The sequence below is a fragment of the Streptomyces sp. NPDC100445 genome (assembly GCF_044759735.1).
Classification (GTDB): domain Bacteria; phylum Actinomycetota; class Actinomycetes; order Streptomycetales; family Streptomycetaceae; genus Streptomyces.
This window is the reverse complement of record NZ_JBIVZV010000002.1, coordinates 346,029-402,022: the sequence shown is the minus strand read 5'-3', so window position 1 is coordinate 402,022 and position 55,994 is coordinate 346,029. Positions and strand designations below refer to the sequence as shown.

The window sequence follows — 55,994 nt, the reverse complement described above, 5'->3', positions numbered from 1 at the left end:
GCCGTTGCCGGTGTCCAGGTTGTTGGTCTCGGCGTTGCCGTAGTCGAAGCAGCAGCGGTTGTTGACGTGGGTGCCGGAGGTGACCATGTACATCCCCTCGGCCTGTCCGTTCACGGCGACGCCCGAGGTGGAGTTGTCCCGGTAGCCCATGCCGGCGGAGATCTCCAGGCCGTAGACCTGGTGGCCGCCGGCGGTGACCGGCAGGGCGTCCGCGGGCGCCGCCACGTCGGCCGCGCCGGCGCCGCCCGCGCCCTCGACGGTGAGGTCGTTGTGGCGCGGGGACTGGTCGTAGATCTCGGTGACGACACAGGTCGTACGGGAACAGAAGGAGTCCTGGGCGGCGGCGTCGGCGTACCCGCCGGCGGAGAGCGGGGTGATCTTCGCACTCGCCCCGTCCGAGGCCCGCCGCACCTGGTAGAGCGGGCCGCCGTACGACCCGTACAGCGCCCGGGTCAGGCTGTGCGCGGCGACGCAGGGGGTGCCCGCGGCGCCGTAGATGTCGCACGGCAGGGAGCCGGCGGCCGCGGCCGGGGGCGCACCGGTGCCGAGGAGCAGGGCGGCGAGGCCGGCGCAGACGGCGAGGACGGACAGCAGCGCGGTCCGCACGCGCCGGGGCGTGCGGGGGGTTCGCGGGGTCTGTGGGGTCTGTGGGGTTCGGCGGAGCACGGTGCACCTCGTGTTCGTCGGGGGCAGTGCGGGTCGTGGGGTCCTGCGGTCCGTTCGGTCGGTCTCTTCCGTTCGGTATGTCGAACCATGTTCGAGCAGTGCTGCGCAGCTGTCCGGCGGGAAGTGGTTCGGGGGCGCCGGGACGGCAGGGGCGATTGTTTGCGTACGGTCAAGAGGCGTCAACCCCCGCCGCACGGGACGAGGGAGAGTCTTTAACCGACCCCCGCTGCCTGACGGCGCGTCAGAAACCCATGGCTCGGTCAAGAAATCATTAGAGGCCCGAAGCAACGGAATAGTTGCCCGTGCATACGAGGTTTACGCAGCACTTATGACACGCGGAAGGCCTCACCCCATGACAGACACGACGACCGACCAGCCCGCCCGGGGAGCGAGCGGAGCCGTGGTCCCGGTGCTCGCCTTCGCGGGGATCGTGGTCGCGGTGATGCAGACCCTGCTCGTGCCGGTCATCAAGGACCTGCCGCAGCTGCTCGGCACCGCCCCCACCAACGCCACCTGGGTGCTCACCTCGACGCTCCTGTCCGGTGCCGTCGCCACGCCGATCATGGGCCGGCTCGGCGACCTGTACGGCAAGCGGCGCATGCTGGTGTTCAGCCTCGCCGTGATGGTGGTCGGCGCCCTGATCAGCGCCCTCACCAGCGACCTGATCATCATGATCGTCGGCCGTACCCTCCAGGGCTTCGCCATGGGCGCGATACCCCTCGGCATCGGCCTGATGCGCGACATGCTGCCCCGCGAGAAGCTCGGCTCGGCCATGGCGCTGATGAGCTCCTCCATCGGCGTGGGCGGCGGCCTCGCCCTGCCGGCCGCGGCCCTGGTCGCCCAGCACTCCGACTGGCACGCCCTGTTCTACGGCGCCGCCGGCCTCGGCGCGCTCGCCATCGCGCTGACCCTCCTCGTCGTCCCCGAGTCCCCGATGCGCGCCCGCGGCACCTTCGACGTGCTCGGCGCGGCCGGCCTCTCCGCCGGCCTGGTCCTCCTGCTGCTCCCCATCACCAAGGGCAGCGACTGGGGCTGGTCCTCGGGCACGACGCTCGGCCTGTTCGCCGCGGCCGTCGCCGTCCTGCTGCTGTGGGGCGTGTACGAGCTGCGCATCCCGGCGCCCCTGGTCGACCTGCGCACCACCGCCCGCCGCGAGGTGCTGCTCACCAACCTCGCCTCCATCATGGTCGGCGTCAGCTTCTACGTGGTCTCCCTGGTCCTGCCCCAGCTGCTCCAGCTGCCCACCGCGACCGGTTACGGCCTCGGCCGGTCCATGGTCGTCGCGGGCCTGTGCGTGGCCCCGCTGGGCCTGACGATGATGTTCACCGCCCCGGTCTACGCCCGCCTGTCCGCCCGGTACGGCCCCAAGGTCACCCTCATCCTCGGCATGCTGATCATCGCCGTCGGGTACGGCGGCGGCCTCGGCCTGATGGACGCGGCCTGGCAGACGATCATCACCTCCGTGGTCCTCGGCGCGGGCATCGGCCTCGCCTACTCCTCGCTGCCCGCGCTCATCGTCGGCGCGGTGCCGGCCTCGGAGACCGGCGCCGCCAACGGCCTGAACACCCTGATGCGGTCCATCGGCACGTCGGTCTCCAGTGCCGTCATCGGCATGGTGCTCGCCAACACGGCCGACAACGTGGGCGGCGTCGCCGTCCCGACCATGCACGGGTTCCGCGTCTCCTTCCTGATCGCCACGGTCGCCGTCGCGGTCGGCCTGCTGCTCGCCCTCTTCCTGCCGAAGGCCGCGCGGCCCGCCCAGCACACGCAGCTGCGCGCGAGCAGCGAGGAGGACACGAACCTCGAACGCGTCGAGCAGGCGCTGCGCGGGTTCCGTGGGCGGGTGCTGGGTGCCGACGGCACGCCGGTCGCCCGGGCCACCGTCACCCTGATCGACCGCCGGGGCCGGCAGGCGGGGGCCACGGTGTCCGCCGAGGACGGCTCGTACTCCCTCGCCGTGCCCGCGGAGGGTGCGTACGTGCTCGCCGCCAAGGCGTCCGGGCACGGGCCGCTGGCATCGTCCGCGAGCCACCCCGGTGAGGAGCGGGCGGTCGACGTGGACCTGGCGCTGCCGGGCGCTGCGCTCGGCGTGTAGCGCGTCACCGGGTGCCACGGAGGGGTGGTCTGCGGCGCGGCCGCGTCGTGGCTGGGCGCGCAGTTCCCCGCGAGGGCCTGCCGGGGCGGGCGAGAGCTCTACCGGGGTGCCACGGAGGGGCGGACGGCGGCGCGGCCACGTCGTGGCTGGGCGCGCAGTTCCCCGCGAGGGCCTGCCGGGGCGGGCGAGAGCTCTACCGGGGTGCCACGGAGGGGCGGACGGCGGCGCGGCCGCGTCGTGGTTGAGCGCGCAGTTCCCCGCGAGGGCCTGCCGGGGTGGGCGAGAGCTCTACCGGGGTGCCACGGAGGGGCGGACGGCGGGTGCGGCTGCGTCGTGGCTGGGCGCGCAGTTCCCCGCGAGGGCCTGCCGGGGCGGGCGAGAGCTCTACCCGGGTGCCACGGAGGGGTGGACGGCGGGTGCGGCCGCGTCGTGGTTGAGCGCGCAGTTCCCCGCGAGGGCCTGCCGGGGTGGGCGAGAGCTCTACCCGGGTGCCACGGAGGGGCGGACGGCGGGTGCGGCCGCGTCGTGGTTGAGCGCGCAGTTCCCCGCGCCCCTCAGGGGGCCGTCGAACCCCTGTCCTTGGGTGTACCCCCTGTCGGGGTGGGGTGGGGGGTGGGGGAGCATGGGGGGAACGTTGTGTGAGCGAGAGGTTGAGCATGGCCGCCGTGCCCCGTCCCGAGATCCTGGCCGCGTTCGAGGGGGCCAAGGGGTTCATGCCCGTGGACGAGGGGCTGGCGCTGTACGCGGCGGCGGTGGAGGCGGGGCGGCTGGGGCTGCCGCTGCTGGAGGTCGGCACGTACTGCGGGCGCTCCACCGTGCTGCTCGCCGACGCGGCCCGCGCGGCCGGGATCGCTGTGCTGACCGTCGACCACCACCGGGGCAGCGAGGAGCAGCAGCCCGGCTGGGACTACCACGACCCGGAGACGGTCGACCCCGAGATCGGCCTGATGGACACGCTCCCCACCTTCCGGCGCACGCTGTTCCGGGCGGGCCTGGAGGAGCATGTGATCGCCCTCGTCGGCCGCTCCCCGCAGATCGCGCGGATCTGGAACTCCCCGCTCGGGCTGGTCTTCGTCGACGGCGGCCACACCGACGAGCACGCCGGCGCCGACTACGAGGGCTGGGCGCCGCACGTCGCCGAGGGCGGACTGCTCGTCATCCACGACGTCTTCCCGGACCCCGAGGACGAGTTCACCGGCCAGGCCCCGTACCGCGTGTACCTGCGGGCGCTGGGCTCGGGGGCGTTCACCGAGGTGTCGGCGACCGGCTCGCTGCGCGTCCTGCGGCGGACGGGCACGGGGGTCTGAGCCCGGGTTAGAGTCGCAGACGTGTCGTACGCAGGCCCCGACCTCGATCCTCCGCAGTCCCGCCGGCCCCGGCGCGGCCCGCTGACCGTGGCGCTCGCCGCGCTCGTGCCCGGCGCGCTGCTCGGCTGGCTGGTGTACGAGGCGGTGGGCGGCGGTCCCGGCGGCCACGACGGTACGGCCGCCCCCGGCCCGGTCCCGCGCCGCTCGGCGGTGTCCTCCTCCCCGCCGGTCACGGCCGCACCGTCCGGCACGGATTCGCTCCGGGGCAAGGTCGTCGTCATCGACCCGGGGCACAACCCCGGCAACTTCCGGCACACGGCCGAGATCGGCCGCACGGTGGACATCGGCAACCACCGCAAGGAGTGCGACACCACCGGCACCTCCACCAACGACGGTTACGCGGAGGCCCGGTTCACCCTGGACCTGGCGCACCGGCTGCGGGCGCTGCTGGAACGGCGGGGCGCCACCGTGAAGTTGACGCACGACGAGGGCGGCCGGGAGTGGGGGCCGTGCGTGGACGAGCGGGCGCGGATCGGGAACACCGCGCACGCGGACGCGGCCGTCTCCCTGCACGCCGACGGTTCCGCGGCCGGCAACCGGGGCTTCCACGTCATCCTGCCCGGGTCCGTGCACGCCGGCGCGGCCGACACCCGTGCCATCGTGGGCCCCTCGCACGACCTGGGGACGCGCATCGCGGGCGCCTTCCTGCGGTCGACGGGCGAGCCGCCCTCCAACTACCTGGGCGGAGGTACCGGTCTGGTCACGCGCACGGACCTGGGCGGTCTCAATCTGTCAACGGTTCCCAAGGTGTTCCTCGAGTGCGGCAACATGCGCGATAGCAAGGACGCGGCACTGCTGACCAGTGGCGCCTGGCGGCAGAAGGCTGCGCGGGGGATCTCCGAGGGGATCGTGGGGTTCCTGCGTCAGTCGTGACCGGCGGGCGGAACCGGCCGTACGGCCGGATTTTGCGGACGATAGTGTCTACCGACGACGAGACGACCTACGAAGGACCTGAAGTGAATATCCGCTCCCTCACTAGAGGCGACGGCGTGGTGATCGGAGCAGCGGTGGTGCTGTTCATCGCGTCGTTTCTCGACACGTTCGACACCGGCAGCGACAACACCAACGCCTGGGACAACCTGGGCCTGGTGATGAGCATGTACGTCGGCGGCATCATCGGTGCGGTCCTGATCGTCCTCGCCCGCGCGCTGCCGCAGCCGCGCAAGGTCGCCGGCCTCGAACTCGGCCAGGTCGGCGTCGCCCTCGCGGTGTTCGCCGCCTGGACGGCGTTCTGGTCGATCCTCGACCCGCTGGGCGCCTTCGACGACTTCGACAGGTTCGACGTCGGCGCGGGCGCCGGCCTGGTGCTGGGGCTCATCGGTGCCCTGCTGCTGGCCGCGGGTGCCATCGCCACGCCGCTGGTGCCCGCCCTCCAGGCCGCCCTGATCCCGGCCCCCAAGCCGGCCGCCCCGCAGCCCTACGGCGCCCAGCCGCCCGGTGGTTACGGCTACCCGGGCGCCCAGCCGCAGCAGCCGTACGGCGCCCAGCCGCAGCCGGGCCAGCCGTTCGGGCAGCAGCAGCCGGCCCCGGCGCAGGGCGCTCCGGCGGCGCAGCCCCCGGCCGGGGACTTCTCCCCGTTCTGGTTCGCCGTGCCGGCGGCCCGTCCGCTGTTCGCGGAGGACGGTTCGCCCAACCAGATCGCCGAACTGACGCCGGGCACCTGGTACCTGGCCGTCGAGCAGCGCGGTGCCGCCCTGGTCGCGCAGACCCAGGACGGCCGCCGCGGTGTGCTCCAGGACAGCTCGGGCATCCAGCGCGGCTGAGCCGCACCCCCGTACCGACGGCCCCCCGCCCCCGTGGCGGGGGGCCGTCGGCGTCAGCCCTGGGAGAGCTGGGACGTCGAGGGCACCTGGTCCTTCACCGGGGCGCCCGCGCTCTTCCCCGCGTCCTTGACCTTGTTGATGATGTCGTCGAAGGAGCCGGCCGCGCCCTCGTCACCCTTGCGGAGCTTGGACGGCAGGCCCTTCAGCGACTCGATGCCGGCGGCCAGTGGGGCGAGGGCCTTGGAGAGCGCCGGGTCGGCCTGGGCGTTCTTCTTGGCGGCCTTCAGCCGGTTGTAGGCGAAGGTACCGGCGAGGCCGGCCTTCACCAGGGCCGCGGTGCGGCCGTGCGCGCCCTTGCGGAACTTGCCGGCCTTCCAGGGCTTCACGATCCACTGGTAGGTGGCGCCCGCGGCGAGACCCGCGTCCACCACGAACCGCGTCTTGGCGAACTTGCGTTTCTCCGCGGAGGTGCTGGGGCTCGGGGTGGCACTCTCGGCGGCGGGGGCGGCCTGGGTCGCCGCGCCGCTCTTCGTCGTGCTCTTCGCGTCGCTTCCGCAGGCGGTGGAGCCGGCGAGCAGCGCGCAGCACAGGGTGAGCGCCACGGCGAGGCGCCGCATCGGTACGGGCACGGGATCCTCCGGACGTGTCTCCCCGAGCGGTTGGCTTCCTCCGGCAGCCTGCCCCGGGTCGCCGCACCGCGCCACCCGGGGGGCGCCGTCCGGGTTTCACCGCCCGGCGCCCGGCAATCCGCAAGGCATGTCCCCTAGATATCGCCACGGTGCGAATCAGGCCGGGACGGTCATAGCGATCGTCGCCGACGTCATGGCCTTCATCCTCGGCCTGTGGATCCTGATGTACCTGTTGGACGCGAACCGGGCCAACAGCCTGGTGCAGTTCGTCCATGACGCGGCCTCCTGGCTGGCAGGCTGGTCGCACGACCTGTTCACCTTCGACGAGGCGTGGGCCCGGGTGGTCGCCGGGTACGGTCTGGCCGCGGTCGTCTACCTCTTCGTGGGCCACGCCATCGCCAACCGCATGAGCCGGCACTGACGCCGTCCCGGCCGGTCGCGCACGCCCCCGGTCGAGGCGTGTGCGGCCGGCCGGGAGGTCAGTCGCAGCAGTCGGGAGCGAGGCCGGTCGGCAGGTGCTGCCCGCTGAAGACCGCGCAGGTGGCCTCGTGCCCGCCCAGCGCGGCGACGGCCAGCAGCAGGGAGCCCGCCGTCCAGGTGGTCAGCTCGCGCGGCCAGACGGCGTCGTCCTCGTAGACGTAGCCCGTCCAGTACAGCCCGCTGTCCGGGTCCCGCAGGTGCTGGATCCACTGGAGGATCTCCAGGGCGCGGTCCGACTCCCCCACCGCCCACAGGGCCAGGGCGAGTTCGCTGGACTCGCCGCCGGTCACCCAGGGGTTGGGGACCACGCAGCGCACGCCCAGGCCGGGGACGACGAACCGGTCCCAGGACTCCTCGATGCGTGCCCTGGCCGCCTCGCCGGTCAGCGCGCCGCCGAGGACCGGGTAATACCAGTCCATCGAGTAGCGGTTCTTGTCGAGGAAGCGCTCGGGGTGCCGGCCTATCGCGTGGCGCAGCGCGCCCACGGCCAACTCCCAGTCCGGCTGGGGTTCTTCGCGTTCCTCGGCGATGGCGAGCGCGCACCTGAGGGCGTGGTGGACGGAGGAGCTGCCGGTGAGCAGGGCGTCCGTCGCCGGGGTGCCGTCGTCGTCGCGGCGCCAGCCGATCTCTCCGCCGGGCTGCTGTAGCCGCAGCACCCATTCCACGGCCGCGTGGACGGTCGGCCACATCCGGTCCAGGAACAGGTCGTCGCCGGTGGACAGGTAGTGATGCCAGACGCCGACGGCTATGTAGGCGACGAAGTTGGACTCGCGGGCGCGGTCGGTGACGTCGTCGTGGGCGCCGTCGGCGTAGGCGGCGTACCAGGAGCCGTCCTCGTTCTGGTGCTCGGCGAGCCAGTCGTAGGCCCGTTCGGCGGCCTCGTGCTCGCCCGCCGCGTCCAGGGCCATGGCGGCCTCGGTGTGGTCCCACGGGTCCAAGTGGTGCCCGCGGAACCACGGCAGCGCGCCGTCCTCCCGCTGCACGGCGAGGATGCCGCGGACGGTCGCGGCGGCCTGCTCGGCGGTGAGGACCCCGGGCAGGACGAGGTGTTCTGTCCGGGGGGTGGTCACTTGGCGGCCGCCTCGGTGGCCCCGGTGCCCGCGTCGGCCAGGCGCGGCAGGTGCGGCTTGGTGGCGTAGACGACGAAGCTCTTGCCGATGACCGGGTTCAGGGCCCGTTCGGCCAGGCGGGTGGCGAGCGGCTTCTTCATGATGTCCCAGACCAGCAGCTTGTGGTACGCCCGCACCGGCAGCGCCTGGTCGTTGTCCACGCCGAACGCGCACTTCAGCCACCAGTACGGCGAGTGCAGGGCGTGCGCGTGGTGGCTGCCGTACGGCTTCAGGCCGGCCTCGCGGACCTTGGCGACCAGTTCGTCGGCCTTGTAGATGCGGATGTGGCCGCCCTCTACCTCGTGGTAGGCGTCGGACAGCGTCCAGCACACCTTCTCCGGGCCGTAGCGGGGCACGGTGACGGCGATCCGGCCGCCGGGCCGGAGCACGCGGACCATCTCGGCGAGCACGCCCTTGTCGTCGGGGATGTGCTCCATCACCTCGGAGATGACGACGACGTCGAAGGAGTCGTCGGGGAAGGGCAGGGCGAGGGCGTCGCCCTCCATGGCGGTGGCGGTGGCGCCCTCGGGGGCCTCCCCGGCCTCCCGCATCGCCGCGAACCACTTGGCGACCTCGCGGATCTCCTCGGCGTTCCGGTCCAGCGCGACGACCTGGGCGCCGCGCCGGTAGCACTCGAAGGCGTGCCGGCCGGCCCCGCAGCCGAGGTCCAGGACTCGGTCGCCCGGGGCGATCGGGAACCGGGAGAAGTCGACGGTCAGCACGTGGCCCTGCTTTCGGTGTAGACGCCTGTGGTGGCCGCGGGGCGGCCGGGGTGCTGCGGCTCGGGGCGCGGGCCGCCGGAGCGGGCGATGGCCTCGCGGTAGCGGGCCACGGTGCCCTCGGCGGCCCGGGCCCAGGTGAAGTGGGCGAGCACCCGCCGGCGGCCGGCCGCGCCGAGCCGGGTCCGCAGCGCCGGGTCGCCGAGCAGCCGGCCGAGACCGGCGGCGAGGGCGCCCGCGTCGCCGGGCGGTACGGCCAGGCAGGTCTCGCCGTCCCGGCCGGCGACCTCGGGGATCGCGCCGCCGGTGGTGGCGAGCAGCGGGGTGCCGGTGGCCATGGCCTCGGCGGCGGGCAGGGAGAACCCCTCGTACAGGGAGGGCACGCAGGCCACCTGGGCGGAGCGGATCAGATCGACCAGTTCGGCGTCGGAGATGCCCTTGACGAACTCGACGGCGTCGTGGAGGCCGTACCGCTCCAGGGCCTGGGCGACCGGGCCCTCCTGCGGGCGCTTGCCGACGACGACGAGGTGGGCGGCCGGCTGTTCGGTGCGCAGCTTGGCGAGCGCCTCCACCAGGAACACCAGGCCCTTGAGGGGCACGTCGGCGCTGGAGGTGGTGACGATGCGTCCGGGAACCTCGGGCACGGCGGGGTCCGGCGCGAACAGGTCGGTGTCGGCGCCGATGTGGACGACGTGGACGCGGTCGTCGCGGACGCCGAGGTGGTCCACGATCTCCTGCCGGGAGCTGCCGGAGACGGTGAGGACGGAGGGCAGTCTGCGGGCGACCCGCTTCTGCATGCGGGTGAAGGCGTACCAGCGGCGCACCGAGTAGCGGCGCTGCCAGGTGTCGGCCGCGTCCAGTTCGAGCTGCCGGTCGACGGTGATGGGGTGGTGGATCGTCGTCACCAGGGGCGCGCCGATGTCGCCCAGCAGGCCGTAGCCGAGGGTCTGGTTGTCGTGGACGACGTCGAAGTCACCGCGCCGGGCGCGTAGATGACGGCGGGCGCGCAGGGAGAAGGTCAGCGGCTCCGGGAAGCCGCCGGTCCACATGGTCGCCACTTCCAGGGCGTCGATCCAGTCCCGGTACTCGTCCCGTCCCGGGGTGCGGAAGGGGTCGGGCTGGCGGTACAGGTCGAGGCTGGGCAGCTCGGTGAGGGAGAGGTGCGCGCCGCCGTCGTCCAGGACGGGGTACGGCTGCGAGCCGATGACCTCGACCCGGTGGCCGAGGCGGGTCAGCTCGCGCGAGAGGTGGCGCACGTAGACGCCCTGCCCGCCGCAGAACGGGTTCCCCTTGTAGGTGAGCAGAGCGATGCGGAGCGGTCGATCGTCCCCGGCCGCGCTCGATCGGGAGGGACCCCCACCGGCAACGGGTTCCTGGCCGGTACCCGCTTTCCGGGCCTCAGCGGTCACTCCGTGCCCCCTTCTGACTGCACTGCCCGCGACACTACGGCGGGAGCTGATCTGGAACAAGTTCCGCATTGATCGTTCAGGAGGCTCTGAATCTACCGGCAGGTAGTAGCGCGGTGAGCAGTGGATCAGGTGATTCGCGCCACGGCGCGCGGCGCCGCCCCGCTGTTCCGGCCGCGCCGCGGGAGGCCCCCCGCCGCGTCGCGCGCCGGGGGGCCGGATCCGCGCGGGCGCACGGAAGCGCCTACGAGACGGGTTCCCTTCGCCGGTATCGTCCGGATCAGGTACTGGGGGTCGCCGGCCGGCCTGGCTGCTGCCGTGCGGCCTCTCAGACCTACCGTCGCCGTCGGCCCCGGCGGATGCCTGCGCCTCCGCCGTAGTCGGCTACTCCGGTTGGACTCCCTCACTCGCCTCGTAGGCTGTCTCCAGCATAGTCCGGGCCACGCTGCCAGAACCCGCCAATTCACACCATTTGCCGACACGGTGGTACGAGTGGCCGGCGCTGTCAGCCGGCCGGCGCCAGGTCCTTCCAGCTCCGCCCGGGTGCCCGCAGGCCCGCCCACTCCTCCAGCAGGCGGCGGGCCTCCCGCGGCGGGGCGGCCAGGGAGACCCGCTGGGTGCCGGCATGACTGTCCCGCCCCCGCTCCACCGTGCCCGCGCTACAGCAGGAGCACAGCAGCTCGAACCCGCTCGCCGGCTCGGCCCCGTACTCGCGCCGGCCGAACAGCTCGACCAGCGCCTCCACGTCGGTGGCCTCGGCCGCGTGCACCGTCACCGTGAGCGTGGGCAGGCCGGACGGTTCGAGGAGCAGCAGTTCGTCGAAGACCGGGTAGGCGTGGCCGTCCACCACGCGGCGGCCCGTCGGCTCGCCGTCGTGCACCACGACCTCGCCGTACCGGCGGCCGGCGGTCACCGGCACGTTCATCACCCGGCCCCGGGTCGGGCAGAGCCGGTCGATCCACACCACCTCCCGCTGCCCGCCGGTGTCCAGCCGCACACAGGCCGGCCCGAGACGGGCCTCGACCGGGCCGTCCCCCGCGGGCAGGGTGATCCCGAACCCCTCCCAGGCCTGGCGCGCGGTGGCCCAGTCACGCTGGACGGTGGCCGCGATGCCCAGGTTCCAGTACGCCGGGTCGCCCTCACCGCGCGGGGCGCGGGCGGCGGCCTCCCGGCCCAGCTCGCAGGCCTTCGCCCAGTTCCGCAGGAACTTGTGGCCGAGGGCGGCGTCGTACCACCATCCCCCGCTCGCCTCCTCGTCGGGGAAGTGGGCGAGCACCCGTTCCAGCAGTCCGACGGCGGTCAGCCACTCCTCGGCGTCCCACGCCCGGTACGCCCGCTCGATCAGCTGCTCGGCCTCGGACTCACGCACGCTTGCCTTCCCCACTCCGGTCGGTACCCGTCGGAACCGCAGGAGCCTACCCCGCCCCCTCGGACGTCCGCGCGGGGGGCGCCGGACCTGGTCGGGCACCCCCGGGAGGGCGGCGACGCACCGCGAGACCGACGCACTCCGGCCCCACGGACACCGACGGGCGCGCCCCGACCCTGTGGCGCGCGGCGGCCTCGACGGCCACGAGGAGGCCCATCAGCGAGCGCTCCGCCGGGCTCCGCGGCGGGACCCAGGGGGCGCCGTGCCGCGCCGGGCGAGGACGCGTGGGCGAGGGGCCTCAGCCGCTCGGGGGGCGCTCACCACCGCGATGCCGCGCGCGACGCACCCCGGGTGGCCCGCCAGGCTCCGCCGAGGTACAGGGGGCGCAGAGCCGGGCCACGTGACGCCGGGAAGGCCTTGGCGACGACACCCGCGGCGAAGCCCGCCGGCGATGGCGGCGCGGCGCACGGACGACGGACCCCGGCCCCCAGCACCCAGGACCCAGGACCGCGGACGGGCGGGACCGATCCCGTGATGCGCGCGGCGCCTCGACGGCCACGGAAGCCCACCACCGCGACGCAGCGCGTGGACAGCGGACCCCACCCGAGGGGGACGCCCACCACCGCGACGCACCCGGGGTGGTCCGGTCCCCGCACCGGACCACCCGGCGAGACGCGGGGGCCGTTCGAGGGGGTGGGCCGGCCGGGCGGTGTGGTCCGGTGCAGGGGCTCGGGGGGCTCAGGCGCGTCCGGTGTCCTTGGCGCGCTCCGAGGAGATGATCATCTCGGCCAGGTCGGCCAGGGTGGCGAGCTGGCGGGGGTTCATCTGCGGGGCGCGGGCGGCCAGCCGCACCAAACCGCTCTCGCGCAGCCGCAGCAGCGGGTCGGCCTCGGCCTCCAGCCCCTGGAGCACCGGCTGGAGCGCCTCGTGCAGCGCCTCCGGTTCGTCCGCGGTGAAGAAGCCCGCGGACAGGCCGAAGAACCGGCGTAACCGGTCGGCGTGCTCCAGGCTCGGCATGCCGCTCTTGCGCCACTCGCTGAGCCACTGCCGGCTGGTCCCGGCGATCCGCGCCAGCTCGTCCAGGGAGTACCGCTTGCCGTCGGGCCGGCGCCGGGTCTCCCGGATGAAGTCGAGCCGTTGGCGCACCCGTTGGGCCAGGCACTGCTCGGATCCCGGCCCGCCGCCGAGGAGTTCGACGACGGTTGTGGCGGGGATGCCGGTGCGGTAGGAGAGGCCGGTCACGTCGAGGACCTCCGGCAGGCGGCCGGGCCGGCCGGTCAGCTCGCCGAGCCGTCGCAGGACTTCGGCCAGCGAGGCGTAGGCGTCACTCACCGAGGTCCCCCTGGGCGTGTCGTCCGTTCGACGGCTGGGCTGACGCGAGGCTACCCGTGTGACCCGTGCGCCGACCAGACATGGCAACACTCCCTGCGGAAGTGCGCAGCTATCGTTGACAGTTGAGGGTGCGGTGGGTGAGGATCACGCAACAGAGAGCAAGATCTGACCCGCCCCGGGTGCCGCCGATGGGGGAGCGGCACCCGGGGTGTTTCTCGTCCGCCTTCGCCGTCGAGGAAGGACCAGGCACCCATGGCGCAGCCCGTCCTCCTCCTCGGGGCCGGACAGCGGGACACCTGCGGTGAGTTCCCGTTGGCACGGATCGCCGCCGCCCACCCGGTCGTCCTGGTCGACCCGGACCCGCCCGCCTGGGCGCGCCCGTACCTGGCCGGCCACCTCGCGGCCGACCCGGCCCGCGAGGCGCAGACCGCCGACACGGTGATGCGGTACGCGGCCCGGCGCCCGGTCGGCGGCCTGCTGACCTGGTCCGCGGAGCACCTGACGACCGCCGCGCGCATCGCCCCCCGGCTGGGGCTGCCCGGTCCGCCGTACGAGACGGCCGCGGCCTGCGCCGACCCCGACGCGCTGCGGGCGCTGCTGCTGCGGCACCGGATCGCGCCGGCCGGTCCCGAGGACACGGAGGGGCCGCTCGTCTCCGCCGAGACGGTCGTCCTCGACGACGAGATCCGCATCGTCGCCCTCACCCGTACGACGACGGGTCCGCCGCCCGCCCGGCGCGCGTTGCGGCACTGCGTCCACGCCCATGACGGCCTCCTGCACAACCGGTTCCTGCGCCAGTGCGTGGAGCGGACCGTGCGGGTGCTCGGGCTGACCCACACCGTCGCGCACGTCACCCTGCGGCTGACCGACCGCGGTCCCCGTGTCGCCGGCGTCGCCCCGCACCTGCCCGGCGACCTGGTGTCGCTGCTGGTGGAACAGGCCACCGGCGTCGATCTCGCCGGGGCCGCCGCCACCCTGGCCACGGGCCGGCTGCCGGAACTGACGCCGACCCGGCAGCGGGCCGCCGCCGTCCAGTTCGCCTACCCGGCGGCCACCGGCGTCCTGACCGACCTGCGCCTGGATCCGGGCGCCGCCGACGAGCCGGCCGCGGAACGCATGGTCCTCACCCGGCGACCCGGTGACCCGGTGACGGCCGCCGCGCACGCGGACGTCACCGACCGGCTCGCGCACTGGGTGGCCACGGGCGAGGACCCCGCGCGGTGCGAGGAGGCGCTGCGCCGCATGGCCCGCCACCTGAGCGCGACGGTGGCCCCGGCGACGGACACGTACGCGGCGTAGCCCGCCGCCGGGCCACGGCCGCCCCCGCTGCCTTCGGCGTCCCCCGCGTCCCCCTCATCACCGTGACCCCGGTCACCGCGGGTACGTGCCCACGGCCACCCCTCGGCCCGCGCGGGGCGGCCGGTACAGTGGCGGGGTCGTCATCACACCCGTACGGGGGGAAGCCGGTGCATTTCCGGCGTCGTCCCTTCCCACGCCCCCGACTTGGCCCGGGCGGGGGGACACCCCTGTCCGCGCACCGTCCTCCGACGGTGCGCCGGACCGCCCCGGGCGGGACGTTGACCGGCTCCCGTGCGCCGGCGGCCCGCCGCGCACGGCACCGTCGAGTTCTACGGAGCCGCGCCGCCCGGGGGTGACCCGCGCTGCCGGCTCCCCGCAGGAGAGGCAGTCGCCGACCATGAACGTCCGCCGCAGTGCCGCGGCCCTCGCCGCCGTAGGCGTGCTGGCCGCCGCCGCGCCCGCCACGGCCGCCGACCCGTCCCCGTCCGCGCCGTCGCCCCGGGTGACGGTCCCGTCCGGGCTGTACGGCAAGGGTGACCCGACGTGGGACGGCGTGTGGCGGCAGTCCCTGACGCTGGTCGCCCAGCGCACCCTCGGCTACCGCCCCGCCGCCGCGGCGGTGGACTGGCTCACCGGCCAGCAGTGCGCGAACGGCGGGTTCGCCGCGTTCCGCGCCACCCCCGGCACGGCCTGCGACAGCAAGGTCAAGCTGGACACCAACAGCACGGCCGCCGCCGTCCAGGCCCTCGCTGCGGTCGGCGGACGCGGCGGCGCGGCCGGGAAGGCCGTCGGCTGGCTGAAGTCCGTGCAGAACAAGGACGGCGGCTGGGGTTACTACCCGGGCGCCCCCAGCGACACCAACTCCACCTCCGTCGTCATCGGCGCGCTGGCCGCGGCCGGCACCGACCCGGCCGGTGTCCGCCGGTCCGGCCGGTCCCCCTACGACGCGCTGCCCGCCTGGTCCGTCCCCTGCGACCAGGGCGGCGGTGGCGCCCTCGCCTTCCAGCCCGACAAGAAGGGCAAGTTGCTCGCCAACGCGGACGCCACCGCGGCCGGCCTGCTCGGCGCCCTCGGCAAGGGCTTCGTCACCGGCGCCGGCAAGGCCCCGGCGAAGGACGGCTGCACCGGGAGCGGCCACCTCACCCGGACGCAGGTGGCCGACAACGCGGGCGCGTACCTCGCGGCGGCCGTCGCGAAGACGGGCCACCTGCGGTCCACGCTGCCCGGTGCCAAGGACCAACCCGACTTCGGCAACACCGCCGACGCCGTGGTCGCGCTCGCCGCGGACGGCCGGACCGGCGCGGCCCGCACGGCGTACGCCTGGCTGGAGAAGCACGCCGGCCGGTGGGCGACGCAGAGCGGCCCGGCCGCGTACGCGCAGCTCGTCCTCGCCGCGCACGCGGCCGGGGAGCAGCCGGGCGACTTCGGCGGCACCAGCCTGGTCCGCTCCCTGAACGCGCTCGGCCCGGCCCCGCACATGGACTCCGCGGCGGACTCGCCGGCGTCCGACGAGAAGGACTCCGGCACCGGCGTCTGGTGGATCGTCGGCGTCGGTCTCGTCGCGGGCATCGGGATCGGTTTCCTGCTGAGCGGCCGGAAGAAGCGGCAGCCGTGACCGCCGTCCGCCGTGCCGTGCCGGTGCTCGTCGCCGTGGCCCTGCTGTCCTGCTCCGCCGGGCCGGCCGGTGCCACCGGCTACCGCTACTGGTCGTTCTGGGAGCGGACCGGGGGGCACTGGGCGTACGCCACGCAGGGTCCCGCGTCCGTCCGCCCCGACGACGGCGGCGTGCAGGGCTTCCGGTTCGCGGTGAGCGCGGACTCCGCGGACGCCAGCCGGCCGCGCGGTACGGCGGACTTCGCCGCGGTGTGCGCGGGGACGCCCGCGAAACCCGGTACGAAACGGGTGGGCCTGGTCCTCGACTTCGGCACCCCGGCGGACGCGCCGTCCGGCGAGCACCCGCCGGCGCCGCGTACGGCGTGCGCGCGGGTGGCGCCGGACGCCACGACGGCCGACGCGCTGGCCGCCGCGGCGAAACCGCTGCGCTACGACACCAACGCCCTGCTGTGTGCCATCGCCGGGTACCCGCGGAAGGGCTGCGGCGAGCAGACCTCCGCCGGCGGCGGCACGGCGTCCGACGGCGGAGGGGAGGCGTCCGACGGCGGGCCCTCGCTGGGGCTGCCGATCGGCGCGGCGGTGGTCGCCGCGCTGGCGGGGGCCGCCGTGTGGCGGACCAAGCGGCGACGCGATGACGCCGGCTGAGACCGGAAGGCGGCGCGGGGCGACTCGCGGGCGCGTCGAGGCCGGCCGCGCGGTGCCCCGCGCCCCCGAGGGGACGGGGTCGGGGCCGGCGTCGTGGTCCGGTGGCGGTGTCCTGCACCCCGGGGCCTGGTGGGCGTGGGCCCTCGGGGTCGGGGTCGCCGCGAGCCGCACCACCAATCCGCTCCTCCTCGGCCTCCTCATCGCCGCCTCCGGCTACGTCGTGGCGACGCACCGTACGTCCGCGCCCTGGGCCCGCTCGTACGCCGCCTTCGCACGGCTAGGGCTCGCCGTCGTCCTCCTCCGGCTCTTCTTCGCGGTGGCGCTCGGCTCCCCCATCCCCGGCACCCACACCCTCCTCACCCTCCCCGAGGTCCCGCTGCCGCACTGGGCGCAGGGCATCCGCCTGGGCGGCCGGGTCACCGCGGAGGCGGTCGTGTTCGCCGCGTACGACGGGCTGAAGCTCGCCGCCCTGCTGATCTGTGTCGGCGCGGCGAACGCGCTGGCCGCCCCGGCCCGCCTGCTGAAGTCCCTGCCCGGCGCGCTGTACGAGACGGGCGTGGCGGTGGTCGTCGCGCTCACCTTCGCGCCGCACCTCGTGGCCGACGTGCGGCGGCTGCGTGCCGCCCGCCGGCTGCGCGGCCGTCCCGACCGGGGTGTACGGGGCCTGTTCCAGGTCGGACTGCCGGTCCTGGAGGGCGCGTTGGAACGTTCCGTGGCGCTGGCCGCCGCGATGGAGGCGCGCGGCTACGGCCGTACCGCCGAGGTGCCCGCCCGGGTCCGCCGTACGACCGCCGCGCTCACCCTCGGCGGACTGCTGGGCGTGTGCGCGGGGACGTACGGGCTGCTGACGGCCGAGGGCGGCACGTACGGCCTACCGGTGCTGGGCTCGGGGGTGGTCGCCGCGCTCGCGGGGCTGCGGCTGGGCGGCCGGCGCTCCCCGCGGACCCGGTACCGCCCGGACCCGTGGGGTGCGCGCGCCTGGCTGGTCGCGGGTTCCGGTGCCGCGGTGGCCGGACTGCTCACGCTCGCCTCCGTCCGGGATCCGGGGGCGCTGCACCCGGGGGTCGTGCCCCTGGTCGCGCCCGGACTGCCCGTCCTGCCCGCCGCTGCCGCCCTGTTCGCCCTGCTGCCCGCCTTCGCCGTCCCCAGGGAGCCGTCGTGATCCGCTTCGAGGAGGTCGGCGTGACGTACGACGGCGCGGCCCGACCCACCGTCACCGGCGTCGACTTCGAGGTGCCCGAGGGTGAACTGGTCCTGCTGGCCGGTCCGTCCGGGGTGGGCAAGTCGACGGTGCTGGGCGCGGTGAGCGGACTGGTGCCGCACTTCACCGGCGGCACCCTGCGCGGCCGGGTCACGGTGGCCGGCCGGGACACCCGCACCCACCGGCCGCGCCATCTGGCCGACGTGGTCGGCACGGTGGGCCAGGATCCGCTCGCGCACTTCGTGACGGACACCGTGGAGGACGAACTCGCTTACGGCATGGAGTCGTTGGGGTTGGCGCCGGAGGTGATGCGGCGCCGGGTGGAGGAGACCCTCGACCTGCTCGGGCTGGCCGGGCTGCGGGGCCGGCCCATCGCCACGCTGTCCGGCGGGCAGCGCCAGCGCGTCGCGATCGGCTCGGTCCTCACCCCGCACCCGCGGGTGCTGGTCCTGGACGAGCCGACGTCCGCGCTGGACCCGGCCGCCGCGGAGGAGGTGCTGGCCGTGGTGCAGCGGCTGGTGCACGACCTGGGGACGACCGTGCTGATGGCCGAACACCGCCTGGAGCGGGTGATCCAGTACGCCGACCGGGTCGTCCTGCTGCCGGCACCCGGCGCGGCTCCGGTCGTCGGTCCCCCGGCCGAGGTGATGGCCGTGTCCCCGGTGTTCCCGCCGGTGGTCGACCTGGGCCGGCTGGCCGGCTGGTCCCCGCTGCCGCTGACCGTCCGGGACGCCCGCCGCCGTGCCGACGGCCTGCGCGCCCGGCTGAGCGACGCCACCGCGACCGCCACCGCCACCGCGGGTACGGCCACGGTCACCTCCGAGACGCCGGTCACCGCGGGCGTTCCCGTTCCCGCCCAGTCGCGGCGCCCCGCGCCCGCCGTGCCCGCCGCCCGTCGCCCCTTCTTCCGCCGCCGCTCCTCCCCCGGCCCGGTGCCGCCGGTCACGCGCGTCGCCGAGGTGCGCGGCCTCTCCGTGCGCCGGGACGGTGTGCACGCGCTGCGGCGGGTGGACCTGACCGTGACCCCGGGCGAGACGGTGGCCCTCATGGGACGCAACGGCGCCGGCAAGTCCACGCTGCTCGGCTCGCTCGTCGGACTCGTGGCGCCCGGTGCCGGCACGGTCACCGTCGGCGGTGCCGTCCCGCACCGCACCCCGCCCCGGGAGCTGGTCCGCAAGGTCGGCCTCGTCCCGCAGGAACCCCGCGACCTGCTGTACGCGGACACGGTGACCGCCGAGTGCGCGGCGGCCGACCGGGACGCGGGCGCGGCACCCGGCACCTGCCGGGTGCTGGTCTCGGAGCTGCTGCCGGGCATCGCGGACGACACGCACCCCCGCGATCTGTCCGAGGGCCAGTGCCTGGCGCTCGCCCTGGCCGTCGTCCTGACCGCGCGCCCTCCCCTGCTCCTGCTGGACGAGCCGACGCGCGGCCTGGACTACGCGGCGAAGGGCCGTCTGGTGGCCGTGCTGCGCGGGCTGGCGGCCGAGGGCCACGCGATCGTCCTGGCCACCCACGACGTGGAGCTCGCCGCCGAGCTGGCCCACCGGGTGGTGCTGCTCGCCGAGGGCGAGGTGATCGCCGACGGTCCGACGGCCGAGATCGTGGTGTCGTCGCCGTCGTTCGCCCCGCAGGTGACGAAGATCCTCGCGCCGCAGCGGTGGCTGACGGTGTCCGAGGTGCGGGAGGCCCTGGCGTGAGCCGGGCCCCGCGGGTGCGCGCCGTCCGCCTCGGCCCCCGCTCCGTCGGCGCGCTCGCGCTGACCGGCGCGGTGGGTGTGGCGGCCTTCGGCTGGCCCTTCCTCGCCCCGCCCGGCTCCGGGCTCGGCGCGCACGCCCAGGACGCGCCGTGGCTGTTCGCGGGTCTGCTGCTGCTCCTGGTGGCGGTGGTGGCGGCGACGGTCTCCGAGTCGGACCTCGGACCGAAGGCCGTGGCCATGCTGGGGGTGCTGGCCGCGACGGGGGCGGCGCTGCGGCCGATCGGCGCCGGGACGGCGGGGCTGGAGCCGATGTTCTTCCTGATGGTGCTGAGCGGACGGGTGCTCGGCCCGGGGTTCGGGTTCTCCCTGGGCTCGGTGACGATGTTCGCGTCCGCGCTGCTCACCGGCGGGGTGGGGCCGTGGCTGCCGTTCCAGATGCTGGCGATGGGCTGGTTCACGATGGGCGCCGGACTGCTCCCCGGCCCGGTCCGGCTGCGCGGTCGCGGAGAGCTGCTGCTGCTGGCCGGCTACGGCTTCCTGGCGGCCTTCGCCTACGGCACGGTCATGAACCTGGCGGGCTGGCCCTTCCTGGGGGCGGCGGCCTCGGGCATCTCCTTCGACGCGGACGCGCCGGTCGCCGCCAACCTGGCCCGCTTCGTCGCGTACTGCCTGGCCACCTCGCTCGGCTGGGACCTGGGCCGGGCGGTGTGCACGGTGGTGCTGACCCTGGCGCTCGGTCCGGCGGTGCTGCGCGCCCTGCGCCGGGCCACGCGGCGGGCGGCGTTCGAGACCGCGGTCACATTCGAGGGTCCCGAAGCGTGAGGCGCCGTCTCCGCACGGTGAGCGGGACGGTGAAGCACCCCACATGACGCACGTCACCTACGAGGCGCGACAGTAGTCCCATTTGTCCGTTACATCCTTCCGTGCACCCCTTCTGACCTGCGCTTTGAGACCCACGCCACAGACTCGCCCACGGCCTCGTATCCGGCCACAACTAGTAAAAGGGGTCATTGCGGACTCGTTTCGCGGCTGTTTCTCTGGAGGACGTCGCCAGGCACCACGAGCCCCCAGGGGCTGCGGCGCCACCGCATGCGGCCACAGTGCGTGGTCCTTTCCATGCGGGTGACCCACCGTCCCCCACTGAAGAGGTTTCTCCGTGTCCGTCTCCTTCATCCGCCGCATCGCCACTCCGAAGAAGGCCCTCACCACCGTCGCGCTGGCCGCCGCCACCGCCGGCATGGCGCTCTCCGCGGCGCCCGCCCAGGCCGCCTCCTCCTCCGACTCCTCGGCCCAGGCGATCGCGCACAAGATGATCCCGGACGCCGCGCAGTTCAACGCCTTCAGCAGGATCGTCGAGCACGAGAGTGGCTGGAACGCCAACGCCACCAACAGCTCCTCCGGCGCCTACGGCCTGGTCCAGGCGCTGCCGGCCTCGAAGATGTCGACCGCCGGCGCCGACTGGAAGACCAACCCCGCCACCCAGATCAAGTGGGGCCTGGACTACATGAACTCCCGCTACGGCAGCCCCGCCCAGGCCTGGAACTTCTGGCAGGCCAACGGCTGGTACTGAGCCGCCCCTACGCGCTCGCACCGCTGAACCACCGCGCGATCCCGGCCAGCGCCGCCCGGTCCGACCCGAAGTGGTCGACCGGGCCCACCTCCAGCACCCGCACCCTCGCCCCCCGGCCGGCGAGGGTGCGCGCGCATGTCCGGGCGTTGCCGATGGGCACGTCCGTGTCGCGGCCGCCCGCGTACAGCCGCACCGGCACCGCGGGCTTCCAGTCGCAGGCGTGCCCATTGGCGCGCAGCGCCTCCAGCAGCCCCCCGGACGGCTCGCGCAGCTGCCGGTAGAAGCGGTCGGTCAGCAGCCGCCGCACGGTGGGCGCCAGCCGCCGGACGATGTCCTCGTCCTTGTGCCGTCCGTCGAACAGCCCCTCGACCCGCCCGGCGTAGGGCTGCCGGAACACCTCGGCGGGGTCCTTGTAGATCGGGTGCAGCCGGTTCTGGGCGACGAGGAAGTAGGAGAGGTAGAACACCCCGCTGACGTCGTTGACCCGGCCGTCGGTCAGCGCGGGCTCCTCGGTGCCCTGGAGGTCGTACGGCCCCGAGACCGGCGCCACCGCCTTCAGCCGGAACCCGGCCGCGTCACCGCCCTGCACCGCCCGGGCCAGCGCCATCGCGACCTGGCCGCCCTGGGAGAACCCGGTGACGTAGAGGTCCCCGTCCAGTTCGCGCCCCAGCATGCGGCCCGCCGTCCGGGACGCGCGCAGCATGTCCACGGACGCGGTCACCGCCGACCGGGTGTCCATGTAGGGGTGGCGTCCGGGTCCCTCGCCCAGCCCCAGGTAGTCGGGGGCGGCGACCGCGCGGCCGGTGGCGGCGAACACGTACGACCGGGTGCGCGCGCCCTCCGCGACGGAGGGGGCGTAGGCGCGGTTCGCCATGGTGCCGTGGGTGTCGGAGACCAGGCCGAGACGGTGCCCGCCGCCCGACGGCAGGGTCAGCAGACCGGTCGCCGTGGTGGGCCGCCCCTGCGGGTCCACCGTGCGGTACGTCACCCGGTACGCGAGGACGCCGTAGCGCAGCGGTACGGAACCGACGTGCCGCTGCCCCAGACTCCGGGCGATCTCGGCGCGGCTGTGGGCGGCCACCGGGACGACGGACACGACCTCCCCCCGGTCGCCGCTCCCCTGCCCGCCGCCCGCCGGCAGCCCCGGTGCCATCCCGGCGGCACCGACCAGCGCCAGGGCGCCCAGGGTGATCGCCGGGCCCTTCCGCATGGGCCGACCGGGCTGCTTTCCCGCCACTTCGCGCGTGTCCTGTGTCATGCCCGGAACGCTACGGACGCAGGCTGCGCCGGGACATCCGAGAGCCCCCCGTCCTCGGGGTGGACTTCCTTCGCGCGCCGGGTGGACTTCTGTCCACCTCCGCCCGACACCACCGACGCCCCGGAGGAACGATGACGACGCCGGACCCGACACCGACGCCACCGGGACCGGGCCCGGCGCCGGCGGCGGACCCGGAGGCGCGCGGGCTGCGGCTGGTGGCCGTCCTGCTGGTGCTGACCGTGGTGAGCGGGCTGATCGACGCCGTCAGCTACCTCGGCCTGGGCCGGGTCTTCACCGCCAACATGACCGGCAACGTGGTCGTCCTGGGCTTCGCCGCGGCCGGCGCCCCCGGCTTCTCCGTGACCCACACGGCCACCTCCCTGCTCTGCTTCCTGCTCGGCGCGGTGACCGGCGGCCGGGTGGCGGCCCGCCACGTCCGTCGCTCGCGCCGCATCTGGGCCCGCCGCACCCTGGCGGCGGAGGCGGTGCTCGTCGCCGGTTCCGCCGCGGTGGCCTTCGCCCGGCCGGACACCGACCCCGCCGCCCGCTACACCCTGATCGCCCTCACGGCCTTCGCGATGGGCCTGCGCAACGCGACGGTCCGCAAACTCGGCGTCCCCGACCTCACCACCACCGTCCTGACCATGACCCTCACCGGCCTGGCCGCCGAGTCCCGCCTCGGCGACGCCACCGGCCGCCGCTCCCCCCGCCGCACGGCCTCGGTCCTCGCCATGGCCGCCGGCGCCACCCTGGGCGCGTGGCTGGTCCTCCACCACGGCCTGGCCCTCCCCCTCCTCCTCGCGGCGGCCGCGGCGGCCACGGTGGCGACGACGGCCTCCGGCCGGGAATGAACCCACGGCCGGCGTCCACCGGGGCGGCGACAGGGTGGTCAGCCCGGTGTCGTCTCCCGTGCCGGTTCGCGGTCGGGCTCCGTCGTCGTTCGGGGGGCCGGGTGGGTCCGGGGGCCCTGGAAGGCGTAGGACAGGGCGAAGCCCGCGCCGACGACCGCCGCGCCGCCGACCGCGTCGAGCACCCAGTGGTTGCCGGTGGCGACGATGGCCGAGACGGTGAACAGGGGGTGCAGCAGGCCCAGTGCCTTCATCCACCACTTCGGGGCGATGACGGCGATGACGATCCCGCACCACAGGGACCAGCCGAAGTGGAGGGACGGCATCGCGGCGTACTGGTTGGTGAGGGCGGTCAGGGTGCCGTAGTCCGGCTTGGAGAAGTCCTGGACGCCGTGGACGGTGTCGATGATGCCGAGGTCCGGCATCAGGCGGGGCGGGGCGAGGGGGAAGAGCCAGAAGCCGACGAGGGCGAGGAAGGTGGCGAAGCCGAGGGAGGCGCGGGCCCAGCGGTAGTCGGCGGGGCGGCGCCAGTACAGGACGGCGAGGACGGTGAGCGGGACGACGAAGTGGAAGGACTCGTAGTAGTGGTCGAAGAAGCCCCGCAGCCAGCCGATCCGGACGACGGCGTGGTTGACGGCGTGCTCGATGTCGATGTGCAGGAAGCGCTCGGCGTCGAGGACGAGGCGGCCGTGGTGCTCGGCGGCGGCCCGGCCCCCGGAGTTGGTGCCGCCGGTCGCGGCGAGCCGTACCTGCTGGTAGGCGGCGTACACGACCCGGATGAGGAGCAGCTCCAGCAGGAGGTTGGGCCGGGTGAGGACCCGGCCGAGGGCCGGCAGCAGCGGGACGCGGCGGAAGCGGGCCGGGGTCCGCGGGGCGTACCGGGGCGCGACCGGGACCTGGTAGTGGGGGGAGGTGCGGGACAGGAAGGGGACGGCGGTGGCGGCGGCCAGGGCCGCGAGGAGCACCAGGTCGTCCCGCAGCGGGTACATCACCGGTATGTCCGGCAGCATCATCCGCGCGGGCAGCGTGGTCACGAGGATCACCGCGACCGGCCAGACGTAGCGGTCGGAGGCGCGCCTGCCGACCCGGCCGACCACCGCGAGCAGCACCCACAGCAGCTGGTGCTGCCAGGTGGTCGGGGACACGACGACCGCTGCGCAGCCGGTGACCGCGACGGCGAGCAGGAGCTGGCCGTCGTGGGCGTAGCGGACGGCGCGGCCGAGGGCGAGGCCGGCGACGGCGGCGCCGAGCAGCAGGAAGAGCGTGATCTCCAGGGGGCCGGTGAGGCCGAGGCGGAGCAGGGCGCCGTGCAGGGACTGGTTGGCGAGGCCGTCGGCCTTGCCACCGAGGCCGGCGCCGGCCATGTGGTGCACCCAGTAGGCGACTGAGTCGTGGGGCAGGGCCGCCCAGGCGAGCGCGGTGCACGCGGCGAAGGTGCCGGCCGTGGTGAGGGCGGCGCGGCGGCGGCCGGTGAACCACAGCAGCGGGGCGAAGAGCAGCACGGTCGGCTGGAGGGCGGCGGCCAGGCCCAGACAGAGGCCGCTCGCGCGCTGTCCGCGGACGGCGAAGCAGCCCAGCAGGACGAGCAGCACCGGGATGACGCTGGTCTGGCCGAGCCACAGGGTGCTGCGGACCGGCAGCGACAGCATGAGGAGGCTGATGGCGACCGGCGCGGCCAGCAGCGAGGTGCGCCGGCTGACCGGCTGGGGCAGCGCGCGGGCGGCCACCAGGCCGAGGGCGACGACCAGCAGCAGGGTGCCGAAGGTCCAGCCCCAACCGAGGGCGGCCTCCGCCGAACGGGTGAGGGGTTTGAGGACGAGGCCGGCGAACGGGGTGCCGGTGAACCGCGTCGAGTCGTACAGCGAGCCCTTGACGTGCAGGACGCCCTCGGGGCCGACCCAGGTCTCCAGGTCGGTCAGCCGATCACCGCTCGGGCTGGTCAGGACGGCCGCCGTCTGCCGTGCGGCCAGGATCGCCGCGAGCGCCCACAGGGCGAGGCGGGCGGCGCGCAGCCGCGCCCCGGCCGCCGTGCTCGTGAGGGCCTGCGCCGGTCGTCCGCTGTGCCGCACGTTCCCCACGCCTCGTCGGCCTCCCGCCCCTGTCGCCGTGCCGGGCGCCCTGCGCGCCCGGCCGTCTCCGCGCCTCCTGCGAGGCTCGCAGACACCCTGGGGAGGGACGCGGGAAACCCCCGCTTCACCTGACGTCGGTCCGTGTTTTGTCCGGAAGACGATAGTCGCGGCGGTCGTCGCGGTGACCCTCGGTTGCGTGCCGGGGACGCGAGAAGGATCACACCGGTCGGGCGGAATGACCTCGTGACATGGGGCAGGAGTGCCTGCGTAACCCGCCTTTAACTGCATGCCGCACCGATCCCCACACGGTACGTAAGGGGCAGAGCTGCCCCTATGGTCGTTTTTCGGCCCGTCGTACGTCAGCGACGCCGTCCGGGTCCGTCCCCGTCCCCGTCGAAAGGTAGGCGAGCTCCGTCTTGACGACCGTCACAGCCGTCAACCCGCCCCCGAAGGCACGACGGGCCACCTCGGCCCGTGACACCGGCGACGTCACCGTCACCGACCCCGCGCTCGTCAGGCGTGCCGTGAAGGCGGCCGCGCTCGGCAACGCGATGGAATGGTTCGACTTCGGTGTCTACAGCTACATCGCGGTGACCCTGGGCAAGGTCTTCTTCCCGTCCGGCAACCCGACCGCGCAGTTGCTGTCGACCTTCGGCGCCTTCGCGGCGGCCTTCCTGGTCCGGCCGGTCGGCGGCATGGTCTTCGGCCCGCTGGGCGACCGCGTCGGCCGGCAGAAGGTCCTCGCCGTCACGATGATCATGATGGCGGTGGGCACGTTCGCCATCGGCCTGATCCCGTCGTACGCGACGATCGGCGTCGGCGCGCCGCTCCTGCTGCTGGCCGCGCGGCTCGTCCAGGGCTTCTCCACCGGCGGCGAGTACGCGGGCGCCACCACGTTCATCGCCGAGTACGCCCCGGACAAGAAGCGCGGGTTCCTCGGCAGCTGGCTGGAGTTCGGCACGCTCGCCGGCTACATCGGCGGCGCGGGCCTGGTCACCCTGATGACGGCCCTGCTCTCCGCCGACGACCTGACCTCCTGGGGCTGGCGGATCCCGTTCCTGATCGCGGGTCCGATGGGCATCATCGGCCTGTACCTGCGGATGCGGCTGGAGGAGACCCCGGCGTTCGCCGCCGAGGTCGAGAAGGCCGAGGCCGCCCGGCCGAAGGTGCCGCTGCGCGAGATGGTCTCGGGCCAGTGGAAGGCGCTGCTGCTGTGCATGGGCCTGGTGCTGGTCTTCAACGTCACCGACTACATGCTGCTGTCGTACATGCCGAGCTACCTCACCAGTGAGCTGAAGTACGACGAGACGCACGGGCTGCTGGTCGTGCTCGGCGTGATGGCGGTGATGATGGTCGTCCAGCCGTTCGCGGGCGCCCTCAGCGACCGCGTCGGTCGCCGGCCGGTCATCGCGGCGGGCTGCGCCGGCTTCCTGCTGCTGTCCGTCCCCGCGCTGCTGCTGATCCGCCAGGGCAGCCTGCTCGCCGTCGCCCTCGGCATGGGCGCGCTGGGCCTGCTGCTGGTCTGCTTCACGGCCGCCATGCCGGCCGCGCTGCCCGCGCTGTTCCCGACCCGGGTGCGCTACGGCTCGCTGTCCATCGGGTTCAACGTGTCCGTGTCCCTGTTCGGCGGGACGACCCCGCTCGTGGTGACCGCGCTGATCGGCGCGACCGGGAACATGATGATGCCCGCGTACTACATGATGGCCGCCGCCGTCGTGGGCGGGTTCGCGGTGTGGCGGATGTCCGAGACCGCCGGACGGCCGCTGCCGGGCTCCGCCCCGGCCGTCGAGGAGCGGTAGCCGCCCACCCGTCCGCGGCGGACGGTCGGAGGCCGCGGCTCGCCCCGCCGGGCGCGGCTGCCCGGTGGCTCGTCGCGCGGAACCCCGCGCCCCTTCGGGGGTGCGGGGTTCTCTGCTGGGAGGATCGGGGTGGGCAGGGGCAGGCAGCCCGGGGAAGACTCGGGACCGACACTCGGGAAAGGCAGCAGGCGCTATGAGCGGGTCGCAGCTGTGGGACGACGTCGACGACTACTTCATCAGCCGGCTCTCACCGGACGACGAGGCGCTGCGGTCCGCCCTGCGGGAGAGCGAGGCGGCCGGACTGCCGCGGATCGGTGTGACGGCCGCGCAGGGCAAGCTCCTGCACCTGCTCGCCCGGCTCCAGGGCGCCCGGAACATCCTGGAGATCGGCACGCTCGGCGGCTACAGCACCATCTGGCTGGCCCGCGCCCTGCCCGAGGACGGCAGGCTGGTGTCGCTGGAGTACAGCGCCCGGCACGCCGAGGTGGCGGGCCGGAACATCGCCCGCGCGGGCCTGGAACGCGTCGCGCAGGTGCGGGTGGGCCCGGCGCTGGAGTCGCTGCCCAAGCTCGCTGACGAGAACCCGGCCCCCTTCGACCTCGTCTTCATCGACGCCGACAAAGCCAACAGCGGGCGCTACGTGGAGTGGGCGCTGCGGCTCACCCGGGCCGGCAGCCTGATCGTCGTGGACAACGTGGTGCGCGGCGGCCGGGTCGCCGACCCGGACAGCACCGAGCCGGACGTGGTGGGCAGCCGCGCCGCGATCGAGCTGATCGCCACGCACCCGCGGCTGAGCGGTACGGCGATCCAGACCGTCGGCGGCAAGGGCTACGACGGCTTCGCGCTGGCCCACGTGCTGGGCTGACCGACCGGCTCAGATCTCGTGGTAGAAGCCCACGTTCACGCTGCGCGGCGCGGTGCGGTCCTGGACGACGACCTCCCCGGACCCGCCGCGGGGCAGCGGAACGCTCGCGCCGTAGCCGACCGGCTGGGCGTACTCCCCGACGGTGACCCGGACCTCGGACGCCGGGTCCGGCTGGGAGCCGCGCAGCCAGGTCACCTGCCAGACCCCGTCCGGGCCGCACAGGAACTCCAGGTGGACCCGGGAGACGAACAGCCACTCCTCGGGGGTGGCCAGCCGGCACACGGTCCCGTCGCGGCCGACCCGGAGCACGGCACCGGGCTCGCTGGGCGCCTCGGCCATCGTCATGCCGGCCGTGGCGCCCGCGTCCTCCCCGGAGACGGCGGCCATGGTGAGTTCGAGCACGAGCGTTCCCCCTGAAACGTCCTGGCGCGGTGGGCGGATCGCCGTACCGCCGCCGCATGATAAAACGCCCGGCGCGGTCCCGTCCGGCACAATGCCACCACGCCGACCGAAACCCACCGGCCGTCTTCGTGCACGCGCAAAGGGCGGCAGCGTGTGCTGCCGCCCTGGGGGAGGGGATGGGGTCAGCCGTGGAGCAGGCGGCCGGCCAGTTCCCGGTAGTCGCGCAGCGCGAGCCGCAGCTGTTCGGTGTCGGTCCCGGTGCCGGTGTCGGTCCCGGTGCCGGTGCCGGTGCCGGTGCCGGTGCCGGCGTCCTCGCCGCCCTGCCAGGAGGTGCGCAGGGTGCGGCGGCGCTCTGTCACCGCCTCGGTGAAGCGTGCGGCGATCTCCTCCAGCGCCCGGTCGGCCTCCTCGACCGCCCGCTTCGGCTCGTCCACGAACCCGGCGACGACCTCCCGCAGCCGGTGTTCCCACCGGTCCGCCTCGTCGTGCGGGAGCAGCGGCGCGTCCGCGCCCGTCTGGGACGCGCTCGGGCCGGGCGTGCCGGCCGTGCCGGGGGCCGCGTCGAGGCCGGACGCGCTCGTGCCGGCCGTGCCGGGGGTCGCGTCGGGGCCGGTCGTTCCCGGGGCCAGGTCCTCCGTGCCGGGGCGCAGGCCCTCGGTGCCGTGCAGCGGGCCGGAGGCCCCGGCCGCGGCGTGGCCCGTGAGGTCCGGCGCCTGTGCCGCCGTGTCCCGCGGGGTGCGGTCCTCGGCCGTCAGCCCCTCGCGGCCGGAGCCGACCGGGGCCGTGAGCCCGCCGTCCGCGGCCGGTTCGCCGGGGAGCCGCTCCTCGGGCCGGGCCTCGCGCGGTGTGCGGTGGCCCGGTGCCGCGTCGTCCGGGGCCCACTTGTCGTCGCGTGCCGGCTCACCGACCGGCACCCCCGTGTCCGCCGGGGTGCGGGTGGGGCGGCGGTCGTCGCCCGTGGCGCTCGTCCTGTCCGGCATGTCGTCAGCTCTCCTTCGGCCGGCTGCGGTGGAGGGCCAGCGGGTTGTGGGTACGGGCGTGGGAACGGGTGCCGGCCGGGGTGTCCCGGTGGTCCGTGCCGGCGCCGGCGCGGTGCCGGCCGGTCTCCGTGCTCGTCAGGTCGTCGAAGAGGGCGCGGGCGTCCAGCAGCGCCGACCGCAGTTCCTCGGTACCCGCGGCGGACCCGTCCGGGCCCAGGCGGGCGGCCCGGTGCACCCGGCGGTAGCCCTCGACGTGTTCGGCGTGGTGCACGGACAGCGCGTCGAGCTGCTCCTCGTACCGCTCGCCGCCCGGGTAGCCGCGCACCGCGGCCAGTTCCGCGAGCAGCCGGTCGGCCTCGGCCACCGCCTCGCGCGGGGAGTCGACGAACTGCTCCTGGACGGCCGTCCAGCGGTCCGTCCAGCGCTGCCGCTCGGTGCCGTCGAGCGGGTGTTCCCGCAGCTCTCCGTGGCGTTCGAGACGCGCGGTCAGCTCACGCTCGGCCGCGTTGGTGTCCCCGTCGTGCCGGGCCACGGTCCGGTCGTACTCGGGGCCGAAGCGCTGCCTGAGGCTGGGCCCGCCGTGCCGTCCGCGGCCGCGCGCTATCAGGGCCACCGCCCCGATGACCACGACCGCCACGATCACGGCCAACGCGATGATCATGCCTGTGGACATGGTTGCCTTCCGATCGGACCGGCCCCGCTGGCCGGTTCACCCTTCGTGTGACCCGGAACCCCGGCCACAAACGGGCTCCGCCGGGCCGTCGCCGATATCCGGTTGCCGAGGGTGCGGGGCCCGCGCCGACAATGGCCGGCATGACGTGGACGATCACTGCGGAGCCGTACGACTCACCGGCCGCGGCCGCCCTGTGGCGCGCCTACTACACGGAGGTCAGCGACCGCTGGTACCTGCTGCACGAGGGACGCCGCACCGACCCGGCCGAGCTGGAGCGGGAGATCGCGGCCGATCCGGGCACCTCCCTCGCCCCGCCGACGGGGCGGCTGCTCGTCGGGCGGTACGCGGGCGCCCCGGCCGGATCGGCGGGCGTACGGCTGCTGGACGCGGACACCGCCGAGCTGACCCGGGTGTTCGTGCGGGCGGAGGCGCGCGGCCGGGGCGGGGCGGCGCTGCTGGTCACCGCCGCCGAGGAGGCGGCCCGCGCCCTCGGTGCCCGCCGCATGGTCCTCGACACCCGCGCGGACCTGGTCGAGGCCCGCGCCCTGTACGCCCGGCTCGGCTACACCGAGACCGGCCCGCACAACGACGCCCCCTACGCCGAGCACTGGTTCCGCAAGGAACTGGACCCGGCGCCGTCCCTCAGCGGGCCCCGGCCTTCGTGACCGTGCCGTTGTGCGGGCGTTCGCGTTCGGCCCCGCACAGTTCGCCGGTCAGCTCCCGCACCAACTGCGTCAGGTCGGTGGAACGGCCCGGCTGCCACCAGTCGCCGAGCAGCTCGCCGAGGGTCTCCTCGCGGGCCCGGGTGAGCCGTTCGGCGGCCTCCCGGCCCGTGCTCGTCAGCACCAGCTCCAGTCCCCGGCGCTCGGCGAGCCGCCGCTCCTCGACCTGGCGGGCGGCGGCCATGACCGCCTGGAGCGGGACGGGGCTGCGCTCGGCGAGCACGGCCGGCTCCACGGAGCCGTACCGGCGGATGCGCAGCAGCACCCAGCTGGTGGCGGGCAGCAGGTCGTAGCCGGCCCGTTCGGTGATGTCCCGGTAGATCTCCCGGCGGCCCTCGCGGGTGCCGAGCACGGACAGCGCGCGGCACACCTCGTCGTGCGAGGAGCGCTCCACCGGGTTGGGCGGGATCGTCTCGGAGATGTCCGGGGCGGTGACCGAGCCGCGCAGCCGGTCCTCCTTCAGGAACCAGGCCAGGACGAAGCCGAGCGCGGCGACGGGCGCGGCGTACAGGAAGACGTCGGTGATGGCGGACGCGTACGCGTGCAGGGCCGCGGGGCGCAACGCCGGCGGCAGGGCGGCGATGCCCCGGGGGTCGGACCCGAGCGCGTCGGGGGTCGCACCGGGCGGCAGGCGCAGGCCCCGGAAGGCGGCGGTGAGCTTGTCGCCGAGGCGGCCGGCGAAGATCGTGCCGAAGATGGCCACGCCGAAGGCGGCGCCGATGGAGCGGAAGAAGGTGACGCCGGAGGTGGCGACGCCGAGGTCCTCGTAGGAGACGGCGTTCTGCACGATCAGCACCAGGACCTGGAGGACCAGGCCGAGGCCCAGCCCGAAGACGAACAGGGAGACGCCGATCTCGGCGGTGCCGCTGCGTTCGTCGAGCCGGTGCAGCAGGAGCAGGCCGAGGGTGGTGACGGCGGTGCCGACGATCGGGAACACCTTCCAGCGGCCGGTGCGGCTGACGATCTGCCCGGAGACCGTGGACGACAGCAGCAGCCCGAACACCATCGGCAGCATGTGCACGCCCGACAGGGTCGGGGAGACGCCGTGCACGATCTGGAGGAAGGTCGGCAGGTAGGTCATCGCGCCGAACATGGCGAAGCCGACGATGAAGCTGATGACGGCGGCGAGGGTGAAGGTGCGGACGCGGAACAGGCCGAGCGGCAGGACCGGTTCGGCGGCCCGGCGCTCCACGGCGACGAACGCCACGGCCAGCAGGACGCCCAGCACCGCCAGCCCGACGATCCGCGCCGAGCCCCACGCCCAGGTGGTGCCGCCGAGCGAGGCGACCAGGACCAGGCAGGTGGCGACGGCCGCGATGAGGAACGTGCCCAGGTAGTCGATGACGTGGCGGGTGGCCCGGTGCGGGATGCGCAGGGCGACGGCGATCACGCCGAGCGCGACGACGCCGACGGGCAGGTTGACGTAGAACACCCACCGCCAGCTCAGGTGCTGGGTGAACAGCCCGCCGAGCAGCGGCCCGAGCACACTGGTCGCGCCGAAGACGGAACCGAACAGCCCCTGGTAGCGGCCGCGCTCCCGCGGGGGCACGAGGTCGCCGACGATGGCCATGGACAGCACCATCAGGCCGCCGCCGCCGAGGCCCTGGAGCGCCCGGAAGGCGATCAGCTGGGGCATGTCCTGCGCGGCCCCGCACAGCGCCGAGCCGATCAGGAAGATCACGATGGCCGTCTGGAAGAGCCGCTTGCGCCCGTACTGGTCACCGAGCTTGCCCCACAGCGGGGTCGCGGCGGTCGACGCCAGCAGGTAGGCGGTGACCACCCAGGACAGGTGCTCCAGTCCGCCGAGGTCGCTGACGATCGTCGGCAGCGCGGTCGACACGATCGTCTGGTCCAGCGCGGCCAGCAGCAGACCGAGCAGCAGGGCGCCGATCGGCACCAGCACGCTGCCCGGCACGTGTTCGCCGCTCCGCACGTCCTTGGCCGTGCCGTGCGTGTCCAGGGCCATGGAGACCTCCCGGGGCTCGGATGCGCCTTTCCCATCGTGATCGGTGTCACCAGTTATGGCCTGTTGAGTCCTGCGGACGAGGAGGAGACCCGCCTATTCTCTGGAGTTCCCGAGGGGAGGGCCGGACGGGTGACGGGGAACGAGGACACCAGGTGCCCGGAGTGCGGGGCGCCGAGGGAACCGGACGGTTCGCCGTCCTGCGACTGCACCGCGCGGGCCGCGGCGGCGCTGCGCGAGACCCGCACGGCCGAGGCCGCGGCGGCGGAGGACTTCGACCCGCTGCGGATACGCCCTTACGTCGCCGACATCGTCCGGGACGCGCCGACCGGGCCCCCTGGTCCGCCCGGCCCCCCGCACCCGCCGGCCCCGACGGCGGTGGCGGAGACCGGCGCACCCGGCGCACCCGGTACACCCGGCGCGCCCGATACGCCCGGCGCGGCGGACGCCGGGGAGCCCCGGCCGCCGCGCCGCTCCCGCCGTACCGTGCCGTTGCTGGCCGCGGGCACGGGGATCGCGCTGATCGCGGTGGCCGGCTTCGCGCTGTCCGCCTACCACGACCCCGCACCGGACCGGGCGGCCCCGGAGGTCAGGCCGGGCATCCCGGACGCCGTGACCCCGGGCCCCGCCTCGGCGTCGGCGCCCCCGCCCGCGCCCCGCCCACCGGCTCCGTCCCCGTCCGGCCCTCCGTCGGCGCCGGCCGACCCGGCCCCGTCCCCGGGCTCCGCGTCCCCGACCCCGTCCCCGACGCCGTCGGGCAGCGCGTCCGGCTCCGCCTCGCCCAGCCCCTCCGGGACGACCTCCGGCAGCCCCCGTCCCACGCCGGCCGCGGTCCCGGTACTGCGACGCGGCGACACCGGCCCGCAGGTCACGGAGCTCCAGCAGCGGCTGCGCCGGCTCAACCTCTACGGCGACCGGATCGACGGCGTGTTCACCCGCCCGGTGGAGGACGCGGTGCGCAACTACCAGTTGGCCCGCGGCATCACCACCGAACCCCTGGGCGAATACGGCCCCACCACCCGAGCCGCCCTACAGTCCGAAACCCCCACCCCCTGACCCGAGGCCCACGAAGAACCCCAGACCCGCGGAAACCTGCCGAGACCGACCCCCACCCACTTCACCCCGGCCCACACCAACCCCACGGGCGCGGGGAACCGCGCGACCAGCCCCCACCCACACCCGCACCGGACCGGGCATCCGCAGGAACCCCCACTCCCCACCCCGGCCCACACCAACCCACCCAGGGGCGCGAGGAACCGCGCGACCAGCCCCCACCCACACCCGCACCCGCACCCGAACAGCTCAGCCCAGCCGCAGGCGCACCGCTCCGTCCCCTACAACCTCCACCGCCACCTGCGTGAGATCCCGCACGACGACATCCGGCCCGTGGGCCGCAGCCCCCGCCCCCACCCCCACGACCCGCATCCCCGCGGAGCGCCCCGCCGCGATACCCGCGCCGGAGTCCTCGAAGACGACGCAGTCGGCGGGGTCGACGCCCAGCGCGGCGGCGCCCTTGAGGAACCCCTCGGGGTCGGGCTTGCTGGCGTCGACGGACTCGGCGGTGACGCGGACGGCCGGCAGCGGCAGCCCGGCGGCGTCCATGCGGGCGGTGGCGAGCGCGAGGTCGGCGGAGGTCACCAGGGCGTGCGGGAGCCCGCGCAGGGCGGCGAGGAAGGCGCCGGCGCCGGGGACCTCGGTGACGCCGTCGGTGTCGGCGGTCTCCTCGGCGAGCATGCGGGCGTTGTCGGCGAGGTTCTGCCGATGCGGCCGGTCGGGGAGCAGGACGGCCATGGAGGCGTGGCCCTGCCGGCCGTGCACGACGCTCATCACCTCGTCGCCGTCCAGCCCGTGCCGCTCGGCCCAGCGCCGCCAGATGCGTTCGACGACGGCGTGGGAGTCGACGAGGGTGCCGTCCATGTCGAGGAGAAGGGCCCGGGCGGTGAGGACGGTGGGCGCGGCGGTGGCCGGCATCGGCAGCTCCTGGACGGTGCGGGGTCCCGGTCGGGGGACGGCGGGGCACAAGGCGGCCCCGCCCGCCGGTCAGGGAGAACGGGCGGGAGCCACTTTGTTTCTCTACGGTACAAAACAGGCCGGGCCTCCCGCCACCACCCCCGGCGGACGTTCATCCGCCGTTCAGCTCGGCGGCCGCGCTCAGCCGGCCACGGCCTCGTACAGGCTCCACACGCCGAGCGCCACCATCAGCCCCGCCGCGATCTGCGTGATCAGCCGCAGCGGAACCCGCTTCATCAGGGCCTTTCCGCCGACGATGCCCAGTCCGGCGACGGCCCACAGGCCCAGTACGGCGCCGAGGCCGACGGAGAGCGGGTCGTCGTAACGGGCGGCGAGGTTGGCGGTCATGATCTGGGTGAGGTCACCGAACTCGGCGACCAGGATGAGCATGAAGCCGGTGCCGGCGACCTTCCAGAAGGACTGGTCGGCGGGCTTCCTGATCTCCTCCTCGTCCTCACCCTTGCTCAGCAGCAGCATGGCGGCGCCGCCGAGGAAGAGGACGCCGGTGACGGCGTGCACGATCCGCTGGGGCAGCAGGGTCAGCACGCTGCCGGCCGCGACGGCGAGCACGACGTGCAGGAGGAAGGCGGCGGCGACGCCCGCGAAGACGTACGAGGCGCGGTAGCGGGTGCCGAGGACGAGGCCGGCGAGCGCGGTCTTGTCGGGCAGTTCGGCGAGGAAGACGATGCCGAAGACGAGCGCCGTCACGGTGATGCTGATCAAGGTCCCTCAATCGGTCGGGCTGCCCCGCCGAGAGTGCGGTACGTCACGCGGTGACACCTCGGCACGGCAGCGCACTCGGCGCCCGCGCCGGGGGGCACGGGCGTGCACTGCTTGCCGAAGGTCTCGCTGGCGGACCCCGATGGATGTCGGTGGTCGGCCTCCGGGCGCCGGCTCAGGCTCGCTGAGCAGTATGTCGACGGTCCGGCGAAGAGCTACTCCCCTTCTGCGCCACCCATCGTACGGGATGTGAAGGTTCAGCCGTGAACCTTGTCGTGTCATGCGCACGTCACTAGCTTCTTACCGAGCGCTCACCCCCCGGCAACGCCACCCCGCGAGCATGTCCTCGCCGCACCCCAACACCCGTACCCCACAAGGGAGTTACCCCATGCCCAAACTCTACGCGCGTCGACGGCTGAGCATACTCGCGACCCTGACCGGCCTGCTGGCCTCCGTCGCCCTGGTCAACTCCCCGAGCGCCTCGGCCGCCCTCCCCACGCCGGTCAGCGCCGCCACCGCCCGCGGCTACCTCGCCCAGCTCACCGTGGCGACCGAGAACCGCACCGGTTACAGCCGCGACCTCTTCCCGCTGTGGATCACCATCAGCGGCACCTGCAACACCCGCGAGACGGTCCTGAAGCGGGACGGCACGAACGTCGTCACCAACTCCTCGTGCGCCGCCACCAGCGGCAGCTGGTACTCCCCCTACGACGGCGCCACCTGGACCGCCGCCTCCGACCTGGACATCGACCACCTGGTGCCGCTGGCGGAGGCCTGGGACTCCGGGGCGAGCAAGTGGACCACCGCCCAGCGGCAGGGCTTCGCCAACGACCTGACCCGGCCGCAGCTGATCGCCGTCACCGACAACGTCAACCAGGCCAAGGGCGACCAGGACCCGGCCACCTGGGTGCCCTCCCGGTCCGCGTACGTCTGCACCTACGTCCGTGCCTGGGTGCAGGTGAAGTACTACTACGACCTGTCGGTCGACTCCGCCGAGAAGAGCGCGCTGACGAACTACCTGGCGAGCTGCTGAGTCCCGCGCCGTACGGCCACCCGCCCGGGCGTACGGCGACCGCGGGCCCCTCGGGTCAGGAGACCGGCCGCCGCCGCACCAGGAAGGCCGCCGCGGCGCCCGCAGCGAACAGCGCGGCCACGGAGACGCCCGCGGCGAGCCAGGTCGCGCCCAGCCACTGGGCGCCGTAGTAGCCGAGGGCGACGCTGTAGGCCGCCCAGGACAGGCCGGCCAGGGCGGACCAGGGCAGGAAGTCGCGGGCGCGGCGGTGGGCGGCGCCCGCGCAGAAGGAGACGACCGAGCGGCCGGCGGGGGCGAAGCGGGCGAGGACGACCAGCGCGCCGCCGCCCCGGGCGAGGGCGTCGCCGAGACGTTCCTGCGCGGTGGTCAGCCGCCGGGAGCGGGCTATCGCGCGGTCCAGGCGGGCGCCGCCCCGCCATGCCAGCCGGTAGGCCACCAGATCGCCGAGGAGCGAGGCGGTCGCCGCGGAGAGGATCAGGGCGAGGATGTCCGGCACCTCGTGCGGGACCCCGCCGGCCGCGCCCGAACCCGCGGCCGCCGCGGTACCGGCCGTGATGACGAGCACCCCGCTCGGCAGCACCGGCAGGAACACGTCGAACAGTACCGACAGGGCCACCACGGCATAGATCCACGGACCGGCCGCCAGCGACCCCACGCTCTCGAACACCACGACTCCCGACACTCCCCCGTTGACAGCCATACAGCGTACGCCGGGGGTGTGACAGGAGGTGTCGCGGGGTTCGGGGGCCGTCGGTCAGGCCGCCAGCGGGGCCTGCTCCGCGGCGGGTTCGCCCGCCGTGACCGTGCGCCGGGCGAGGAGCCGGTCGATGCCGAAGGCGCCGGAGCCGGTGAAGACCAGCAGCAGGAACGCCCAGCAGAACAGCACCGACGGCTCGCCGCCGTTCTGGATGGGCCACAGGGCGGCACGCTGGTGGACGTCGAAGTAGGCGTAGGCCATCGAACCGGAGGCGATCAGCGCGGCCCCGCGGGTGCCGAGGCCGAGCAGCACCGAGCCGCCGGCGACCAGCTGGATCACGGCCGCGTACCAGCCGGGCCAGGTGCCCGCGTCGACGGTGCCGCCGGTGCCCGTGGCGCCGCCGAGGACGCCGAACAAGGAGGCGGCGCCGTGCACGGCGAAGAGCAGGCCGATGACTATGCGGAAGAGCCCGAGCGCATAGGGCTGGGCGGAGTTGAGGCGTGCGGACATGGGGACGTCTCCTCTTCGGTGTCGGTCGGGCCGGCCGGGGACGTGGGCCGGCCGTGGGGGCGGCGGAACCGAACGAGGGCCCAGGTTAGGGGTCCCTAAGCAATACTTGCAAGTTCAACATCAAGGGTCGGGGTGTCCCCCGGCCCACCCTCGGGAGGGCATGGCGGAACGGCGCGACGGCCCTCCCGGCGGAACCGGGGACTCCGGCCCGCTCGGACGCCGCCGTTCCGCCGCGCCCGGACCGGCTAGCCCTCGGCCACCCGCTCCGGTTCCGCCCGTACGGCGCCCGCGCCGCGTACCTCCAGCCCGTCGAGCAGCTCCGCCGTGGCGCGGGCCACGGCCTCCACCGCCCGGTCGAAGACCTCGCGGTTGTGGGCGGCGGGCGCCCGGAACCCGGACACCTTCCGCACGTACTGCAACGCGGCGGCCCGCATGTCCTCGTCCGTGGCCTCGCCCGGCAGCGCGGGCGGACGCAGGGTCTTGATGCTCCGGCACATGCCCTCAGTCTGGCGCGCCCCGGCCGCCCCTGCGAGGATCACCGGAGAAGGCGGCCACCGACCCCGGGGCCGACCGTCGGAAGGACAACTCCATGACGAACCCGCTCACCGTGGCCGTGCTCGGCCCCGGCGGCACCGGCGGCCTGCTCGCCGCCCTCCTGTCCCGCGCCGGCCACCGCGTCGTCTGCGTGGCCCGCGAGGACACGGCCGACGCCCTGCGCCGTACCGGCATCACGGTCCGCAGCCCGCAGTTCGGCGACTTCACCGCCCCCGTGGCGGCGGACACCGAGCTGCGCGGACCGGTGGACGCCTGCCTGATCGCCGTCAAGCACACCGCGCTCGACGCGGCCCTCACCCGGGTCCCGCCCGCCGTCCTCGGCGACGCGCTCGTCGTGCCGCTGCTGAACGGCGTCGAGCATCCGGCAACCCTCCGCGCCCGCTACCGCCCGGACCGGGTCGCCCCGGCCGTGATCCGCGTGGAGTCCACCCGGCTCGCCCCCGGCCTGATCGAACACGGAAGCCCGTTCACGGAGCTGGACCTGGCCGGGGACGCCGTACCGCGCGCCCGCCTCGACGCCCTCGCCGCGCACCTGGGCGCCGCCGGACCGACCGTCCGCGTGGTCGGCGACGAGCGGGCGGCGCTGTGGGCCAAGATGGCCTTCCTCGCCCCGTTCGCCCTGCTCACCACGCGGTACGGCCGCCCGCTCGGCGAGGTCCGCACCGCTCACCGGGGTGAGCTGGAGGCACTGGTCGCCGAGACCACCGCGGTGAGCCGGGCCTGCGGCGTGCCGGCCGATCCGGCGGCGGCCGTGGCGCGGTACGACGCCTTCCCGCCGGCCGCCAGGTCGTCCATGCAGCGTGACGCCGAGGCGGGCCGGCCGCTGGAACTGGACGCCGTCGGCGGGGCGCTGCTCCGCCCGGCCGGGCGGCACGGCGTACCGGTGCCGGTGACGGCGCGGCTGGTGCGGGAGCTGCGCGCCGCCGGGCACTGACCGGGGCCGTCCGTCCGCCCCGCGGCGCCTGTGCCACTCGTACGGATGAACGTCGTCCGCTTTCCCGGATCGAGCTCGCCCCGGGAAATCGAACAGGCGTACCATTGCGGCGTGGCTACGACCTATGACTTCCCCAGTGACCTCCTCGCCGGCCAGGAGGAGCTGCATCAGGTCCGGGCCGAGCTGTCGGCCCTGCTCAGGCGGCTTCCCTGGTCGGTCGAGCCGATGGACGGCTTCAGCGACGACAACGGCTGGCGCAAGGTGGAGCGGCCCGCCTCCCCCGGCTGGACGGACGACGAGCAGGCCGAGGTGGAGAAGCTGCGGCGCCGCGAGCACGAACTCGCGGTGTTCGTCAGCACGCACCGCTTCTGGACCGAGGTCGCGGCGGCGGAGCGCGTCGAGGCGCGCACCCGGCTGAAGCACGCCCACGGGGAGGCGGCGGAGGGCGGCAGGTAACGGCCGGCGCCGCACAGCACGACGGCCCCCCGGAGAGGACTCCGAGGGGCCGGCCGGTGGGCGCGGACGGTTTCGAACCGCCGACATCCTGCTTGTAAGGCAGGCGCTCTACCCCTGAGCTACGCACCCGGGCAGGCCGACAGCCTACATCGCCCGGCGGCCCGCACCGCAAACCGTTGCGCCCCGCCGTCCTGGGCGGGAGCGGCGGAACGGGGGGTTGTCCCCACCCTGTGTCCGGGTGGCCGCCGGAGCGTCCCGCGGGCGCCCGCCCCCTAGAGTCGCCGGAAGACCGACGTACTCCGGCCCCCGGTCCGGCGGGCCGGCTCAGGGGGGACCATCCATGGCACGTTCCGCACCCGTCCGCGCCGCCGGCGCGGCCGTCCTCACCGGCGCGCTCCTCGCGGGGCTCACCGCCTGCGGCGCCTCGGCCGCCGCCGACGACCACCCGGACCACCGGACCTTCGCCCTCCACGGCCGTACCCTCACCGTGGACTCCGACGACTCCGCGCTGGACGTCGTCGCCGCGCCCGGGCGGAAGGCCGGCACCGTCGCCGTGACCCGCTGGTTCGACGGGTCCGTGGTGGGCGGTGACGGCCCGACGCCGCGGTGGTCCATGACCGGCGACCGGCTCGTGCTGCGCCTGCACTGCTCCGGGATCGTCACCGACTGCTCGGCCCGCCACCGGATCGAGGTGCCGCGCGGCATCGCCGTCGAGGTCGTGAACGAGGACGGCGAAGTAAAGGCCTCCGGGTTCCGGGACCCGCTCGGCGTCCGCGTCGAGGACGGTGCCGTGCGCGTCACCGACTCCAGCGGACCGCTGGACCTGCGGGCCGACGACGGCTCGGTCCACGCCGACGTGGCCTCCCGGCGGGTGCGGGCCGTCACCGAGGACGGCCCGGTCGACGTGCGGCTGTCCGACGCGCCCGACCTCGTGGACGTCCGCAGCGACGACGGCTCGGTGACGGTCACCGTGCCCAGGGGCGCCTACCGGGTCTCGGCCGGGGCCGATGACGGGGCGGTGTCCGTGTCCGTGCCCCGCGACGACAGCAGCCCGCACCGGGTGTCCGCGCACACCCAGGACGGGAACATCACGGTGCGCACGGCGAACTGACCGGCCCGTGTGTTCGTCTTCGACGGGTGGGAGAATGACACCACCCAGCGCGGACCACAGCACGGGAGAGGGATGTGACGGCGACACCGGGCACGCCAGCGAAGCGGCCGTACCCGCCGCCGTCCACCGCACGGGCCCGCCGCGGGTCCGCCCCGCCGCGCGGCGCTCTGCGGGACACCCTCACCCTGATGGGCCTGCCCGTGCTGGCCGCGCTCGCGCTGCCCGCCGCGTTCGCCGGTGGCGGCACCCGGCGCTGGTTCGGCGGCCGGGCCGACAGCCGGCGGGCCGACGCGCAGGCCGCCAAGGACGCCGCGGCGGCGGCGTTCTACGAACTCGACACCGCCCAGCGGGACCTGCGGATATCCATCGAGACCATCACGGCGGTCGACGACTCCCCCGCCGCCCGGCGCGCCGTCTCGGACTTCGAGGCGCTCGGGCGCCGGATCGACGAGGTCAGCGGGCAGTACATCCAGGCCGTGGACGCCCATGACCTGGACCGTGACGACCTGGAGGCCGCTGCCGCCGACCGGGCGCGGGCCGAGCTGACCGCGGCCCGGGACGAGCTGGTCCGCGTCCGGGGGGAACTGGAGCGGTTCGGTGCCTCGCTGGGGCCGCTGCTGGGGAGCGCGGAGACCGCGCTGGCCCGGCTGGCACCGGCCGTGGAGCGGGCCCGGCAGTCGCTGCTGGCGGCGAGCAACGCCCTGGACGCCGTACGGGAGCGAGGGCTGCGCGCCGACGACCTGGCGGCCCGGCTGGCGGCCCTGTCGCCGGAGCTGACCCGGCTGAACCAGGGCGCCGGGCAGCACGGTGTGGCGACGACGCTGGAGCGCGCGGAGCGGATGCAGCGGGAGGCCGGCGCGATCCGGGCGGAGGCCGAGCGGCTGCCGGAGCGGGCCGCCGAGATCGACCACCGGCTGGTCAGCCTGCGCACCCGGGCGCAGGCGCTGACCACGCGCGCCGGTGGGGTGCAGCCGGTGCTGAGCGAGCTGCGGCGCCGGTTCGCCGCCGCCTGCTGGCAGGATCTCCAGCACGTGCCCGAGCAGGCCGCGCAGAACGTCCGGCAGGCCGAGCTGAAGCTGGGCGAGGCGCAGGCGGCGCGGGACGCCCAGCGGTGGCCGGACGCCACCTCACTGCTGTCGACCGTCCGGGCCCTGCTGAACACCACGGACGACGCGGTCTCGGCCGCCGGGGACCGGCTGACCCGGCTGAACGCGGTGCAGAAGGATCCGCACCAGGAGATCGAGCGGACCCGGTTCGCGATCCGGGACGCCCAGCGGCTGGCCATGACGGGCCGGACGACCCCCGATCCGCGCGACGCCCGGCCGCTGGACGAGGCGGTGGCCCGGCTGGAGCGGGCGATCGGCACGCTGGAGGGGCGGCACCCGGACTACTGGCACTTCCTGACCGAGACGGACGCGGTGCGGCGGGCGGTGGCCGGGGTGGTCACGCGGATCCGCGAGGAGCGCGGCACCGGGCACTGACCGGCGCGTGTTGCCGAGTGGGTCCGGACGGGCTGTCATTGAAGTGGACGGATGGCCTCCGCTAGCGCCCGAGGGAGCCGGACATGGCCGCACACGCGATGCACACGAGGAACGCCGGCGAGCGCCGGCGGACGCGGCTGGACGACCACCTGCCCGTCGACCACCACCTCAACCAGGTCTACCGGTTCGGGGCGGGCCTGATCGGCGCGTTCCTGATCGTCTTCGGCATCCTCGGCCTGATCAACCACATCGGTTACTTCAACACCGGCGGGGACAGGGTTGTCGGGCTGAACACCAACGGCTCGCTGAGCGTGCTGTCGATCTGCATCGGCGCGATCCTGATGATCGGCATGGTGATCGGCGGGAACTTCGCCTCGACCCTGAACATGGTCCTCGGCGTGCTGTTCCTGCTCAACGGCTTCCTGTTCCTCGGCCTGCTGGACACCACCAACAACTTCCTGGCCTTCCGGATGCAGAACGTCTTGTTCAGCTTCATCGTCGGGCTGCTGCTGATGACGTTCGGGATGTACGGCCGGGTCGGACACGCCCTGCCGTACGACAACCCGTACTGGCGGGCCCGCCACCCCGAACCCTCCGCCCAGGAGCGGCAGGAGGGGCAGGGGCGGCAGGACCCGCAGCGCGATCAGGTGCGGTAGGCGTAGAACGCCGCGCTCGGGTACGAGGCGACGAGGCTGGCCACCGACCTGTTGTAGGTGTTGGTCGAGTGATAGCTCACGTACGGCACGCCCCGGCGGTCCCGGTACGTGACGATCATGGAGTGGTCCTTCGACCCGTCCCGGTTGAAGTCCATCTGGAGGACGTCACCGACGTCCAGCTGGTAGACGTTGGCCAGGCTGGTGACCCGCTTGGAGGACAGGGCGAACCAGGAGAACTCGTTGACCCCGACGAACGAGTCCGACTGGATGTCGGAGTTGCCGAACCACTTGTGGAAGTCGTTCGTGTAGCCGGGGACGTGCTTCCAGCCGCCCGCCTTCAGGGACTGGCTGACGAAGTTGGTGCAGTCGCCGCCGGCCCCCTGCCCGTTGAAGTCCGGGTAGGCCGGGTTGTACGTGTTCCAGTACTTGGCCGCGTACGCCGCCATGGCCTGGTAGTCGTACCCGGACGCGGAGAAGTTCTTCGCGTTGGCGGGCGCGGGCCAGCTGGTGGCCGAGCGGACCGCGCTCGGCGGGCCGTCGTCGTCACCGGCGGTCTTCACCTTGGCGACGGCCGGCTTGGCGACCTGGTTCACCGCGAGATAGCCGTCGTCCGTGTCACGGATGCCGGTCAGCTGCCATGTCCCGTGCCGGTCGGCCGTGAAGGTCAGCTCGTGGTGCGCCTGGAAGCCGGTGGACTTCGGCCCCTTGGTGGTGGCCTTGTCGTAGGACAGCGTCGTGTTCTCGGTGACGTCGACCTTCGCGTGCCGGCCCGTGACCCGGGTCGCGTCCAGCGTGACCTTGGTGCTGCCCCCGCCGTACGTCTCGCCCAGGCGGGCGAGCCGGCTGCGGCGGTCACGCAGCTGGTCCAGCGCGGACGTCTGCTCGCGCGTCTGCCCGCCGGACAGGCGCACCGACCCCGAGAAGCCGGACGTGTGCCGGGTGCCGGCCTTGCCGGCGCCCTCCACGAGAGCCTGCGTGCGGTCGGTGAAGACCGCGTCGGCCAGCCGCTGGAAGGTCGCCTTGGTGGCCGCGTCCACGGTGGGATCGTCGGTCACCGCCGCGCCCGCGCTCCAGTTGGGCACCAGGGCCACACCGGCGACCACCGAGGCGGCGGCCGCGGTGACTATGGCCGTGCGGCTCCGCTTACGGCTCAGTCTTCTTGATTTCAATGATGTTTCCCCTCTACGCCGGTACACCTACCGGGAGAGGGGCATCTTCGCACGGTGTGTGCGGCGGATGTGAAGGGGGTTGCACAAGTGGAACCGACGGCACGCGCATGTCACTTGACGACCGCGGACCAGTCCGGCGACTGGGCGGGGTCGAGATTGCGCAGGGCGGCCAGGGTCTGCGGCTTCTGCACGTCGAGCCAGTCGGCCAGCTCCTTGAAGGACACGCACTTCACGCCCTTCTTGGTGCAGACGTTCTTGACCACCTGGTCGATGGACCGCATGTAGATGCCGCCGTTCCAGTCCTCGAAGTGGTTGCCGATGAACAGCGGCGCGCGGCTGCCGTAGTACACGCGGTTGAAGCCGGCCATGTAGGAGTCGACGGTCTGCTGCTCCCACTCGGGGTACTTGGCCGGGTCGCCCTTGGTCTCACCGCCGGACTGGTTGTACAGGAAGTTGAAGTCCATGGACAGGCCCTGGTACTTGCCGCTCTCGTACGGCAGCATCTGGAGCGGGAAGTCCCAGACGCCGCTCTTCTTCGACGGCCATATCTGGAAGTCGCCCGGTGAGCTGGCGTCGTAGCGCCAGTGGTAGTCCTGGATGGCCTTCAGCAGGTTCTTCTGGCCCTCCAGGCAGGGCGCCCGGCCGCCGGTGACCTCCTGCTTGAAGTCGAACGGCAGCGGGGGCAGGTCGGTGAAGCCGGTGTTGGTCCTCCAGTGCTCCACGAAGGAGTAGAACTGGTCGATCTCGCTCTTCCACTCCCCCACGCTCCAGTCGCCGCCGCCCTTGGCCTCGCAGAAGTGACCGTTGAAGTGGGTGCCGATCTCGTCGCCGTCCCGGTAGGCCTTGCCCAGCTGTTCCAGCGTGGTGCGGATGTGCTCGTCGGTGGCGTAGTCGATCGCGGCGTCGCCCGGTGAGTGCATGGGGCCGTGGTAGAGCGACTTCTTGCTCTTGGGCAGCAGGTAGATGCCGGTGAGGAAGAACGTCATGTGGGCGTCGTACTGCTTCGCCAGCTCCCGGTAGTGCGAGAACAGGTGGTCGCCGCCCTCCAGCGCGCCGTCCCAGGAGAACACCACGAACTGCGGCGGCTTCTCCCCCGGCTTGAGCGGCACCGGCTTCAACTGCCCCTTCTGCGGGCCCGTGTACGAGGTCGAGCCGTCACCGAGGACCTTGGTCCGGCCGTCCCAGCTCGGACTCGGCGTGGCCTTCGGGGCGGTCGCGGGCTTCCGGTCCGCGGAGGCGGTCGGCGCGGTGCCGTCCGAGCGGGACAGCGCCAGGAAGCCGGCCACCAGCGACCCCACCACCAGGAGGGCCGCCAGGGCGGTCAGCACCTGGGGCCGGGTGGCGCGGGGCGCAGCGCGGCGACGGGGGGCTCGACGGCGACCTGACGACGACATCTTGCTGGGCATGCGCGGCTCATTCTGGGGAAGGGGAAGGTGGGCAGGTGTCAGCCGACACCCGTCGCGGCCGACCAGAGGGTGTACGGGACGCTGTCGGCGGATGTGCCGGCCAGTCCGTGGAGCGGCAACGGCTCCAGGGATTTGGCCAGGTCGATCCGGTAGACGACGACCGCGGTGGACACGGAGTCGGCGGTGCCGACGTACCAGGCGGCGGTGTCCTTGTCCGTGGTGCCGGCCTTGCCCGACACCACGGCCCGGCCGGCCCCCGCCCCGGGATGGGCCGTGCGGAAGGAGTCGGTGAGCGCGTCGGTGACCTGCTCGGCCACCGTGCCGCCGACCGCCCGCCTGGCGTGCGGGACGGTCATCGCGACGGGTGCGCCGTTGCGGGTGACCCGGCGCACCGAGTACGGCTCGGTGTGGTTGCCGCCGGCGGCGAACGTCGCGTAGCCGCTGGCCATCCGGATCGCGCTCGGTGTGGAGTTCCCCAGCGACAGGGCGGGCACCTGCGGGCCCATGCTGGAGGACAGCAGCCCGGACGCCTCGGCGGTCGCCCGCACCTGCGCCAGGCCGGTGTCCATCCCGAGCTGCATGAACGGGGTGTTCACCGAGCGGGCCATCGCCTCGCGCAGCGTGATCCGCCCGTACGACCGCCCGCCGTCGTTGTGCGCGGCGACCTTCTTGCCGCTGCGGTCCCAGTAGGGTCCCTCCGGGGTGGTGACGGGCACGCCGTCGTCGCCGTCGTACACGGACTCCGGGGTGACGGGCGTGGCGGGCCCGTCGCGTGTCGTGTGGACGCCGTGCTCCAGTCCGGCGGCGTAGACGAACGGCGTGAACGCGCTGCCGGCCGGGACGGTGGTCGCGTTGGACTCGTTGTAGCCCTGCCTGCGGTGGTCCGGGCCGCCGTAGACGGCCAGGATGCGCCCGTCCGCGGCCACCGAGGAGGCGCCGTAGTGCGCGTCGGCCGCCACCTTCGGGTCGGTCCGCTTCGCCTGCCCGCGGGCCTTGCCGACGGCGTCGGTCAGCGCCTTCTCCCGCTTGCGGTCGAATGTCGTGTAGATCTGGTAGCCACCCAGGTCGAACTGTTTGTCCGTGAGGTGCGCGGCCTTCTTGGCGTACTGCGACGCCAGCTCCACCAGGTAGTCGCTCTGCTCACCGGTGTCGTACAGCGGGTTGCTCTTGAGCGGTTCGGGGTACTTCGTGTACGTCGCCCGTTCCCGCGCCGAGAGCTTGCCGATCTTGACCATGCGGTCGAGGATCCAGGACCAGCGCTCCACCGCCCGCGCGTGGTTGGCCTTGCCGAGCGTCGGGTCGTACAGGCCGGCGCCCTTGAGCAGCGAGGCGAGCATGGCGGCCTGGGAGGCGTTGAGCTTGCCGACGTCCTTGCCGTAGTACGCCTGCGCCGCCCGCTGGATACCGTAGGTGCCGCGGCCGAACCAGCTGGTGTTGAGATAGCCCTCGAGGATCTGGTCCTTGCTCATCTTGTTGTCGAGCTTGAGGGAGATCATCGCCTCGGTGAATTTGCGGCTTACCGTCTGGTTCTGGGTGAGATAAACGTTTTTCACATACTGCTGGGTGATGGTGGACCCGCCCTCGGTGTCCCCCTCGCCCAGCGTGCGGAACAGCGCCCGGGTGATGCCCTTGGCGGATATGCCGGGGTCCGAGTAGAAGCTCTCGTTCTCCGCCGCGAGCACCGCCCAGCGGACGTCCGGGGGTATGTCCCGCAGCGGCATCGCCTGCCGCTGCACCCACCCCGTCCGCGCCATGGGCGTGCCGTCGGCCCAGAAGTAGACGTTGTCCTGCTGTGTCGCGTACGAGTTGAGATTGCCCGGTATGTCCGTCATCGCGTACGCGGTGACGAGGAACGCGCCGAGCAGGCCGCACGCGGACAGGACGGCGCCGAGCCACTGGCGCCAGGAGGGTATCCAGCGCTGCCAGCCGGTCCGGCCCGGGCGCGGGTAGACGGGCCTCAGACGGCGCGCGTACGGGGCGAGCGGGCCCAGCAGGCGGGCGGCCACGGCCACGGCACGCTCGCGGGCGGCCCAGAGGGCGGCGGCACGGCCACCCGCGGCGGCGCCCTGCGCGGAGCGCGCGCCGCGCCGCCGTTCCGCACGGCCACCGGCCGGGGACGGCGGGACGGGCGGCGGCGGGACCCGCAGTTGCATGGTCTCGTCCGCCCTCAGGGCGTCCACTCTCAGATGCAGGGTCTCGTCGGCCTTCCGCGGCTCTTCGCCCCGGCCACCCCCCATGGAGCCGTCCTCCCCCTGCGACGCGTCGGTCACGCCTGCGTCTCCCTCCGCACTAGGTCTCGCTCGCGCGGGTGAGCTGAGCATCCTCGCCACGGCATTCACAAATTATCAGTAACGTTTTCGAATGCCCCGCACATATGCCGGATAGGAGGCAGGACTCATAGAACATTGAGATGCCCCTCACGGGCCCCGGACGGCTAACCTGGGCCCATGCCTCGCTACGAGTACCGCTGCCGGACCTGCGGCGACACGTTCGAACTGAACCGCCCGATGGCCCAGTCCGCCACCCCCGCGAGCTGCCCCGCGGGCCACGACGACACGGTCAAACTGCTGTCGACGGTGGCCGTGGCCGGCGTCTCCCGCAGCACCGCCCCCGCCCCGGCACCCCAGGCCGGCCGAGGTGGCGGCGGGGGATGCTGCGGCGGAGGCTGCTGCGGCTGAGCGCGGACGTCCGCACGCCCGAGGGCCTACGCCGGTAGGCCGACGGCGTGTGCGGGCGGCGGCGGGGACGCCCGGGCCGCCGCCAGGAACTCCCTCAGGATCCGCTCCCCGGCCAGTACCCCGCGCTCCGGCAGGGCGACGACGTGCGGCGCGCCCCAGCCGGAGTCGGCCAGCTCACCGTGGCCCGGACGCCAGCCGCGGTCGGCAGCCAGCAGCAGATCGGCGTCGAGCAGGGAGTCCCCCGCCGCGAGCGTCGGCTCCGCACCGGTACGGCGGGCCACCTCGCGGACGGCCGCGCCCTTGGTGAGCGGCTTCGGCACGGCGTAGATCTTGCGGCCCTGGAGCGAGACCGTCCAGCCACGCTCCTCGGCCCACGCCGCCAGCTCCTCCACCCAGCCCCCGGGCAGCAGTTCCCGCTCCACCACGAGGTAGACGAACAGCTCCTCGGCGACCCGCTGCTTGCGCACCCAGAGCGGGTCGGCGGAGGCCAGCAGGTGCGCGTGCACCTTGGCCAGCGGCGCGCACTCCTCGGCGAGGCGCGCCCGCACCCCCGCGTGCCAGCCGGCGTCGGTGACCCCGTCGACCAGGAGGTGGCCGCCGTTGGCGCAGATCGCGTACCGCGGCGGCGGCCCGGGCAGCTCGACGCGCCGGTACTGCTCGCGCGTCCGGGTCGTCGCCGGCACGAAGACGGCCGCGTCGCCGAGGCCGGCCAGCAGCCCGGCGGCGGTCTCCGTCAGGTAGGACAGCGGCCGCCCCTCGTACATCTCCACGCACACCAGCCGCGGCGCGGGCGCGGTGTCCGGGCCGGCCGGCGCGAGGGCCGCGGCGGAGTAGATCAGCGTCCGGTCCAGGTCGCTCGCCACCAGCACCGGCATCACGCGGTCACCGCCCGGCCGTCGGCGCCCGTGGCACCGCGCGTGTACCGGGGGTGGATCAGCCCGACGCAGGTGTACGGCAGGCCGTCGACCTCCTCCACCGGCACCCCGCGCTGCCCGGCGAGCAGCCGCACGTGGTCCAGGTCGGGGCCGGCCCCGGCCCGGGCGAGGATCTTCCACGGCACCCGGCGCAGCAGCACCCGGGTGGTCTCGCCGACGCCGGGCTTGACGAGGTTCACGTCGTGGATGCCGTACTCCTCGCTGATCCGCTCCACGGCCCGCCAGCCCTCCCAGGTCGGCGTGCGGTCCTCGGCCATCAGCTCCGCGACCGCCGGACCGACCTCGCCGGCCACCTCCGGGAAGCGGGCGGAGACGGCGTCGAGGAAGGCCACGGAGACGTCGGAGCCGGCGAGTTCGCGGTAGAACTTGGCGCCGTGGAAGTCGTCCGGGCCGATCAGGTCCGCGCGCAGCACGGTGCGGGAGATCAGGCCGGAGACCGTGGAGTTGAGGCAGGCGGAGGGGATGAGGAAGTCCCCGCGGGTGCCGTACGCGCGGACGCAGGAGCCGGGGTCGGCGAGGACGGCGATCTCCGGGTCGAAGCCCGTGACACCCTCCTTCGCCTCGAACTCCTCGACGGCCCGCGCGAGTTCGCGGGTTATGGCGCCCTTGCCGGTCCAGCCGTCCACGAAGACGACGTCCCGGGGGTCGTGGTGGGCGGCCAGCCAGCGCAGCGCGTTGGCGTCGATGCCCCGGCCCCGGACGATGGAGACGGCGTAGTGCGGCAGGTCGAGACCGTGCCGGAACCGCGCCCAGCGGCGCATGAGGATGCCGACCGGGGTGCCCGCGCGGGCCAGGGAGACCAGCACCGGGCGGGGCGAGCGCTCCGCGAGGACCAGCTCCGTCACGGCGCCGGCCGCCCGGGCGATCCGTGCGGCCGAGGCGTCCAGGGCCGCGTGGAACAACCGCTGGTACTGCTCGCTGGGCTGGTACTCCACCGGCAGCGACTCGGCGTAGTGCGCCCCGCCGCGCTGGATGGCCTCCTCGCGCTCCTCGGTCGGCGCCTCCAGGGTGACGTCGGAGAGGTCCTGGAGCAGCCAGCCGACCTCCTCCGGCGCGTACGAGGAGAAAGCGGGGCCGCGGAGGGGCTCGGGCAGCATGGCCGGCCTTTCGGGTGCGGGCGGGACGTACGAGGGGACGACCGCGAGCAGGACGTGCGGGACGTGCGCGGCGAGGCGGGCGAGGAGGCCGTCGGGCGCGTGCAGGGCGGGGGTGTCGCCGACGGAGTCGACCACGGCGACGACCGTGTCGAAGCCGGCGCCGGCCACGTTGTAGGCGTAGCGCTCGCCGGGGCCGTCGGCCGGGTCGTCGTGGGCGGGGAAGACCAGCCGGGTGCGGATGGCGTAGCCGGGGTCGTCGACCGCGAGCACGGGTGAGCGGGTGGTGGTGGAGAACCGCACGTCGGCCGCGAGGAGCCGCTCCAGCTCCTGGGCGAGGCGCAGCGGGGCGTACATCAGCTCCTCGGAGCCGAGCACGAGGACACGGCCGGCGCCCGCGGGGAGCGCCTCGGCCAGCCGGCCGGCCATGGCGGGCAGCGCCGCGTCGAGGCGGGCGCGGTGGGCGGGGGTGAAGCCGTGCCGGCCGCCGTCGGGGAGACCGGCGGGCCAGCGCAGGTCGACCCGGGCGGCCCGCCCCGGCCGGTGCGCCCCTTCCGGGGTGCGGGCGGGCGCCTCGTCGGTGGGGGTGTACCGCGCGACCAGCTCCTGTCCCTTCTCCAGTACGCCCGGCGGCAGCCGCACGGTCCCGGACGCGGCGGCGACCAGGTCCACCCGGGCCCCTGTCCCGTCGGCGAACCGCTCCAGCCGGGCGGTGTCCCCGGGCGCGCGCATGTCCACCAGCGCGACCACCACGTAGCGCCGCCGCGGATACCGCTCGTGCAGGTCGCGGATGGTGTTCAGGACCGTGTTGCCGGTGGAGAACTCGTCGTCCACCAGGACCAGCGGCCCGTCGCCGCGGAGCAGCCCGGGGTCCTCGGGGAGCAGCAGGTGAGAGGTGGCGTGGGAGTGCGACTCCTCGAAGCCGCCGGCCCGGGCGACGCCGGCCACCGGCCTGCGCGTGGAGTGCAGGTACGGCGCCGTGCCGAGGCCGTCGGCCACCGCGTGACCCAGTCCCGTCGCGGTCTCCGCGTAGCCGAGGACCACCGCGGTGGCCGCCTGCTCCGGGCCGAGCAGCTCGGCGACCCGGCGGCCCAGCCGGAACCCGTGGCCGTACACCACGGACGGCGTCTGCGGGACGTGCTTGCCGAGGACGTTCGAGACCAGCAGGTGGGCCCGCTTGGGGTTGCGGCGCAGGGCGAGCCCGAGCAGGGCCGGCAGCCCGTCGTCGCCCGAGAGTGCGACCCCGAGTCGCCCGGCGACCCAGCTGCCGGACCAGACCCCGTCGTTCACTGCGTTCTTCATGCGTTCCTTGGGAAGAGGTGGGAAGGTCAGCCGGGTATGCCGGCGGCGAGCAGCTCCACGAAGCCGACGTCCTCGTTGGCGACGCCGAACACCTCGGCGCGCAGCAGGGTCCGCTCGGCCCAGGCGCGGTGCGGCTTCACCTCGTTCATCTTGTTCGTGTACGCCGACCTGAGGACGCCCCCGCCGCCGCGTTCCGGCCGCAGGATGTCCTGGGCGTCGCTGTACTCCTCGTGGCTGACCACGGAGAGCGCGTGGACGGGCAGGACGTGGGAGGGGTGGATGCAGGTCTTGCCGAGGAGGCCGTTGGCCTGGTCGAGGGAGATCTCGCGGAGCAGGCCGTCCATGGCGTGCTCGATGAGCTGCTCGCGCAGCTCGACGGCCTGCATCTCCAGGAAGGGGCTCTGCCTCAGCTGAGGTTTGAACATGCGCTCGGAGACGCGGAAGTACTCCCAGACGGGTCCGGTGACGGTGAAGCCGGTCCCGTCGGCGCGGCCGAGCACGTTCACGACGTCGGCGATCACGGAGGCGACTATCCGGACGTCGTAGGCCGTCATGTCGGGGGCTCGGCGCAGGCCGTAGGAGGAGCAGAAGTCGGTCACGCCCAGGCGCAGGGCGAGCACCCGCTCGCGGTACTTGTCGACCGCGCGGAAGATGCCTTCCAGGGTGTCCACGCGGGACTCCAGGTAGAGCAGTTCCGGGGACTCCAGGACCGGCATGGCGAAGAGCCGGCGGCCGGCGGCGGTCTCGGCGGCGGTCAGGGCCTCCAGGAAGGGGACGCCGCGTTCCCCGGTGAACTTGGGCAGCACGAAACCGGACAGCAGCCGCACGGCCGGGCCGAGGCGTCGCGCCAGGTCGGGGATCTGCTCGGGGGTGCGCACCCGGATGAAGAGCAGGGGCAGCTCGACGCCGGGCCGGGCGGCGCGGTCGGCGAGCGCGGCGAACTGGCGGACGAGGTTCTCCTCGCCCGCCGCGACGTCCGCGTCGCCGATCGAGTCCTCCAGGCACAGCACCATCGAGACCACGCCGCTGCCGGCCTGTCTGACGATGTCCTCGGCCAGCCGGGGCCGGGTGGCCGGGCTGTACAGCGTGGCGCCCAGGGCCGCGGAGAGCAGCCGGGCCGGGGAGTCGGCGGTGAACGCGCACGGCTCCCGGTGGAAGAGGCGCTGACGCACCTCCGGGGCGATGTGCCCGAAATGACGCATAGGACTCCCTCTGGGGTGCGAGCCGAGTCTGAGGATTCGGTAAAGGGTGGCCGGTAATAGTACGTAGGGACACGTGTCGGGAGTTCCCGGTGGGCATGAATTCCCGGTAACCCGCCCGTGTCGGCGCCCCGGCCCCCCGCATTGTCGTGACCAGGACGGAGAGGGCAGGATGACCGCATGACGCACGCAATGCTGAAAGGGTCGAACGTCCCGCTGGAGGCCACCACGGTCCGTGCGGTGCTGCGCTGGACGCCGGGGCGGGACGTCCCGGACGTGGACGCCTCGGCGCTGCTGCTGGGCCCCGCCGGCCGTGTGCGCTCCGACGAGGACTTCGTCTTCTACAACCAGCCCCGGCACCCCTCCGGGGTGGTGTGGCGACTGGGCAAGAAGCGGATCGCCGAGGGGCTGACCGACACGATCCAGACAGACCTGCCCGGTGTCGAGCCGGATGTCGGCCGGATCCTGCTGGTCGCCTCCGCCGACGGCGTCCCCTTCGACCGGGTGCCGGCCCTGTGCGTCCTGCTGTACGACGCGGCCGCCGCGGACGGGGAGCCGCTGGCCCGCTTCGACATCAAGCCGGAGACCGGCGCGGAGACGGCGCTGATCTGCGGGGAGCTGTACCGGCGCGGGGAGGGCTGGAAGTTCCGGGCGCTGGGCGAGGGCTACTCCAACGGGCTGCGGGGGCTCGCCACCGACTTCGGTATCTCGGTGGACGAGTCGGAGGGCGCGCCGGAGGAGACGGACGAGGAGCCGGTGTCCGCCGGGCGGGCGTCCCGGCCACTGCCTCCGGAGCTGCCGGCGACCGTGGTGCCGCCGCAGGCGGCCTACGGCTATCCGCAGGCACAGCCGCAGACCCACCCCCGGCAGCCGGTGCCGGTGCCGGCGACCGTGGGGCTGGACCCGCACTTCCGGTTGCCGCCGCAGGGCCCGCAGTTCATCGGGCGGTAGCGGCGGCCGTCCCCGGGCCGGCCGGCGCGGCTAGCGGTCGACCTTGGTCTTGTAGCCGCGGCCCCACTGGAGTCCCCACCCGTACAGGCGGTCCAGTTCGCCCTGGAAGCCGTAGACGAACTTGACCTCCCGGCGGACGACGAGTTCGCCCTTGACGTTCTCGATCATGACCACGGCGCAGGAGCGGGCCTGCGGGTGGCGTTCGTCCAGGCCTATCTCGATGCGGGGGCCGTTGCTCGGGTAGAGGGTGACGATCGCGTGGGTGCGGTCGAAGGCGGGCGTCCGGTCGTAGATGTAGACGAAGACCAGCAGCCGCTTGATGGCGTCCCGGTGGTCGAGGTTGACGTACATCGTCTCGCCGGAACCCGAGCCGAACCGGTCGTCGCCGCTGAGCTTGATGTACGGCGGGGCGTTGACGTCGCCGAGGTAGCCGCCGAGGGGCTGGACGACCCCCTTGGTGCCGTCGGTCAGCTCGTACAGGCAGCCCAGGTCGAGGTCCACGTCGACCATGCTCTGGCCGTGGCCGAGGATCTCCGGCGGCTTCAGCGCCCGCAGGGGGTGCCGCAGCAGGCTGGGGCGCCGGCCCCCGTCGAAGTCGGAGGTGCGCATCCGCCAGGTGAGGTTGACGCGCAGGTGCCCGGTGGCCGCGTCCTGCTTGGTGAGGGACACCGCCTGGTGCCGTCTGGTGAGTTCGATGGCGTTGGTCGCGTTGCCCGAGTCGAAGTCGGCGGCGCGCCCGCCCAGCAGTCCGTCGAAGAATCCCATTCCCGCCCCCAGGTGCTCGCGTGCCCGTCCGTCCGGACGCCGTCGGGGCGGCCGACCGCGTCGGCCGCCCCGATCGAAGCGTTCCCTCACCGGCGAGGGTGTCACACCCCGGACGGGACCTCGGCCTTGTCGCCGGTGCCCTCGCCGGCCGCGGCCAGCGCGCGGTTGCGGCGCACGGAGGACCAGAACGACCAGGCGATCAGGACGACGCCGACGAGACCGGTGATGACCTCGTTGATCTCGTACCGGATGGTCACCATGAGGATGACGGCGAGGGCGCCGATGGCGTAGTGGGCGCCGTGCTCGAGGTAGACGTAGTCGTCGAGGGTGCCCTGGCGGACCAGGTACACGGTCAGCGACCGGACGTACATCGCGCCGATGCCGAGGCCGAGGGCCATCAGGACGATGTCGTTGGTGATGGCGAAGGCGCCGATCACGCCGTCGAAGGAGAACGACGCGTCCAGGACCTCCAGGTAGAGGAACATGAAGAACGCGGCCTGGCCGGCCAGGACGACGGCCGAGCGCTGCTTGCCGGAGCGGGCCGCCTCCTCGTCCGCCTCGTGCTCGCGTTCCTCCTCCGCCTCCAGCCGGTCCTCGAAGAAGCCGGAGAGACCGCCGACGACCATGTAGGTGATCAGGCCCGCGATGCCGGCGATGAGGACCGTCTGGGCCTTGTCGACGTGGGCGCCGCCGTGCTGGTGGGCGTGGGTGGCGAAGGTGAAGGAGGTGATCAGCAGGACGACGAGGGAGATGCAGACCGCCAGCATGTCGACCTTGCCGAGCTTGGCCAAGGGCCGCTCGATCCAGCGCAGCCACTGGATGTCCCGGTCCTCGAAGATGAAGTCGAGGAAGATCATCAGCAGGAACATGCCGCCGAAGGCCGCGATCGCCGGGTGCGCGTCGGTGACCAGCTGCTGGTAGCGGTCCTTGTCGTTGAGCGCCAGGTCGACGGCCTGGAGCGGGCCCATCTTGGCGGTGATCGCCACGATGACGACGGGGAACACCAGCCGCATGCCGAAGACCGCGATGAGGACGCCGACCGTGAGGAAGATCTTCTGCCAGAAGGCGCTCATCTTCTTCAGGATCCCGGCGTTGACCACCGCGTTGTCGAAGGAGAGCGAGATCTCCAGGACGGCGAGGATCGCCACGATACCGAAGGCCGTCCACCCTCCGTAGAACACCGCGGCGACCAGGCCGAGCGCGGTGATCGCGAACGACCAGCCGAAGGTTTTCAGAAGCACTGGCTACCCCATCATCTGTCCGGGGGCCCTCCCAGACGGTGTCTGGGGGAGGGTCTCCCCCGTGCCGTACGCGGCTTTACGAAACGTTGACTCCGAAGTCTAGAGCGATACCCCGGAGGCCCGACGCGTACCCCTGTCCGACGGCTCGGAACTTCCACTCGCCCTGGTACCGGTAGAGCTCGCCGAAGATCATGGCGGTCTCGGTGGAGGCGTCCTCACTCAGGTCGTACCGGGCCAGTTCCTGGCCGTCGGCCTGGTTGACGACGCGGATGAAGGCGTTGGAGACCTGGCCGAAGGTCTGGCCGCGCTCGTCCGCCAGGTGGATGGAGACCGGGAAGACGATCTTCTCGCACCGGGCCGGGACCTTGGCGAGGTCGACCAGGACCGACTCGTCGTCGCCCTCGCCCTCACCGGTGAGGTTGTCCCCGGTGTGCTCCACCGAGCCCTCGGGGCTGGTCAGCTGGTTGTAGAAGACGAAGTACTCGTCGCCCAGGACCCGGTCGGTGCCGTCGCACAGCAGCGCGCTGGCGTCCAGGTCGAAGGGGGCGCCGGTGG

General features: G+C 74.0%; 52 protein-coding genes and 1 tRNA gene (2 of these 53 cut by a window edge). 25 read left to right on the top strand and 28 right to left on the bottom strand.

What is annotated here, in order from left to right; all coding sequences use genetic code 11:
• Positions 1–666, bottom strand: partial view of an alpha-L-arabinofuranosidase B gene (locus ACIQVT_RS07160; RefSeq protein ID WP_403748810.1) — the 5' portion only. The gene continues 927 nt to the left of window position 1, outside the view; 666 of the gene's 1,593 nt are visible here — the first part of the coding sequence; the start codon lies at positions 664–666; its stop codon lies off the left edge, out of view.
• A gap of 352 nt (positions 667–1,018) precedes the next feature.
• Between ACIQVT_RS07160 and ACIQVT_RS07155 the strand changes: the two genes are divergently transcribed.
• From ACIQVT_RS07155 to ACIQVT_RS07140, 4 genes are all read left to right on the top strand, one after another.
• Positions 1,019–2,761 carry an MFS transporter gene (locus ACIQVT_RS07155; protein ID WP_403748808.1) on the top strand — a complete coding sequence of 581 codons (1,743 nt, stop codon included), beginning with the start codon at positions 1,019–1,021 and terminating at the stop codon, positions 2,759–2,761.
• 656 nt (positions 2,762–3,417) lie between these two features.
• Positions 3,418–4,068: a class I SAM-dependent methyltransferase gene (locus tag ACIQVT_RS07150; RefSeq protein ID WP_403749725.1), complete on the top strand. Its 651-nt coding sequence runs from the start codon at positions 3,418–3,420 to the stop codon at positions 4,066–4,068.
• A gap of 21 nt (positions 4,069–4,089) precedes the next feature.
• Positions 4,090–5,001: an N-acetylmuramoyl-L-alanine amidase gene (locus ACIQVT_RS07145; RefSeq protein WP_403748805.1), complete on the top strand. Its 912-nt coding sequence runs from the start codon at positions 4,090–4,092 to the stop codon at positions 4,999–5,001.
• A gap of 83 nt (positions 5,002–5,084) precedes the next feature.
• Positions 5,085–5,891 (top strand): hypothetical protein, encoded by an 807-nt coding sequence (locus ACIQVT_RS07140; RefSeq protein ID WP_403749722.1) that lies wholly within the window; start codon positions 5,085–5,087, stop codon positions 5,889–5,891.
• Positions 5,892–5,944: 53 nt separating this feature from the next.
• On the opposite strand, the gene ACIQVT_RS07135 is transcribed toward ACIQVT_RS07140, so the two are convergent.
• Positions 5,945–6,520 carry a hypothetical protein gene (locus ACIQVT_RS07135; RefSeq protein ID WP_403748802.1) on the bottom strand — a complete coding sequence of 192 codons (576 nt, stop codon included), beginning with the start codon at positions 6,518–6,520 and terminating at the stop codon, positions 5,945–5,947.
• Positions 6,521–6,647: 127 nt separating this feature from the next.
• Between ACIQVT_RS07135 and ACIQVT_RS07130 the strand changes: the two genes are divergently transcribed.
• Complete coding sequence (locus tag ACIQVT_RS07130) at positions 6,648–6,941, top strand: hypothetical protein (RefSeq protein ID WP_403748799.1); 294 nt, start codon at positions 6,648–6,650, stop codon at positions 6,939–6,941.
• Between the two features lie 58 nt (positions 6,942–6,999).
• On the opposite strand, the gene ACIQVT_RS07125 is transcribed toward ACIQVT_RS07130, so the two are convergent.
• From ACIQVT_RS07125 to ACIQVT_RS07105, 5 genes are all read right to left on the bottom strand, one after another.
• On the bottom strand, positions 7,000–8,070 hold the full coding sequence (locus ACIQVT_RS07125) for a prenyltransferase/squalene oxidase repeat-containing protein (RefSeq protein ID WP_403748797.1): 1,071 nt from the start codon (positions 8,068–8,070) through the stop codon (positions 7,000–7,002).
• Positions 8,067–8,831 carry a class I SAM-dependent methyltransferase gene (locus ACIQVT_RS07120; protein WP_403748794.1) on the bottom strand — a complete coding sequence of 255 codons (765 nt, stop codon included), beginning with the start codon at positions 8,829–8,831 and terminating at the stop codon, positions 8,067–8,069. Before ACIQVT_RS07120 ends, ACIQVT_RS07125 begins: the two co-directional genes overlap by 4 nt.
• Positions 8,825–10,237 carry a glycosyltransferase family 4 protein gene (locus tag ACIQVT_RS07115; RefSeq protein ID WP_403748791.1) on the bottom strand — a complete coding sequence of 471 codons (1,413 nt, stop codon included), beginning with the start codon at positions 10,235–10,237 and terminating at the stop codon, positions 8,825–8,827. The genes ACIQVT_RS07120 and ACIQVT_RS07115 overlap by 7 nt, the downstream gene beginning before the upstream one ends.
• A gap of 502 nt (positions 10,238–10,739) precedes the next feature.
• Positions 10,740–11,603 carry a tetratricopeptide repeat protein gene (locus ACIQVT_RS07110; RefSeq protein ID WP_403748789.1) on the bottom strand — a complete coding sequence of 288 codons (864 nt, stop codon included), beginning with the start codon at positions 11,601–11,603 and terminating at the stop codon, positions 10,740–10,742.
• A gap of 735 nt (positions 11,604–12,338) precedes the next feature.
• Complete coding sequence (locus ACIQVT_RS07105; protein WP_403748786.1) at positions 12,339–12,932, bottom strand: helix-turn-helix domain-containing protein; 594 nt, start codon at positions 12,930–12,932, stop codon at positions 12,339–12,341.
• 252 nt (positions 12,933–13,184) lie between these two features.
• On the opposite strand from ACIQVT_RS07105, the gene ACIQVT_RS07100 reads away from it, so the two are divergent.
• From ACIQVT_RS07100 to ACIQVT_RS07070, 7 genes are all read left to right on the top strand, one after another.
• Positions 13,185–14,231 carry a hypothetical protein gene (locus ACIQVT_RS07100; protein WP_403748784.1) on the top strand — a complete coding sequence of 349 codons (1,047 nt, stop codon included), beginning with the start codon at positions 13,185–13,187 and terminating at the stop codon, positions 14,229–14,231.
• A gap of 397 nt (positions 14,232–14,628) precedes the next feature.
• Positions 14,629–15,846 carry a prenyltransferase/squalene oxidase repeat-containing protein gene (locus ACIQVT_RS07095; protein ID WP_403748780.1) on the top strand — a complete coding sequence of 406 codons (1,218 nt, stop codon included), beginning with the start codon at positions 14,629–14,631 and terminating at the stop codon, positions 15,844–15,846.
• On the top strand, positions 15,843–16,490 hold the full coding sequence (locus ACIQVT_RS07090) for an SCO2322 family protein (protein ID WP_403748777.1): 648 nt from the start codon (positions 15,843–15,845) through the stop codon (positions 16,488–16,490). Before ACIQVT_RS07095 ends, ACIQVT_RS07090 begins: the two co-directional genes overlap by 4 nt.
• On the top strand, positions 16,477–17,652 hold the full coding sequence (locus ACIQVT_RS07085) for a CbiQ family ECF transporter T component (RefSeq protein WP_403748775.1): 1,176 nt from the start codon (positions 16,477–16,479) through the stop codon (positions 17,650–17,652). Before ACIQVT_RS07090 ends, ACIQVT_RS07085 begins: the two co-directional genes overlap by 14 nt.
• The gene (locus ACIQVT_RS07080) at positions 17,649–19,388 is read left to right on the top strand and encodes an ABC transporter ATP-binding protein (protein WP_403748772.1); all 1,740 of its coding nucleotides are present in this window, start codon (positions 17,649–17,651) and stop codon (positions 19,386–19,388) included. Before ACIQVT_RS07085 ends, ACIQVT_RS07080 begins: the two co-directional genes overlap by 4 nt.
• Entirely contained in the window at positions 19,385–20,209 is an 825-nt protein-coding gene (locus ACIQVT_RS07075; RefSeq protein WP_403748770.1) for an ECF transporter S component, read from the top strand. The genes ACIQVT_RS07080 and ACIQVT_RS07075 overlap by 4 nt, the downstream gene beginning before the upstream one ends.
• 334 nt (positions 20,210–20,543) lie before the next feature.
• Complete coding sequence (locus ACIQVT_RS07070; RefSeq protein WP_403748768.1) at positions 20,544–20,957, top strand: transglycosylase SLT domain-containing protein; 414 nt, start codon at positions 20,544–20,546, stop codon at positions 20,955–20,957.
• A 7-nt stretch (positions 20,958–20,964) separates the two neighbouring features.
• Here ACIQVT_RS07070 and ACIQVT_RS07065 read toward each other — a convergent pair whose 3' ends face one another.
• Positions 20,965–22,215: an alpha/beta hydrolase gene (locus ACIQVT_RS07065; protein ID WP_403748765.1), complete on the bottom strand. Its 1,251-nt coding sequence runs from the start codon at positions 22,213–22,215 to the stop codon at positions 20,965–20,967.
• 131 nt (positions 22,216–22,346) lie between these two features.
• Here ACIQVT_RS07065 and ACIQVT_RS07060 point away from each other — a divergent pair, with 131 nt between their 5' ends.
• The gene (locus ACIQVT_RS07060) at positions 22,347–23,066 is read left to right on the top strand and encodes a YoaK family protein (protein WP_403748762.1); all 720 of its coding nucleotides are present in this window, start codon (positions 22,347–22,349) and stop codon (positions 23,064–23,066) included.
• Between the two features lie 38 nt (positions 23,067–23,104).
• Here the strand turns inward: ACIQVT_RS07060 and ACIQVT_RS07055 are convergent, their stop codons facing one another.
• On the bottom strand, positions 23,105–25,141 hold the full coding sequence (locus ACIQVT_RS07055) for a bifunctional glycosyltransferase 87/phosphatase PAP2 family protein (protein WP_403748760.1): 2,037 nt from the start codon (positions 25,139–25,141) through the stop codon (positions 23,105–23,107).
• Between the two features lie 407 nt (positions 25,142–25,548).
• Here ACIQVT_RS07055 and proP point away from each other — a divergent pair, with 407 nt between their 5' ends.
• Both proP and ACIQVT_RS07045 read left to right on the top strand, forming a co-directional pair.
• Positions 25,549–26,931, top strand: coding sequence for a glycine betaine/L-proline transporter ProP (gene proP / locus ACIQVT_RS07050; RefSeq protein WP_403748757.1), 1,383 nt, complete (start codon positions 25,549–25,551; stop codon positions 26,929–26,931).
• 193 nt (positions 26,932–27,124) lie between these two features.
• Positions 27,125–27,796 (top strand): O-methyltransferase, encoded by a 672-nt coding sequence (locus ACIQVT_RS07045; RefSeq protein ID WP_403748754.1) that lies wholly within the window; start codon positions 27,125–27,127, stop codon positions 27,794–27,796.
• A 9-nt stretch (positions 27,797–27,805) separates the two neighbouring features.
• On the opposite strand, the gene ACIQVT_RS07040 is transcribed toward ACIQVT_RS07045, so the two are convergent.
• The 3 genes from ACIQVT_RS07040 to ACIQVT_RS07030 form a co-directional block, all read right to left on the bottom strand.
• Complete coding sequence (locus ACIQVT_RS07040; RefSeq protein WP_403748752.1) at positions 27,806–28,198, bottom strand: hypothetical protein; 393 nt, start codon at positions 28,196–28,198, stop codon at positions 27,806–27,808.
• A 182-nt stretch (positions 28,199–28,380) separates the two neighbouring features.
• Positions 28,381–29,178, bottom strand: coding sequence for a hypothetical protein (locus ACIQVT_RS07035; RefSeq protein WP_403748749.1), 798 nt, complete (start codon positions 29,176–29,178; stop codon positions 28,381–28,383).
• Between the two features lie 4 nt (positions 29,179–29,182).
• Positions 29,183–29,851: a hypothetical protein gene (locus ACIQVT_RS07030; protein ID WP_403749758.1), complete on the bottom strand. Its 669-nt coding sequence runs from the start codon at positions 29,849–29,851 to the stop codon at positions 29,183–29,185.
• 140 nt (positions 29,852–29,991) lie between these two features.
• Here ACIQVT_RS07030 and ACIQVT_RS07025 point away from each other — a divergent pair, with 140 nt between their 5' ends.
• A complete protein-coding gene (locus ACIQVT_RS07025) occupies positions 29,992–30,516 on the top strand; it encodes a GNAT family N-acetyltransferase (RefSeq protein WP_403748746.1) in 525 nt (174 codons plus the stop codon).
• Here ACIQVT_RS07025 and ACIQVT_RS07020 read toward each other — a convergent pair.
• Positions 30,494–32,539, bottom strand: coding sequence for a DHA2 family efflux MFS transporter permease subunit (locus ACIQVT_RS07020; RefSeq protein ID WP_403748744.1), 2,046 nt, complete (start codon positions 32,537–32,539; stop codon positions 30,494–30,496). The two genes, ACIQVT_RS07025 and ACIQVT_RS07020, sit on opposite strands and share 23 nt — an antisense overlap.
• A gap of 129 nt (positions 32,540–32,668) precedes the next feature.
• Here ACIQVT_RS07020 and ACIQVT_RS07015 point away from each other — a divergent pair, with 129 nt between their 5' ends.
• Positions 32,669–33,592: a peptidoglycan-binding protein gene (locus ACIQVT_RS07015; protein ID WP_403748741.1), complete on the top strand. Its 924-nt coding sequence runs from the start codon at positions 32,669–32,671 to the stop codon at positions 33,590–33,592.
• A gap of 246 nt (positions 33,593–33,838) precedes the next feature.
• Here ACIQVT_RS07015 and ACIQVT_RS07010 read toward each other — a convergent pair whose 3' ends face one another.
• Together ACIQVT_RS07010 and ACIQVT_RS07005 are read right to left on the bottom strand one after the other, a co-directional pair.
• Positions 33,839–34,507, bottom strand: a complete 669-nt coding sequence (locus ACIQVT_RS07010; protein WP_403748738.1) for an HAD-IA family hydrolase — start codon at positions 34,505–34,507, stop codon at positions 33,839–33,841.
• Between the two features lie 180 nt (positions 34,508–34,687).
• Positions 34,688–35,269 (bottom strand): TMEM165/GDT1 family protein, encoded by a 582-nt coding sequence (locus ACIQVT_RS07005; protein WP_403748735.1) that lies wholly within the window; start codon positions 35,267–35,269, stop codon positions 34,688–34,690.
• A 385-nt stretch (positions 35,270–35,654) separates the two neighbouring features.
• Here ACIQVT_RS07005 and ACIQVT_RS07000 point away from each other — a divergent pair, with 385 nt between their 5' ends.
• A complete protein-coding gene (locus ACIQVT_RS07000; protein WP_403748733.1) occupies positions 35,655–36,299 on the top strand; it encodes an HNH endonuclease family protein in 645 nt (214 codons plus the stop codon).
• A gap of 55 nt (positions 36,300–36,354) precedes the next feature.
• Here ACIQVT_RS07000 and ACIQVT_RS06995 read toward each other — a convergent pair whose 3' ends face one another.
• The 3 genes from ACIQVT_RS06995 to ACIQVT_RS06985 all read right to left on the bottom strand — a co-directional run bounded on the left by ACIQVT_RS06995 (position 36,355) and on the right by ACIQVT_RS06985 (position 38,003).
• Positions 36,355–36,966 (bottom strand): DedA family protein, encoded by a 612-nt coding sequence (locus tag ACIQVT_RS06995; RefSeq protein WP_403749719.1) that lies wholly within the window; start codon positions 36,964–36,966, stop codon positions 36,355–36,357.
• Positions 36,967–37,053: 87 nt separating this feature from the next.
• Positions 37,054–37,506, bottom strand: coding sequence for a DoxX family protein (locus tag ACIQVT_RS06990; RefSeq protein ID WP_403748731.1), 453 nt, complete (start codon positions 37,504–37,506; stop codon positions 37,054–37,056).
• Between the two features lie 245 nt (positions 37,507–37,751).
• On the bottom strand, positions 37,752–38,003 hold the full coding sequence (locus tag ACIQVT_RS06985; RefSeq protein WP_403748729.1) for a DUF2277 domain-containing protein: 252 nt from the start codon (positions 38,001–38,003) through the stop codon (positions 37,752–37,754).
• A 92-nt stretch (positions 38,004–38,095) separates the two neighbouring features.
• Here ACIQVT_RS06985 and ACIQVT_RS06980 point away from each other — a divergent pair, with 92 nt between their 5' ends.
• Both ACIQVT_RS06980 and ACIQVT_RS06975 read left to right on the top strand, forming a co-directional pair.
• Complete coding sequence (locus ACIQVT_RS06980; protein WP_403748725.1) at positions 38,096–38,995, top strand: ketopantoate reductase family protein; 900 nt, start codon at positions 38,096–38,098, stop codon at positions 38,993–38,995.
• 111 nt (positions 38,996–39,106) lie between these two features.
• The gene (locus tag ACIQVT_RS06975) at positions 39,107–39,451 is read left to right on the top strand and encodes a hypothetical protein (RefSeq protein WP_403748723.1); all 345 of its coding nucleotides are present in this window, start codon (positions 39,107–39,109) and stop codon (positions 39,449–39,451) included.
• Between the two features lie 57 nt (positions 39,452–39,508).
• Here ACIQVT_RS06975 and ACIQVT_RS06970 read toward each other — a convergent pair.
• Positions 39,509–39,580, bottom strand: a tRNA-Val gene (locus ACIQVT_RS06970).
• 211 nt (positions 39,581–39,791) lie between these two features.
• On the opposite strand from ACIQVT_RS06970, the gene ACIQVT_RS06965 reads away from it, so the two are divergent.
• The 3 genes from ACIQVT_RS06965 (at position 39,792) to ACIQVT_RS06955 (ending at position 42,699) form a co-directional block, all read left to right on the top strand.
• On the top strand, positions 39,792–40,562 hold the full coding sequence (locus ACIQVT_RS06965) for a DUF4097 family beta strand repeat-containing protein (RefSeq protein ID WP_403748720.1): 771 nt from the start codon (positions 39,792–39,794) through the stop codon (positions 40,560–40,562).
• 74 nt (positions 40,563–40,636) lie between these two features.
• Complete coding sequence (locus tag ACIQVT_RS06960; RefSeq protein ID WP_403748717.1) at positions 40,637–42,043, top strand: hypothetical protein; 1,407 nt, start codon at positions 40,637–40,639, stop codon at positions 42,041–42,043.
• An 83-nt stretch (positions 42,044–42,126) separates the two neighbouring features.
• Entirely contained in the window at positions 42,127–42,699 is a 573-nt protein-coding gene (locus ACIQVT_RS06955) for a DUF4383 domain-containing protein (protein ID WP_403748714.1), read from the top strand.
• On the opposite strand, the gene ACIQVT_RS06950 is transcribed toward ACIQVT_RS06955, so the two are convergent.
• From ACIQVT_RS06950 to ACIQVT_RS06940, 3 genes are all read right to left on the bottom strand, one after another.
• Positions 42,687–43,790: an amidase domain-containing protein gene (locus ACIQVT_RS06950; protein WP_403749716.1), complete on the bottom strand. Its 1,104-nt coding sequence runs from the start codon at positions 43,788–43,790 to the stop codon at positions 42,687–42,689. The two genes, ACIQVT_RS06955 and ACIQVT_RS06950, sit on opposite strands and share 13 nt — an antisense overlap.
• Before the next feature lie 188 nt (positions 43,791–43,978).
• Positions 43,979–45,274 (bottom strand): hypothetical protein, encoded by a 1,296-nt coding sequence (locus ACIQVT_RS06945; RefSeq protein ID WP_403748712.1) that lies wholly within the window; start codon positions 45,272–45,274, stop codon positions 43,979–43,981.
• Between the two features lie 38 nt (positions 45,275–45,312).
• Complete coding sequence (locus ACIQVT_RS06940; protein WP_403749714.1) at positions 45,313–47,511, bottom strand: transglycosylase domain-containing protein; 2,199 nt, start codon at positions 47,509–47,511, stop codon at positions 45,313–45,315.
• Positions 47,512–47,721: 210 nt separating this feature from the next.
• On the opposite strand from ACIQVT_RS06940, the gene ACIQVT_RS06935 reads away from it, so the two are divergent.
• Entirely contained in the window at positions 47,722–47,952 is a 231-nt protein-coding gene (locus ACIQVT_RS06935) for a zinc ribbon domain-containing protein (protein WP_403748709.1), read from the top strand.
• 26 nt (positions 47,953–47,978) lie between these two features.
• On the opposite strand, the gene ACIQVT_RS06930 is transcribed toward ACIQVT_RS06935, so the two are convergent.
• Genes ACIQVT_RS06930 through ACIQVT_RS06920 form a run of 3 tightly spaced genes read right to left on the bottom strand, consistent with a single transcriptional unit; the run spans position 47,979 to position 52,485 of the window.
• A complete protein-coding gene (locus tag ACIQVT_RS06930) occupies positions 47,979–48,827 on the bottom strand; it encodes an HAD family hydrolase (RefSeq protein WP_403748707.1) in 849 nt (282 codons plus the stop codon).
• Positions 48,827–51,283, bottom strand: coding sequence for a phosphoribosyltransferase (locus tag ACIQVT_RS06925; protein WP_403748702.1), 2,457 nt, complete (start codon positions 51,281–51,283; stop codon positions 48,827–48,829). Before ACIQVT_RS06925 ends, ACIQVT_RS06930 begins: the two co-directional genes overlap by 1 nt.
• Positions 51,284–51,309: 26 nt before the next feature.
• On the bottom strand, positions 51,310–52,485 hold the full coding sequence (locus tag ACIQVT_RS06920; protein ID WP_403748700.1) for an HpcH/HpaI aldolase/citrate lyase family protein: 1,176 nt from the start codon (positions 52,483–52,485) through the stop codon (positions 51,310–51,312).
• Positions 52,486–52,662: 177 nt separating this feature from the next.
• Between ACIQVT_RS06920 and ACIQVT_RS06915 the strand changes: the two genes are divergently transcribed.
• On the top strand, positions 52,663–53,433 hold the full coding sequence (locus ACIQVT_RS06915) for a TerD family protein (RefSeq protein WP_403748698.1): 771 nt from the start codon (positions 52,663–52,665) through the stop codon (positions 53,431–53,433).
• Positions 53,434–53,463: 30 nt separating this feature from the next.
• On the opposite strand, the gene ACIQVT_RS06910 is transcribed toward ACIQVT_RS06915, so the two are convergent.
• The 3 genes from ACIQVT_RS06910 to ACIQVT_RS06900 all read right to left on the bottom strand — a co-directional run.
• The gene (locus tag ACIQVT_RS06910) at positions 53,464–54,198 is read right to left on the bottom strand and encodes a Tellurium resistance (protein WP_403748696.1); all 735 of its coding nucleotides are present in this window, start codon (positions 54,196–54,198) and stop codon (positions 53,464–53,466) included.
• Between the two features lie 101 nt (positions 54,199–54,299).
• A complete protein-coding gene (locus tag ACIQVT_RS06905; RefSeq protein ID WP_403748694.1) occupies positions 54,300–55,439 on the bottom strand; it encodes a DUF475 domain-containing protein in 1,140 nt (379 codons plus the stop codon).
• A 76-nt stretch (positions 55,440–55,515) separates the two neighbouring features.
• Positions 55,516–55,994 carry the 3' portion of a TerD family protein gene (locus tag ACIQVT_RS06900; protein WP_403748692.1) on the bottom strand. It continues 100 nt past the right edge of the window, so 479 of the gene's 579 nt are visible here — the last part of the coding sequence; the start codon falls outside the window, past its right edge; its stop codon occupies positions 55,516–55,518.

Coding starts and splice junctions, on each gene's coding strand:
- ACIQVT_RS06915 (WP_403748698.1), top strand. CDS start 52,663: ATGACGCACGCAATGCTGAAAGGGTCGAACGTCCCGCTGGAGGCCACC.
- ACIQVT_RS07065 (WP_403748765.1), bottom strand. CDS start 22,215: ATGACACAGGACACGCGCGAAGTGGCGGGAAAGCAGCCCGGTCGGCCC.
- ACIQVT_RS06955 (WP_403748714.1), top strand. CDS start 42,127: ATGGCCGCACACGCGATGCACACGAGGAACGCCGGCGAGCGCCGGCGG.
- ACIQVT_RS06945 (WP_403748712.1), bottom strand. CDS start 45,274: ATGCCCAGCAAGATGTCGTCGTCAGGTCGCCGTCGAGCCCCCCGTCGC.
- ACIQVT_RS06930 (WP_403748707.1), bottom strand. CDS start 48,827: ATGCCGGTGCTGGTGGCGAGCGACCTGGACCGGACGCTGATCTACTCC.
- ACIQVT_RS07155 (WP_403748808.1), top strand. CDS start 1,019: ATGACAGACACGACGACCGACCAGCCCGCCCGGGGAGCGAGCGGAGCC.
- ACIQVT_RS07030 (WP_403749758.1), bottom strand. CDS start 29,851: ATGTCCACAGGCATGATCATCGCGTTGGCCGTGATCGTGGCGGTCGTG.
- ACIQVT_RS07000 (WP_403748733.1), top strand. CDS start 35,655: ATGCCCAAACTCTACGCGCGTCGACGGCTGAGCATACTCGCGACCCTG.
- ACIQVT_RS07020 (WP_403748744.1), bottom strand. CDS start 32,539: ATGGCCCTGGACACGCACGGCACGGCCAAGGACGTGCGGAGCGGCGAA.
- ACIQVT_RS07085 (WP_403748775.1), top strand. CDS start 16,477: ATGACGCCGGCTGAGACCGGAAGGCGGCGCGGGGCGACTCGCGGGCGC.
- ACIQVT_RS07060 (WP_403748762.1), top strand. CDS start 22,347: ATGACGACGCCGGACCCGACACCGACGCCACCGGGACCGGGCCCGGCG.
- ACIQVT_RS06935 (WP_403748709.1), top strand. CDS start 47,722: ATGCCTCGCTACGAGTACCGCTGCCGGACCTGCGGCGACACGTTCGAA.
- ACIQVT_RS06910 (WP_403748696.1), bottom strand. CDS start 54,198: ATGGGATTCTTCGACGGACTGCTGGGCGGGCGCGCCGCCGACTTCGAC.
- ACIQVT_RS06940 (WP_403749714.1), bottom strand. CDS start 47,511: ATGGGGGGTGGCCGGGGCGAAGAGCCGCGGAAGGCCGACGAGACCCTG.
- ACIQVT_RS06985 (WP_403748729.1), bottom strand. CDS start 38,003: ATGTGCCGGAGCATCAAGACCCTGCGTCCGCCCGCGCTGCCGGGCGAG.
- ACIQVT_RS07150 (WP_403749725.1), top strand. CDS start 3,418: ATGGCCGCCGTGCCCCGTCCCGAGATCCTGGCCGCGTTCGAGGGGGCC.
- ACIQVT_RS07045 (WP_403748754.1), top strand. CDS start 27,125: ATGAGCGGGTCGCAGCTGTGGGACGACGTCGACGACTACTTCATCAGC.
- ACIQVT_RS06925 (WP_403748702.1), bottom strand. CDS start 51,283: ATGAAGAACGCAGTGAACGACGGGGTCTGGTCCGGCAGCTGGGTCGCC.
- ACIQVT_RS06965 (WP_403748720.1), top strand. CDS start 39,792: ATGGCACGTTCCGCACCCGTCCGCGCCGCCGGCGCGGCCGTCCTCACC.
- ACIQVT_RS07095 (WP_403748780.1), top strand. CDS start 14,629: ATGAACGTCCGCCGCAGTGCCGCGGCCCTCGCCGCCGTAGGCGTGCTG.
- ACIQVT_RS06980 (WP_403748725.1), top strand. CDS start 38,096: ATGACGAACCCGCTCACCGTGGCCGTGCTCGGCCCCGGCGGCACCGGC.
- ACIQVT_RS07035 (WP_403748749.1), bottom strand. CDS start 29,178: ATGCCGGACAGGACGAGCGCCACGGGCGACGACCGCCGCCCCACCCGC.
- ACIQVT_RS06990 (WP_403748731.1), bottom strand. CDS start 37,506: ATGTCCGCACGCCTCAACTCCGCCCAGCCCTATGCGCTCGGGCTCTTC.
- ACIQVT_RS07130 (WP_403748799.1), top strand. CDS start 6,648: ATGTCCCCTAGATATCGCCACGGTGCGAATCAGGCCGGGACGGTCATA.
- ACIQVT_RS07025 (WP_403748746.1), top strand. CDS start 29,992: ATGACGTGGACGATCACTGCGGAGCCGTACGACTCACCGGCCGCGGCC.
- ACIQVT_RS06920 (WP_403748700.1), bottom strand. CDS start 52,485: ATGCGTCATTTCGGGCACATCGCCCCGGAGGTGCGTCAGCGCCTCTTC.
- ACIQVT_RS07010 (WP_403748738.1), bottom strand. CDS start 34,507: ATGCCGGCCACCGCCGCGCCCACCGTCCTCACCGCCCGGGCCCTTCTC.
- ACIQVT_RS07100 (WP_403748784.1), top strand. CDS start 13,185: ATGGCGCAGCCCGTCCTCCTCCTCGGGGCCGGACAGCGGGACACCTGC.